Below are 57,298 nucleotides of genomic sequence, written 5' to 3'. Positions count from 1 at the left end.
TCGGTCAGATCGAGACGGGACACTCGCTTCACGGTGGTTGTCCTCCATCGCGGATCGGATCATGTCGAGTGACATGCGAGGGGGCAGCGCAGCCGCCCGGAGCCGATCGTAAGTCACTGTGAAGCGTCTGACTTCCTCCGGATCCTCGATCAACTGGCCGTAGTGGGCACCCTCCGTGTAGCTGACTTCTGTGCCGTCCGGCAGGACGAGAACGGTCAGGGAGCCGCCCAGGGCATCGTGCTCACCCTGCGCGAACGGCAGCACCTGCACGGTGATGTGGGGTTCCTCCGCCGTGGCCAGCAGCCGGGCCAGTTGGGCTCGCATGACAGCCGGGCCACCCACCGGGCGCCGGAGCACCGCCTCGTCGAGGACCACCCACAACTCGGGGCGGTCGGCGGCGTGCAGGCGTTTCTGGCGGTCCAGTCGTGCCGCGAGTCTCTCCTCCAGATGTTCTTCGTTCTTGAGGGTGCGGCCGACGCCCAGGACCGCCCGCGCGTAAGCCTCGGTCTGCAACAACCCCGGCACCACGTGGGCCGCGTACTGCCTGATCGCCACCGCCCGCGCCGAATGGGCCATGAACGCCCGTGCCCAGTCGGGGAACGCCTCCCGGTAGACGTACGGCCACAGGTCGATCAGCAGGTTGTCCGCCACCAGAGCGGCGTCCAGGGCGTGTGCCAGTTCCAGTGTCGGCCTGGCTCCGGAGGACCGCTCGATCTGGGTGATCCGGGTGCTCACGACGTGCGTCATCCGGCCCAGTTCCGCCTGCGTCAGCCCGGCCGCCGTGCGGAGCCTGCGCACGCGTGATCCGAACAGTGCGGCCATCGAGTCCTGGGGGTCGATCGCTTTGACCATGGCGTCGCTTTCTCTGCTTACGACCGGGAAGGTAATGCTTCATCACCTTCCAAGCGTAGGCGCGACCGTCGACTCTTGATTGCGGAACGTAGTGGATTCCGCACTCTGCGGGATGAGTGAGGAACGGCAGGACGGATGGACCGCACCATGCTCGAGACGGGGAACGTGCCGGACGACGGCTCGGACCGGGAGTCCGACGGCACGTGGAGGGAGGGGCAGGTCGCGGCGGGACTCCCGGAAGGGCGACGGCGTTTCTTCTCCATGCAGTTCACGTCCACCGCGCGCGGTGCCCGGTCCGCGCGGCGGACAGCCGTGAGGCACCTTGAGGAATGGGGGTTTCCGCCGGCGGAGGACGTCTCCTGCACCGTCGCTCTGGTGGTGGCCGAGCTCGCGGCCAACGCGGTTCGTCACGGCGGGGCCCATGGCCGGAACTTTCTCCTCAGCGTGATCCACGAGGTGGACGTCCGGCACATCCGGGTCGAGGTCTCCGACACCTCCCCCGAACTGCCGCCGCTCGCTCCCGCCGGGGCCGCCGACGACGAGGAGTCGGGGCGGGGACTGGTCCTCGTCGGAGTGCTCGCCGCGCGTTGGGGGGCCGACCCCCGGCCGCCCGCGGGGAAGACGGTGTGGGCCGAGTGCCTGGTGGGTCCGCCCGTACGCACGCGTGAAACCGCTGATCAGGTACGCGCAGAGGGTGGTGGGGTCGTCGCGGTATGCGCCCCGGGCGGCTGGGTCGCGGCCGGTGACGTGGTGCCACCGCCCTGCTGACCGCGTGGCTTCCGCGGCCCGTCGCCGGGAGCGGTCTCCGGCCCGTACCGGGGACCGTTCGGGACGCACATCGGCTGCCGAGGTGAACGGCAAGGAATCCGGCGCATACCGTTCTCCGGCCGTGCCGCGTGAACCCGGAGGGGGAACAACGCCGGCGGCGCCCCGAGCGGTCGGACATGGCCGATGCCCGTCCCGACCGGGTCGCTCCGCCGATCCGGGCAGTCCTGCCGGAAACCGCAGCGTTCGAAGAGCCGCTCCACCACCCAGTGGCTCGATCACGACGGGAAATCGCTGACTCCGGCGTTCCCGGTCACGATGTCGACCGCCCATTCCTGGCTGTGCTCCGTGCTCGACGAGGCCTTATCGGGACCGGTGGTGACCCGGCTCCCGGCGAGGCCGGGCACGTCGGTGAAGGTCGTATGCGGCGGGCCGCCTCAGGCGCGATCAGTCAGGAGGCCGTTGTACGGAAAACGGCCATCGGGCGCCATTCGTGGCGTGATTTCCGACGTAGGTGATCCGAAGTCCCCGCAAAGAGCGCAGTCGCCCGCCCTTTCCACTCGTCATCTCATGCCGGGTGCTTCGCCCGATCGACGCGCCGGGTCCATCGGCCGCCCCTTGGCAGGTCGGCCGTCACCTTCGGGGGCCTGGTGCGCACCTTTCCGTGCTCCGCCGTCCCCGCATGTGCAGTGCTGAGGCGACGGCACGTCTGCGAACTCGTCCTCCCCGTGCTGCCCGCACCCGTCGTACGTCAGCTTTCGGCAGGTCGGGCAGACGGTGCGTCGGCGCGTCGTTCCCCTCCTGGGGGCTGTCCCGCACTTCCCGGCGGGCGCGCGGCGTCAGCTATGGCACCTCGCCGCGTTGTCGGAACGTCCCCATACATCCAGTATGCGGACGTTCCTCCGCCTTGCGATGCCCCGCATCCGACGCCGCACGCTGATCCACCGGGAAATGCGGGACAGCCCTTAGGCATCTTCATTTCACGTCTGCAACATTCATGTCATCGCCACAACTCATTTCAACATTCGCACCCTCTTCACACGTGCTGGAATCGCGTTGCTCTACGGATCGCATCGACGGATCGTGACCGGGGCGGCCTCTCCGCCGGTCGTGATTATCCGGACATGGGAGACAGTGGGCCCGACCCGGCATGGCATATCTGGCCGGAAACTGACGGGGCCGGTTTTAGCGACACCGTGCGTCTTGCGGGGGATTGAGCGATTTCCTGAGTTGCTTCGGGCGTCGGAAAAATGATTGCATCACGCCTGACCGTGTGGCGGAAAGTCGCAATGTGACGCCGCGCCCGCATTTCCCTCGACGCTCGGATCGTCAACGAGGCGCGGCCAGGCCCTGTTTCGAAACTGGCGTCGTCTGCCCGAAGGGCAGGTCCGGGGGGCGTCCGGTGCGTGCGATCGCAAGGCGGCCCAGGCCGGAACCAAAGGACGGCAACCGCTTACCCCCATGGGCAGAGCACGCCGATCGGAAGGGAGTAACGTGGGTTGCTCGCATGCCGCAACATGTCCCCTTTTCCCCCTACTCAAGGCGAGTTTACAAGGCTGGCGGGACTACTACTGCGACAGCTCGAGTCAGTGGCAGGACTGTGCGCGCTACAAGATGTCACTCACCGGGGAGCGGGTGCCCATCAGTCTGCTGCCCAACGGAGCCCGCGCGCGGCATCTGGAAAGCGACGGCGTCGGGGACCGGTCCGTCGGGGCCGACCCGAGTCGGACGCCCCGTCAGGCACAGCGGCAGGCGCCGCGGTCCGAACCGTGGTCGCCGGAGCCCGCCTCCTGGGACCGGCCGGCGGAGGCCAGACCGCCTGAGCCGGCGGAAGCCTGGACCGCGGCACCGCGGGCCGCGGCCTGGCACGACGTACCACCCTCGCCGAGTCCCGCCTGGCAGCACCAGCCGCATCAGCCGGCACCCACGCACGCTTCACCGCCGCCCACCGGCCGGTCGGCCCGACGCACGCAGCAGACGACGAAGCTCGGCTGGTGGGCCCGGCTCGCGAACTGGATGAGAGGTCCCGCATGAGTTCCTACTGGCCCTGGTGGGCGGGCGCCGTCGGGCTCGCTCTGGTCACCATCGTCTACACCCTCATCACCGACCGGTCCTTCGGGGTCTCGTCGGCCTGGGACCGGGTGCTGCACTGGCGCAGAGAACGCCGACTCGAGCAGATGGACGAGGAGTTCGGCGACGATCGTGCGCTCGCCGAGGCGCTCGCCGCCGCCACCGCCGAGCACTTCGGGCCGGCCCCCGGCGCGTTCCCCCCGCCGCAGGCGCCGTACGGTGCGGCGCAGCCGCCGTCCCCGCGCGTCGAGCCGGTGGCGGACGGGGACCTCCCGGTCACCGGCCGGCGTCCGGCCCCGCTGGTCACGCAGGCCGCCCTGCTGGTGTCGATATTCCTCGGCGGACTGGTCGCCGCGCTCGTCTCCGGGCGGTTCCAGCTCCGCTACGACATGGGACCGGGCTTCCGGGACCTGGTCACCGCCGATCAGCCGACCATGATCGCCCTGCTGTTCCTGGGAGGGATACTGGTCGGCTTCGGTACCCGACTGGCCGGTGGCTGCAGTTCGGGCCACGGGCTCAGCGGCTGCGGCCGGCTCCAGCCGGTCAGCATCGTCGCGACCGCCGTGTTCTTCGGTACCGCCGTCGCGGTGTCGTTCCTGCTGTGGAAGGTGATCTGATGCGTACCCGGGGCGCAATCCTTTTGGCCAACATCCTCACGGGACTGGCCCTCGGCTTCACCGTCACCAACATCGGCTTCGGCGACTACGCCGAGCTGAACCGCATGTTCACCTTCCAGGACCTGCGCATGTTTCTCGCCTTCGCGGGCGCGGTCGTGATCATCGTGTGTGTGTTCGCTCTGCTGCGGGTCCGCCGTACCCCTGGGCGCATCCACGCCGGCGTGATCCCGGGCGCGGTGTTGTTCGGTACGGGCTGGGCGATCTCCGGCGGGTGCCCGGCGATCCCGATCATCCAGGTCGCCAGCGGGTACCTGCCCGCCGTGGTCACCATCCTGGGCATCGCCCTCGGTATGCGGCTGTGCCGCTGGGCCGGCTCCCGGTACTTCCCTCTGGACAGCGGCTCCTGCGGCATGTGAGCCGGCACGCCCCGCCGGCCCCGGGTGCTCCGTCGAGGCCCTCCGGCCGGGCGCGGACGGTGGCCGGCCGGTTTCCCGGGGCATGGTCTCCGCGACCGGCGCTCACGGTGTCCCTCGACGAACATCCCGTCCGCTTCGGCGGTGCAAGGCGATCCGTGGTCGCGCTCACCGAGCACGACCACGGATGGCCTTTTCCGTGTTCCGTGCGGGGGCGTCCCGCCCACGGCGCGGAAGGCCCGGCGCGGGTTGCGCCTCCGGGGCCCTGCCGCGGGCCGTCCGGGAGGACGCGCGTCCGCCGTCGGCCGGCCCCGTCCCGTACGTGACGGGATCGGGCCGGGCGACGGCGGGTGAGGGTGTTACTTGGTGCCGAGGAGTTGTTCCAGCGGGTCGATGGCGAAGTACACGAGGAAGAGCGCCGCGGTACCCCAGAGCAGCCAGTGCACCTCGCGGGCCTTGCCCAGGCACGCCTTGATGATGACGTAGGCGATGAAGCCGGCGCCGATGCCGTTGGTGATCGAGTAGGTGAACGGCATCACGACGATGGTGAGGAAGGCAGGCACCGCGAACTCGTAGCGGTCCCAGTCGATGTGCTTGACCTGCGTCATCATCAGGAACCCGACGGCGACGAGGGCGGGCGACGCGGCCTGCATGGGCACAATGGTCAGGATGGGCGTGAAGAAGAGGGCGAGGGCGAACAGGCCGCCCGTGATCAGGTTGGCGAAACCGGTGCGGGCGCCTTCTCCGACGCCTGCGGCCGACTCGATGTAGGTGGTGGCGGACGAGGCGGAGGCGGCGCCTCCGGCGACCGCGGCGGCACCGTCGATGAGGAGGACCCGACCGAGGCCCGGCACCTGTCCCCGCTCGTCGAGCAGTCCGGCTTCGGCAGTGACGCCGACGACGGTGCCCATCGTGTCGAAGAAGTCCGACAGGATGAGCGTGAAGATGAGCAGGACGACGGTCAGGACGCTGATCTGCCCGAACGAGCCGAGCAGGTCGAACTGGCCGAGGAGTCCGAAGTCGGGTGCGGCGACGGGGTTGTCGGGCAGCGCGGGGGCGGTCAGACCCCAGGACGTGATGTCGGCGAGCGAGTCGAGGACGATGGCGAGGACGGTCATCACCACGATGCTGATGAGGATGGCGCCCTTGACCTTGCGCGCCAGCAGGACGACCGTGAGGATCACGCCCAGGCAGAAGACGAGCATCGGCCAGCCGGTGAGGGTGCCGGTGCCGAGCTGTACGGGGACCGTGGAGCCCGCGGCGTCCGGGATGCGGGTGACGAACCCGGCGTCCACGAAACCGATGAAGGCGATGAACAGGCCGATCCCGACGCTGATCGCCTGCTTGAGGGCCTGCGGGATGGCGTACATGATCGCCTCGCGCAGCCCGGTCATCACCAGGACACAGATCAGCAGGCCCTCGAGCACGATGAGACCCATGGCGTCGTCCCAGGCCATCAGGGGGGCGACCTGATAGGCGACGACGGCGTTGAGGCCCAGACCCGCGGCCAGGGCGAGCGGCAGGTTTCCGCCCACACCCATGATCAGGGTCATCACCGCGGCCACGAGGGCCGTCGCGGTCACCAGTTGGACGGTGTCCAGCTGCTCGCCGAACTTGTCCTTCGCGCCACCGAGAATGATCGGGTTGAGTACGAGGATGTACGCCATGGTGAAGAAGGTGGCGAAACCACCGCGTACCTCACGGGCGTAGTTCGATCCGCGCTCGGTGATGTGGAAGAACCGGTCGAGGCCACCGCCGGATCTGGTCGGTGGTGTCTCGGCCGTCTCGGCCGTGTCGGCCGTCTGGGTCTCGCTGGGATGCATCACGGTGTCTCCTGGACCTGCAACGAATGGGGACGGGGAAGGACGCCGCTGCCCGAAACAGGGGAGGGCAGTTGTGCGAACACACATGCGGCGCCTTGCGAGCGGATCATACGTGCGAGTGTGCGAGCAGCAAGTGCCTTTGCAGGAGCCTGAGTTAATGGCTCCCGGGGCGTTTGTCGAATCCTCTGGAATCGCCGGTGATCTATTGCGCCAAACCGTGATGCAGAGGACAGGGGCCATGGATTTCCCGGTGACGCTCCCCTTACGTTCTGTGCGTGCACCCTCCACTTCCCTTCAACGCGCGCGCTGCCCAGGCCCTGCGCGAAAAGCTCGGGATGGCTCACGGCCACGTCGCCTACGGCATGCGGTCCTCCTTCGGGACGGCTCACGTCACGCCCGAGCACGTGGCTGCCTGGGAACGCGGCACAGCCATGCCCGACGCCGTCGAACTCGCCGCACTGGCAGGTGCGTTGTGGTGTCATCCCCGCGAACTCATGGGGAGGCCCCGCACGTTGCGCGAACACCGCATCGCCCGGGGGATCGCCCCCGAGGACGTCGCACGCGGTACGGGCCTGCCTCTCGACGTCTACGTCCGTATGGAGGAGACGGGCTGGTGGGCCGGGGACAAGCGGCAGTCCGCGAAACTCGGCACGCTGCTCAGCCTCCCCCCGCGCGACTTCATCGCCATCACCGGGCTGGAGGGCGAACTCGCCCGTCTGCTCACCGAAGCCGTCTCCACCCGGTGGCAGGCGCACGTCCGCGCCATCGCCAAGCTCATCTCCGTCGACCGCAAGGAACTGCACGAGCCGCTGGACGCCATGTACCACGAGTACCAGGCCCTCATGGCCGCCACGCTCAGCCGGGCCGGTGGCAGCACCGCCTCCGGTGAGGACGGGCGGCGCTACCTCGAGGAGATCGTCGACCACTTCTGGGCCTACCTGCCGGAGTAGCCGCCCCGCCTGCGCCCTGGGGTGACAGACGTGGCCGGCGGGGCGGCGCCCGGCGGGATCATCCCGGCGCCGGAGGCGCGCAGCCGGTCCTGGGCGGGGAGCCCGCTTCCCCTGGGACGCGGGGGAGCCCCCGTGTTCGCCCGGACGCGCGCAACGGCACGGCGCCAGCCGCCCGCGCCACCCGCCCGCGCCGGTCGTGCCCGCGCCGGTCGCGCCCCCCTTGCTGCGCCGGGGCAGCGCACCTGAGCCGGTGACACCCGTACCGGAGCCGCCACCGCCATGGCGGTGGTACCCCTACCTGCGCCGGCCGTGTCCGTGGTGCCGCCCGCTGTGCCGGTGGCACCCGCACCCGCCCCGCTCGCGCCCGTACCGGAGCCGCCACCCGCCCTGGCGGTGGGACCCGTACCTGCGCCCGCAGCGCCCGCCGCGAACGCAGTGCCCACGGTGCCCCCGCCGTGCCCGACGCGAACGCAGCGCCCGCCGCGCCGCCCGCTGTGCCGGTGGCACCCGTAGGCGCGGGGGTGCCCGGTGGGCCCGCGCCGTCCGGTCCTGCGCTCACGCCGTCCGGTCCCGCACCCGCGCCGTCCACAGGTCTGCCTTCCCTGTGCGTGTGTCTTCCGGGGGCCGGGCTCTCGGCGTGTGCGGCGCCCGGCAGGAGAAGGCGGGGGCGCAGGGGGTGGGACCCCTACCCAGGTCTCATCCCCAGGGCCCGTTCCCCTAGGGGCAGCTCCGTAGTTCCGCCCAGGGGCCGTTCCTCCCGCCGGAGGACGTGGGATGCCGCGGTCGCTCCTTACCGTGTACTTACACCGCGATCACAGACCGGACGCGGGCGGACCGCAGCAGCCGTGGTGGGGAAAACCCCACCCGAAGACTGCGCTGCGCACCAGCGCGCCGGACCCCTCCCGCACACGAGACTCGGAACGTACACAGGGACGTCCGCGCATCCACCGACATAGGAGATTTACCGTGACAACGGCTGTAACCATTCCCAGGCACGGGGGCACTGGAGAGCGTACGGCCGTCGCCGCGCGAGCGCGCCAGGTCGTCAAGGCGTACGGCACCGGGGAGACCCGGGTCGTCGCGCTCGACCATGTCGACGTGGACATCGCCCGCGGGCAGTTCACGGCGATCATGGGCCCGTCCGGCTCCGGCAAGTCGACGCTGATGCACTGCCTGGCCGGGCTGGACACCGTCACCTCGGGGGAGATCCACCTCGCCGACACCGAGATCACGAAGCTCAAGGACAAGAAGCTCACGCAGCTGCGCCGGGACCGGATCGGCTTCATCTTCCAGGCGTTCAACCTGCTCCCGACGCTCAACGCGCTGGAGAACATCACCCTGCCCATGGACATCGCGGGCCGTAAGCCCGACGCGGGCTGGCTGCGTCAGGTCGTGGAGACCGTCGGACTCGCCGAGCGGCTGAAGCACCGGCCCACCCAGCTCTCCGGCGGCCAACAGCAGCGCGTCGCGGTGGCCAGGGCACTCGCCGCCCGGCCCGACATCATCTTCGGTGACGAGCCCACCGGAAACCTCGACTCGCGGGCCGGCGCCGAAGTGCTGTCCTTCCTGCGCAAGTCCGTCGACGAACTGGGCCAGACCATCGTCATGGTCACCCACGACCCGGTCGCCGCCTCCTACGCGGACCGGGTGCTGTACCTCGCGGACGGCTCCATCGTCGACGAGATGCACAACCCCACGGCCGACCAGGTCCTGGACCGTATGAAGGACTTCGACGCACGCGGGCGGACGTCATGACCGTCTGGAAGACCTCTCTGCGCAACTTCTTCGCGCACAAGGGACGGATGGCGCTCTCCGCCGTCGCGGTCCTGCTGTCGGTGGCGTTCGTCTGCGGCACGCTCGTCTTCACCGACACGATGAACACCACGTTCGACAAGCTGTTCGCGGCCTCGTCCGCCGACGTGACCGTCAGCCCCAAGGCCGCGGGCCGGGCCGACGACATGCCGGAGAACGGCAGGCCCGAAGCGCTGCCCGCCTCCACCGTCGCCCTGGTCGAGAAGGCCGACGGGGTGAAGTCGGCCGAGGGTGGCGTGACCAGCATGTCCGTCACGGTCGTCGACAGGCACGACAAGAACATGGGATCCGAGACCGGGGCGCCCACGATCGCCGGCAACTGGACACGCAACGACCTGCGTTCCATGGAGATCGTCTCCGGCCACGCCCCGCGTGGCCCGACCGAGGTCATGATCGACTCCGACACCGCCGACAAGCACCACCTGAAGATCGGTGACGAGCTGCGCACCATCGCGGTCACCGGCGACATCAGGGCGAAGATCAGCGGCATCGCCGGCTTCACCGTGACCAACCCCGGTGCGGCCGTCGTCTTCTTCGACACCGCCACCGCACAGCGGAAGCTGCTCGGGGCGCCCGGTGTCTTCAGCCACATCTCGGTCACGGCCGACTCCGGTGTCAGTGACACCCAGTTGAAGAAGAACGTCGCCGCGACCCTGGGCACGACCGCCGCGTACAAGCTGCAGACCCAGGACGAGGCCGCGGCGTCGAACAAGGACTCCATGGGCTCCTTCCTCGACGTCATGAAGTACGCGATGCTGGGCTTCGCCGGGATCGCCTTCCTCGTCGGCATCTTCCTCATCGTCAACACGTTCTCGATGCTCGTGGCCCAGCGCACCCGCGAGATCGGCCTGATGCGGGCCATCGGCTCCAGCCGCAAGCAGGTCAACCGGTCGGTCCTCGTCGAAGCGGTACTCCTCGGCATCGTCGGGTCCGTCCTCGGCGTCGGTGCCGGGATCGGCCTCGCCGTCGGGCTGATGAAGCTCATGGGCTCCCTGGGCATGGAGCTGTCCACCGAGGACCTCACCATCGCCTGGACGACCCCCGTCGTCGGGCTGGCGCTCGGCGTGATCGTGACCGTCCTCGCCGCCTACGTCCCGGCCCGCCGGGCAGGCAAGGTGTCGCCGATGGCCGCCCTGCGGGACGCCGGGACCCCGGCGGACGCGACGTCGGGCCGGGTCCGTGCCGGGCTCGGACTGGTCCTCACCGCCGCCGGCGCCGCGGCCCTGTGGGCGACGACGCGGGCGGACGAGGCGGCCGACGGCTCGCTCCTCCTGGCCCTGGGCGTGGTCCTCACCCTGATCGGTTTCGTCGTCATCGGCCCGCTGCTCGCCGGTGTGGTGGTCCGGGCGCTCAGCGCGGTCCTGCTGCGGTTCTTCGGCCCGGTCGGCCGGCTGGCCGAGCGCAACGCCCTGCGCAATCCGCGGCGTACCGGAGCGACCGGCGCCGCACTGATGATCGGTCTGGCCCTGGTGGCCTGTCTTTCCGTCGTCGGCTCCTCCATGGTCGCCTCCGCCACCGAGGAGCTGGACAGGTCGGTCGGCACCGACTTCATCGTCCAGTCGTCCACCGGCCAGCTCATCGTGCCGCAGGCCGCCGAGGCCGTGGAGAAGGCGCCGGGCCTCGAGCACGTCACGAACTACAAGGTCCTCGCCGCGAAGCTCACCAACCCCGACGGTTCGACGGTGGACGAGCACGTCACCGCCGCCGACCCGACGTACCCGCGGGACCTCCGTCGCGAGACGGTCTCCGGCGACCTGGCGAAGGCGTACGGCAAGGATTCCATGTCGGTCGGCTCGGACTACGCCACCCTGCACGGGATCGAGGTCGGCGACGAGATCGCGGTCGCCTTCAAGACCGGCGGGACGGCCGGGCTGAAGGTCGCGGCGATCACCTCGGACGACACGAACGTCGACCAGGGGGCCATGTACCTCAGCACCGCGACCGCGCAGGCGTACGTGTCCGACGAGCGCATGCCGACGAACACGATCATGTTCGCCTCGGCGCAGGACGGCAAGGAGAAGGAGGCGTACGCCGCCCTCAAGGACGCGCTGGCCGGGTACCCCCAGTACAAGGTCCAGAACCAGGCCGACTTCAAGCAGGACCTGAAGGACCAGATCGGCCAGCTGCTGAACATCGTGTACGGGCTGCTCGCCCTGGCGATCATCGTCGCCGTGCTGGGAGTCGTGAACACCCTCGCCCTGTCGGTCGTCGAGCGCACGCGGGAGATCGGCCTGATGCGGGCGATCGGACTCTCCCGCCGCCAGCTGCGCCGCATGATCCGGCTGGAGTCCGTGGTCATCGCCCTCTTCGGTGCCCTCCTCGGCCTCGGCCTGGGCATGGGCTGGGGGACCTCGGCCCAGAGGCTGCTCGCCCTGGAGGGGCTCGGCGTCCTGGAGATCCCGTGGCCGACGATCCTCACGGTGTTCGTCGCCTCGGCCTTCGTCGGACTGTTCGCCGCGCTGGTACCGGCCTTCCGGGCCGGCCGGATGAACGTCCTGAACGCCATCGCCACCGACGGGTGACGGCGCGCGCCGTAGCATGACGGCCTGATCCGGCCCCGGGGCGTCCTTCCAGGCGCCCCGGGGCCGCACCGCGTCCCGGCCCGGTCGCCGTCAGGCGGACAGGACCCGCACCTCGTACTGGGGGATCCACTTGTCCCGCGTGACGACGGTCAGGTCCTCCGTCTGCGCCTGGGCGACGATGATGCGGTCGAAGGGGTCCCGGTGGAGCGGGGGGAGGCGCCCGGCGCGTACGCCGTGTTCGGCTGTGACGGGGAGCTCTCTGAACTGCAGGTCCCGGGCGCGTCCGGCGAGGTCGACGCTGCCTTCCAGCTTCCCGAGGTTCTGCTTGATCGCGATCTCCCAGGGACTCGCGGCGCTGACGTAGACGTCCGCCTCGGTGCGCAGCAGGTCCCTCAGGTCGTCCGGCAGTTCCGGTGAGGCATTCAGCCACCACAGGACGACATGGGTGTCGAGAAGGAGCTTCATCCGCGCATCCCGAACGCCTCGGCGATGTCGTCGGGCAGTTCGTCGAAGTCCTCCGGGATGTGGATCTGTCCGCGAAGGGCCCCGTAGTCGGTCCGGTTGACCTTGGACCGCAGCGGCACGACCTTCGCGATGGGCTCGCCGGCCCTGCTGATCACGACCTCCTCACCGGTCTCGACCTGCTGCAGTATCCGCGAGAAGTGGGTCTTGGCCTCGTGCACGTTGTACTGCCGGGCTGCTTCCATGGACGCCTCACGGATGACGATCGGGCTAAGTAATGGACTAAGGCTAGTCCGCCGCGTCGGCGCGCGCCATGGCGTTCCCTCGCGCGAGGGACACACCGGCGTCGTACGCTGGAGCCCCCGGCCCGTCCCACGTGTCGGGTCCTTCGCGTTGCTCACACCTCGCCCCACCGGACGGAATCCCTTCATGAGCCTGCACGGTCTGCTGGATGTGGTCGTCACCGACCCGGCGCTCTCCGGAGCGGTGAAGGCCGCCTCTGACGGTCACCGGGCCCACGTCGACCTGGTCGGCCCGCCCGCCGCCCGCCCCTTCGCGGTGGCCGCCCTGGCCCGCGAGGCCGGGCGGACCGTGCTCGCCGTCACCGCCACCGGCCGGGAGGCCGAGGACCTGGCGGCGGCCCTGCGGACCTTGCTGCCCCCCGACACCGTCGCCGAGTTCCCGTCCTGGGAGACCCTGCCCCACGAGCGGCTCTCGCCCCGCTCGGACACCGTGGGCCGGCGGCTCGCCGTGCTGCGCCGGCTCGCGCACCCCCGGCAGGACGACCCCGAGACCGGCCCGGTCTCCGTGGTGGTCGCCCCGATCCGTTCCGTGCTCCAGCCGCAGGTCAAGGGGCTCGGCGACCTGGAGCCCGTGGCGCTGAGCAGCGGGCAGACCGCCGATCTGGGCGAGGTCGTGGACGCCCTCGCCGCAGCCGCGTACGCACGGGTGGAGCTGGTCGAGAAGCGCGGCGAGTTCGCCGTGCGCGGTGGCATCCTGGACGTCTTCCCGCCGACCGAGGAGCACCCCCTCCGGGTGGAGTTCTGGGGCGACGACGTCGAGGAGATCCGCTACTTCAAGATCGCCGACCAGCGGTCCCTGGAGGTGGCCGCCCACGGCCTGTGGGCGCCGCCCTGCCGTGAGCTGCTCCTCACGGACGAGGTGCGGTCGAGGGCCGCCACCCTGGCCGAGGCCCACCCCGAGCTGGGCGAACTGCTCGGCAGGATCGCCGAGGGGATCGCCGTCGAGGGCATGGAGTCCCTGGCGCCGGTGCTCGTGGACGAGATGGAACTGCTGCTCGACGTCCTGCCGGCCGGGTCGATGACGCTGGTCTGCGACCCGGAACGGGTCCGGACCCGGGCCGCCGACCTCGTCGCCACCAGCCAGGAGTTCCTCCAGGCGTCCTGGGCGGCCACCGCGGGCGGCGGCGAGGCCCCGATCGATGTGGGCGCGGCCTCCCTGTGGGGCATCGCGGACGTCCGGGACCGGGCCCGTGAGCTGGGCATGATGTGGTGGTCGATCTCCCCGTTCGCGGCGGACGACGAGCTCGACGCGGACACCGTGAAGCTCGGGATGCGCGCCCCGGAGGCGTACCGGGGCGACACCGCACGGGCGCTCGCCGACACGAAGGGCTGGATCGCCGGCGGGTGGCGCACGGTGTATGTCACCGAGGGGCAGGGGCCCGCCTCGCGTACCGTCGAGGTGCTCGGCGGCGAGGGCATCGCGGCCCGGCTGGACCAGCACCTGGCGGAGCTGACGCCCTCGCTCGTCCACGTCTCGTGCGGGGCCGTCGAGCACGGCTTCGTCGACCCGGGCCTCAAGCTCGCCGTGCTGACCGAGACGGACCTGACCGGCCAGCGCACGGCCACCAAGGACCTGGGCCGCATGCCGGCCCGCCGCCGTAAGTCCATCGACCCGCTGACCCTCCAGGCCGGCGACTACATCGTCCATGAGCAGCACGGCGTGGGCCGGTACATCGAGATGGTGCAGCGCACCGTCCAGGGCGCGACCCGTGAGTACCTCCTCGTCGAGTACGCCCCCGCCAAGCGGGGCCAGCCCGGCGACCGCCTCTACATCCCCACCGACCAGCTGGAGCAGGTCACCAAGTACGTCGGCGGCGAGGCACCCACCCTGCACAGGCTGGGCGGCGCCGACTGGACGAAGACGAAGCAGCGCGCCAAGAAGGCCGTCAAGGAGATCGCGGCCGACCTGATCAAGCTGTACTCGGCGCGGATGGCGGCCCCGGGCCACGCGTTCGGCCCGGACACCCCGTGGCAGCGCGAGCTGGAGGACGCGTTCCCGTACGCGGAGACGCCCGACCAGCTCTCCACGATCGCCGAGGTCAAGGAGGACATGGAGAAGTCCGTCCCGATGGACCGGCTGATCTGCGGCGACGTCGGTTACGGCAAGACGGAGATCGCGGTGCGCGCGGCCTTCAAGGCCGTCCAGGACGGCAAGCAGGTCGCCGTCCTCGTCCCGACGACACTCCTCGTCCAGCAGCACTACGGCACGTTCACCGAGCGGTACGCCCAGTTCCCCGTCAACGTACGGGCGCTGAGCCGCTTCCAGTCGGACGCGGAGTCCAAGGCGACGCTGGAGGGGCTGCGCGACGGCTCCGTCGACCTGGTGATCGGCACGCACCGGCTGTTCTCGTCGGAGACGAAGTTCAAGGACCTGGGCCTCGTCATCGTCGACGAGGAGCAGCGCTTCGGCGTCGAGCACAAGGAACAGCTCAAGAAGCTCCGCGCCAACGTGGACGTCCTCACCATGTCCGCGACGCCGATCCCCCGCACGCTCGAGATGGCCGTGACCGGCATCCGCGAGATGTCGACGATCACGACACCCCCGGAGGAGCGGCACCCCGTCCTCACCTTCGTCGGCCCGTACGAGGAGAAGCAGATCGGCGCGGCCGTCCGGCGCGAACTCCTGCGGGAGGGCCAGGTGTTCTACATCCACAACCGGGTGGAGTCGATCGACCGGGCGGCGGCGCGGCTGCGCGAGATCGTGCCCGAGGCGCGGATCGCCACGGCGCACGGGCAGATGGGGGAGAGCCAGCTGGAGCAGGTCGTCGTCGACTTCTGGGAGAAGAGGTTCGACGTGCTGGTCTCCACGACGATCGTCGAGTCCGGCATCGACATCTCCAACGCCAACACACTCATCGTGGAGCGCGGGGACAACTTCGGCCTCTCCCAGCTGCACCAGCTGCGCGGCCGGGTCGGCCGGGGCCGGGACCGCGGCTACTCGTACTTCCTGTATCCGCCGGAGAAGCCCCTCACCGAGACCGCGCACGAGCGTCTGGCGACGATCGCCCAGCACACCGAGATGGGCGCGGGCATGTACGTGGCGATGAAGGACCTGGAGATCCGCGGGGCGGGCAACCTGCTGGGCGGCGAGCAGTCCGGCCACATCGCCGGGGTCGGCTTCGACCTGTACATCCGGATGGTCGGTGAGGCGGTGGCCGACTACCGGGCGGCGGTGGACGGCGGTGTCGAGGAGGAGCCGCCGCTGGAGGTCAAGATCGAGCTCCCGGTCGACGCGCACGTCCCGCACGACTACGCCCCCGGCGAGCGGCTGCGCCTCCAGGCGTACCGGGCGATCGCCTCGGCCACCTCGGAGGACGACATCAGGGCCGTGCGGGAGGAGCTGACCGACCGTTACGGCAAGCTGCCCGAGCCGGTGGAGAACCTCCTGCTGGTGGCGGGACTGCGGATGCTGGCGCGGGCCTGCGGCGTGGGTGAGGTCGTGCTCCAGGGGCCGAACATCCGGTTCGCTCCGGTGGAGTTGCGCGAGTCGCAGGAGCTTCGGCTGAAGCGGCTGCACCCGAAGGCGGTCGTGAAGCAGTCCGCCCACCAGATCCTCGTCCCGCGTCCGGCGGCCGGGCGGATCGGCGGCAAGCCGGTGGTGGGACGCGAACTGCTCTCCTGGACCGGGGAGTTCCTCACGACGATCCTGGGCTCGTAGGCCTGGCGGCTGCCCGGCCGCCCGTGGGCTCAGGCACCGGGTGGCCGGCAGCGGCCGGTCGTTCGCCGTCGTGGCCGGGGACGGTCCGGGGACGGTCCGGGGCCGTCGGTCAGTCGCCGTCGCGGGTGTCGCGGCCGTCGGGGGCGAAGACCAGCTCGGCGATGACCCGGAAGACCTCACCCGGGTCACGGCCGCCCACCGGCGCGTCCAGGTTGCCGCTCAGCAGCAGGGTCGAGAAACCGTGCGCCAGTGACCAGGCGGCGATGCCCGCGAGCCGGTCGTCGTCGCCCCGGCTCGTCGCGGGCAGGCCGCTGATCCCGGCGCGCAGCGCGTCGGTGGCGCGGGCCCTGGCGGCGAGCAGGGCGGGGTCGTCGGGGTGGTGGAGCTCCGGGCGGAACATCACCTGGAAGTGGGCGGGGTGGCCGAGGGCGAACCGGACGTAGGCCACGCCCCGTTCCCGCAGGTCCGGGGCGTCGGCCAGGGCGTCGGCGAAGAGGTCGTACCCCTCGGCCGCGACGGCGGTCAGCAGTCCGGTGCGGTCCTTGAAGTGGTGGGCCGGCGCCGCGTGCGAGACACCCGCACGGCGGGCCAGGCCGCGCAGGGACAGTGCGTCGGGGCCGTCCGCGGCGATGACGTCGAGTGCCGCGGTGAGCACGGCACGCCGCAGGTCACCGTGGTGATAGGTGCGCTCACTGGTCATGGGACGTACCGTACGCCGAATCTAGGCATTGACAAGTTCTCCGGCCGGGCGCACGCTGAATCTGGTCAGTGACAAGATGTACCGCTGCGGGGGAGGCCGGGCATGACCGACGAGCTGGGGCACGTACGGCAGATGTGGCACCTGCTGGAGCCGTTGCACGCCGTTTTCTACTACGCGCCGGAGGTGTTCGAGGAGGCCGCCGCGCTGGGGTACGCCACGGACGAGCGCTGGCCGAGCTATTTCGCGTGGCGGGCGGCGCCGCTCGGGCAGGCCGGGCCGGACCGGGTGGCCGGGACGTTCTACAGCTTCAGCCCGGCCATGGTCCGTACGTACGTCCCGGCAGGGCCGCCGGTGGCACCCGCGCAGGTGGTGCTCGGGGCGCGGACGCGGGCGGTCGACCGGGCGTACCGCGCGCTGTTCGGCGACCTGGTGCACGGCCCGGAGTTCGCCGAGGCCGCCGCGCTGACGCGGCGTGCGGCGCGGGCCGCGGACGTCACCGACCGCCCGCTCGCCGAGGCCAACGCGGCCCTGCCGTGGCCAAAGGCACCGCACCTGACGCTGTGGCAGGCGGCGACGGTCCTGCGCGAGCACCGTGGCGACGGGCATGTCGCGGCGCTGGTCGCGGCGGGCCTCGACCCGGTGGAGTCGCTGGTCTCCTTCGCGGCCGTCGGCGCCGCCCGCCCCGAGGTGTTCGGGAGCCGCGGCTGGAGCGCGGACGAGTGGGAGGCGGCCCGGCGCCGGCTCACCGACCGGGGGCTGTTGGAGGCCGACGGTACGGCCACGGACGCCGGACGGGCGCTGCGCGCGGAGGTCGAACGGCGGACGGACGAGGCCGCGTCCGGCCCGTGGAGGGCGCTCGCCGCCGAGGAGCGCGAGCGGCTCGTGGAGCTGCTGGGGCCCCTGTGGGTGGCGGCCATCGGGTCGGGGCTGCTGCCGGCCGAGACGACGCTGGGCATCGGGAAGGTGTGAGGCCGGGCGGGGCAATGGTGACGGGAGGCAGAGGCTGCCGGGTGGGGGCGGGCGTCCGGCGGCGGTAGGCCCGCCCCCTTCCCGGCCGTTTTCCCCGGGGCCTACCCTGGTCCACTGTGACGCCTCCCGCCGCACGTCCCCGCCCCCGTCCCCGCCTGCTCCCTGTGCTGACACTGGCTCTGACGAGCGCGTTCGGCCTGACCGCGTGTGAGGGGGTGGGTAATCCCCTGGAGTCCTCGCCGACCCCGGCGGGCACGGTGGCCGCCGGCTCGGCGGCCCAGGCCGTCACCACGCTGACGGTGAAGGGCCGGGCGCCGAAGACCGGTTACGACCGGGACGAGTTCGGGTCCGCCTGGGCGGACACCGACCGGAACGGCTGCGGCACCCGCGACGACATACTCGCCGGCCAGCTCGACGACGTCTCCCGGGCCGCCGACGGCTGCAAGGTGCTCAGCGGCGTCCTGGACCCGGACCCGTACACCGGGACCCGCATCACGTTCGAACGCGGCCGCAGCAAGGTGGACATAGACCACCTCGTCGCCCTGTCCGACGCGTGGCAGAAGGGCGCGCAGCAGTGGAGCGACGGCAAACGGCGGGCTTTCGCGAACGACCCGCTCAACCTCGTGGCCGCCGACTCGTCCACCAACCGCCGCAAGGGGGACGGGGACACGGCGACCTGGCTGCCGCCCAACACCTCCTACCGCTGCGCGTACGTGGCGGGGCAGGTCGCGGTCAAGAAGAAGTACGGGCTGTGGGTGACCGCCGCCGAGCGGGACGCCATGACGAAGGTTCTGTCCGGCTGCCCCGGCCAGAAGCTTCCGGCGGGCGGCAACCCGACCGACACGCCGACCCGTTGAGCGGCGCGGGGGCGTCCGCCGCCTGAGCGGCGGAGCGCGGTCCGGGCGGCCGGGGATCGGTGCGGCGGCCGTGTGGATACGTTCCCCGCCTTCGTGACCACAGCCACCGGCCGGGAAGGTGCCGGTGTCGCACAGGCGTGGAGCGGCGGTGTCTTCACGCGTGAGCGGGGTCGGAACGCGCGCCCTCCGTGGTGCCACGGCGGAATCGCCATGTACCGTTCAGCGTCGTCCAGATCGCCCCGTGGGCCCGAGCGCCGGCGTCCACGACGACGTGGTGGGCCAGTTCACCGCAGGCGGTGAGGCGCTGGCCGGCTCGTCGACGTACTCCCCGTTCGGGAAGGTCGAGCAGTCGCAGGGCATGGTCGGCCACCTCGGTTACCAGTCGGGGTGGACGGACCCGGAGACCGCAAAGGTCAACATGGCGGCGCGCTGGTACTCACCGCAGACCGGCCAGTTCAACAGTCGGGACACGGTGGGCATGAACCCGCTGCCGACCTCGGTGTCCGCGAACCGGTATGCCTACGCGGACCAGAACCCGATGACGGCCACCGACCCGACCGGTCATTGGCCGAGCTTCATCGACAAGGCCATCAAGAAGGTCAAGAAGACCGTCAAGTCGGCCTGGAAGAAGACCAAGTCGGCGGTCAAGAAGGCCGCGAAGACGGTCAAGCGCGCCGCCAAGACGATCAAGAAGGCGGTCAAGAAGGTCGTCCGCAGGGTCAAGCGGGTGGTCCGCAAGGCCGTGCGCTACGTGGCGGACAGCGTCAAGAGGGTCAAGAGATACGTCAAACGCACGTACAAGCGGGTCAGGAAGTACGTCCACAAGGTCGTCAAGCAGGTCAAGAAGACGGTTCGGAAGGTCGCGAAGGCCGTCAAACACGTGGCGAAGAAGGTGGTGAAGGCCGCCAGGAAGGTCGGCAGAGCCGTCAAGAAGGCGGCGAAGGCCACAGCCAACTTCGTGAAGCAGCACGCCTCGACGATTGTCTCGGTGGCAGTAGGCGTGGCGGTCTTCGCGGGTTGTACGGCGGCGAGCTTCGGCGCGGGAGTGGTCGCCTGCGGAATGCTCGCGGGAGCCGCGGCAAACGCCGTCGGCTACGCCATGAGCGACGGCCCCAAGTCCCTGGCCGGTTTCGCGACTGCGGTCGGCGTGGGAGCCCTGACGGGCGCTCTCGGCGGCGCGGCGGGCGGCATGGTCTCCGGTGCGGTGGGCCGGCTGCTCGCCGGTGCCGGTGGCAAGGCGCTGAACGGCGCGGCGATGGGTGCTGCGGGTGGCGGCGCGGAGGGCGCGGTCGGTTACGGCATTTCCTGCGTGACCAGTGGGGAAGGCTGCAGCGTCAGCGGCGCCGCGAAGGCCACCGCGATGGGTGCGGCGTCGGGTGGTGTGTTCGGGGCGGCGGCAAGCGGGTTCGGCCGCAAGTCGACGGCGAAGCCGGAGCCGGACAGGCAGCCGTCCTCTCCGGGTGGCAGTTGCCCGATTCCCCACAGCTTCACCGGCCTGACCGGAGTCCTGCTGGCGGATGCCACGACCAAGCCGATCTCCGAGGTCAAGGTCGGCGACTACGTCCTGACGGCCGAACCCGGCAAGAAGAAGCAGGAGAAGCACAAGGTCAAGGAGGTCATCGTCACCAAGACGGACCGCGAGTTCGTGGACGTGGTCGTGTCCACGAAGTCCGGCCCGAAGACGATCCAGACCACCAAGCACCACCAGTTCTACGAGTCCACGAAGGACGCCTGGACGCAGGCCGCCGACCTCAAGGCCGGCCAGAAGCTCCAGAACGACACCGGCGGACCCACGGTCATCCTCGGCACCAAGGCCTACACAGCGCAGCGCGTCACGTACGACCTGAGCGTCGAGGGCCTCCACACGTATCACGTGGGTGTGGGCGACACGGCGGTGCTGGTTCACAACACGGATGGAGAAGCACGACTGGCCGGTCATGCGCTGTGGCTGCGGCCGAGGCGCGCGGCATGTTCCGTACAGTTTCGCCGCGCTGGTCGCGGCACGGACGGAGGAGGAGGCCGCAAAGGTCGACCTGGCCGGTGACATCGAGACGGGCTCGATGCTGTTCGAGGCTGCCGTCCCGGTTGCATCGATGATCGTCGCTGCACTCCGCGAGGAGGACGTGGCTGTTCCGGCGAGGCTGGCCATGCTCGACCTGCTCCTTGGTCTCGTCACGGGAGAGTCCGAAAGCAGTGAGGTCGCACTCGACAGGCCGTTCCTGGAGGTCGAGTGCCGTGAAGCCGTCCGTGGCAGCATTCCCGCGCTGAAGAGAGAGTTGACGCGCGAGGGTGTTCCAGGGGCAGCCGACCTCGTCCTTGAGATCCTGGAGAGTCTCGGTGAGGACACGGGAGAGTCGGCTGGGTAGCTTCCCCCTGTAGCCCGGGAACCGTTGCGAGTTGGCCTGACCGGACTCAAGGAAAATGTGCGCGCGCCCGGCTGGAGACCTCAAGCCGGGCGTTTCGCATGGGAGCTCGTAACACGATCAGGAGCGGGCCTTCTTGAGGCGTTTCCAGCAGATGAGGCTGCAGGCAAGGGAGACGAAAGCGTCGTGGAGTTCGGTGCGGCGTTCCCAGCGGACAGCTGCTGTGCTGGGTGCATCGTCGGCGCCCCTCTCGGCTGCGCTGAGCGCGTTGCTGAGGGTGCTGATGGCTTGGCGTCGGAAGGCAGAGTCGGACGTGGGCGTAGACGCCGGCGGGGACGCCGATGTGGGCGTGGCCTAGGATTTTCTTGATGACGACGAGGTCGACGCCCTGTTCCAGGAGCAGGGCCGCGGTTGAGTGGGGTAGGTCGTGGAAGCGGATACGGCGAAGTCCATGCGCTATCCGGGCGAGGTGGCACCCTTCGGGTCGTATCAGAAAGGCGCCACCCAGTGGAACCGCAGAAGTACATTGTTCATGACGACCCGGCGATCATGTCCACCGATCAGTACATCACTATGGTGGATCTTGCTCCGTTCGGTTTCGCTCAGCACATGGAGCAAATATGGCTAGGCGTGAACGAGGACGGGACCTACGAAGTCCTTTGTATTCCGTTCAGGGTCTACGGGATGTCGCTGCACGACGTTGTGGAACTTGACGGCGACGATGTAGTGGCGCGCATTGTCCGCTCCGGACGTCACCGCACAATGAGAGGGCTGATCGCTCCCGCCGTTTCCGCAGAGGGCATCTCCGAAATCTTCGCGTCGGTCAATCAGCTGGTCGAGACCTCGGGATTCCTCTGCGAGTGGAGCGGCCATCGCCATGTCGCCATCGACATTCCGCCAGGGTCCGATTCGCAGGTTATCCAGAAATTTTTCGCTTCGCAGCGGGAGGCGGAGCGCGTGTACTGGGAATGGAGCGACGCCAGGCCCTTCACCCGGTAGCGGAAGCGTGGGAGCACCGAAGATGGCTATTCTGATCGACCATTTCGAATCACGTCTGGGTCAGCTTGTCGGCGCGTGGTCGGTCAGGGATGGCGCTCCCGAAGGTGCCGCACAGGTGGGATATTTCACCGGCGGCGTCTTCGATGGCGTTCAGTCCTTTGCCACCACCACCCTGCACCAGACGCACCTGGTCTCTCCCACGACGGGAGAATCTCAGCACCTGGAGTTGCTCGGATGTACTCGCCCTGTCGCCGGAGATGAGTACGGGCCGTTTCCCGGAGTGCTGGAGTGGGTGGCTGAGCGCTTGGCGACGACCGGGAAAGCGGTTCTTCGCGGGGATGTCGTGTCCTTGCCGATGCCGCTGCGTCCGGGTAGTTCCCTGACTGCGCTGTATGCGGCCATGCCGGTCTACTTCGACGACGCCTTCTTCTCCGTCACGCTGGAGAACGGGACGTATGTGTCCGTGGTGTGGCTGGTGCCGCTTCACGGCGCCGAGGCGGAGTACGTGCAGAAGCACGGCTGGCCGGCCTTCGAGTCCGAACTCACGAAGCAGAACCTTGATCTGTTCGACCTCGAACGCCTGCAGGTAATGCTGTAGACCGTCTGTCAGTTGAGCGCGGGCTGCCGGAATCCAGCAGCCAGGCAGCAGATCGTGCATCTGCCGGATTACACGCCCATCCCGGTCAACATTCAGGGGCCCTAATGATCACAGAAGAATTCAGGAAGAGCCTTGCCAGGGCTCGTGAGGCCATCGACTCCAGCGAGGAGTGGAGCATCTTCAACTCCGTTCCGGCAGGGGTTTCCCGGCGGCCGGACCTGGATGCTCCGGAGGAGTACCTGGACTTTCTGATGGCTGCGGACGGGGCCACCATGGGGTCCGTGGTGATTCTCGACAGGAAGTACGCCGCGAAGTCGCAGGCGCTGATCTCTCCTGGCAGGGGCGAGGTCCCCGAGGGCCCGGACGACTGGTTCGTCGTCGGAAAGATCAACGAGAATCCGGTGCTGGTCAAACGCCGGGACGGCTCGGTCTGGACCTACCCGGACATGTTGACTTCCTGGTGGGCGAGCCCTCGATTCGAGCGAGTGGCGGACAGCCTCGCCGAGTTCGTGTCGGAGCAGGCGCTCGGCTCGGGGTACATGCGCAGTACGGGTTGCACGGAGACCGATGAGTGGTGGCAGTTGCTGCGTCATCTTGGAAACGTGTAGAGAACAACGCCCGGGGTGGGACCCCGCGCCGCGGCCTTCGGACCGCGCTCTGCGCCCGCGCCGTCGGGCCGCCCTCGGGACGCCGGTGCCCGACCTCGGCTCCTGATCCCTACGCCCGCGCGGCCGCCGGCGGCCTCAGGGGCGCGTCCGAGCGCCGCCTGCCCGTGCTGTCGTAGGCCCCGGCCACGCCCACATCCCCATCTCCTGCCGAATCGTTGGTCGAATCGGTGGCCTCCGCCACCTCCACTGCCTAACATCGATCACCGCAAGGCTTTGTGCACTGATGCACAAACTCTCCCCGGGAGGCTCCTTTGCACCGCCGTCGTCGCACCGCACTCGCCCTGTCCGCCGCCACGCTCGTCGCGGCGCCGCTCCTGACCGCGTGCGGCAGCGAAGCCCACCCCGGCGCCGCGGCCGTGGTCGGCGGGGACCGCATCGCGGTGTCCACCGTCCAGGCGCAGACGGCGGACGTGCGCGGGGCGCAGCAGGCCTCGGCCCGGTCCGCGGAGCTGGAGAAGTCCTCCGGGCAGCTCACCCGCGTCAAACTGTCGAGTCTGATCTTCGGCCGGGTCCTGGACCGCGCCGCGCAGGACGCCGGAGTGAGCGTCAGCCGCAAGGAGATCCAGCAGACCCGCACGGCGGCGGCCGCGCAGTCCGGCGGGGACGCGGCCCTGCGGACGATGATGCTCGAGCAGCGGTGGGTCGCCCCCGGCCAGATCGACGACAGTCTCCGCCAGGAGGTCCAGCTCCCGAAGCTGGCGCAGGCCCTCGGCGCCGACCTGCAGAGTCCGGCCGGGGTGCAGGCGGTCGGGCAGGCGCTCACCAAGGCGTCCAAGGCCCTGCACATCGACGTCAATCCGCGCTTCGGTACCTGGGACGACACGAAGGTACAGCTCAGCACGGTCAAGGTCCCGTGGATCAAACAGGTCACCACCGTCCCGGGTCAGCAGCCCGAGGCCGGCGCCTGATCCCGCGGCAGGGCCGCACCCGGTTCCGCCCGGGGTAGGTTCGAAGGGTGAACGCTGAAGCCCCCGGCCGTATCGTCCTGCTCACCGCCAGCCACCGGGTCGCGCCGGGACTGCTGTCCTGGCCGGCCTGGCAGACGCTGCACGCCGCCGACCGCGTGCTGTGCGCCGAGGCCGACCATCCGCAGCTGCCGTATCTGAGGGAGGCCGGGGTCGCCGTCGAGCACGCGGCGCCCTCGGCCGAGGAGCTCGTGGACGCCTGTGCGGGCGGGCGGACGGTCGTGGTCCTGGTGGGCGGCGAGGGCAACCAGCCGCTCACCGACGGACTGGCCCGGCTCGGCGGATCGGGCAGGGTGCACATGCCGGACCTGGAGCTCCTGCCCGGCTCCTACGACCTGCCGGGCGCCCGGCTCCTCGACCTGGTGCAGGTCATGGACCGGATCAGGCTCGCATGCCCGTGGAGCTCGCAGAAGACGCACGAGGGCCTCGCGAAGTACGCCATCGAGGAGGCGTACGAACTGGTCGAGGCCATCGAGGACGGCGACCGGGACGAGCTGCGCGAGGAGCTCGGGGACGTCCTGCTCCAGGTGGTCTTCCATGCCCGGATCGCCCAGGAGGACCCGGACGAACCGTTCGCGATCGACGACGTCGCCGGCACCATCGTGGAGAAGCTGATCCACCGCCACCCGCACGTCTTCGGTGACGAGACCGCCGAGACCCCGGACGACGTGCGCGCCCACTGGCTGCGGACCAAGGCGATCGAGAAGCAGCGCGATTCGGTCACGGACGGGGTGCCGCTCGGCCAGCCCGGCCTGGCGCTCACCGCGAAGCTGGCCGGCCGGGTCCGTACCGCCGGACTGGACGTGGTCCTCCCCGAGGGCGACGGCATCGGCTACCGGCTCCTCGCCCTCGCCGTACGCGCCGAGCAGGACGGCACCGACCCGGAGGCCGCGCTGCGGGCCGCAGCCCGTGCGTACCGGGACGCGATCCGGGCGGCCGAGGGCCACGGGGCGGCGCCGGATACCGTCGAGGAGTGAACGACAGCCCCGCCGACAACCCAGCGGACCCCCCGGCCGGCGATCCCGCGGGCCTTTCGGCCGACCACCCGGCGGACGCCCCGGCCGACGCGGACCTTTCGGCCGACAGCCCGGCGGACGCCCCGGCCGACGCGGACCTTTCGGCCGACAGCCCGGCGGACGCCCCGGCCGACGATCCCGCGGACCTTTCGGCCGACCACCCGGCAGACCCCCCGGCCGACGATCCCGCGGACCTTTCGGCCGACCCCTCGGCCGGCAGCCCCGGAGTGCCTGCGGCCGCCGCCTCCGGGGGGCCCACGGCCGCCGCCTCCGCGTCCCCCGGGAACCCCCGCGGCGAGGCCCCCGGTGGTACCCCGGCCGGGCCTCCCACCGGCTGCCCCGTCGGTCACCCCGCCCCCGGCGGCGGCGTCCCCACACTCTTCACCTGGGAGTTCGCGACCGACCCGTACCCCGCGTACGCCTGGCTCCGCGAGCACAGCCCCGTCCACCGCACCGCGCTGCCCAGCGGCGTCGAGGCCTGGCTGGTGACCCGGTACGACGATGCCAGGCAGGCCCTCGCCGACGCCCGCCTCTCCAAGAACCCCATGCACCACGCCGGGTCGGCGCAGGCCAAGGGGAGGACCGGCATCCCGGGCGAGCGCAAGGCGGAGCTGATGACGCACCTGCTCAACATCGACCCGCCGGACCACACCCGGCTGCGCCGGCTCGTCTCCAAGGCGTTCACCCCGCGCCGGGTCGCCGAGTTCGCGCCCCGCGTGCAGGAGCTGACGGACCGGCTGATCGACTCCTTCGCCGAGGACGGCAAGGCGGACCTCATCCACGACTTCGCCTTCCCGCTCCCCATCTACGCGATCTGCGACCTGCTGGGCGTCCCCCCGGAGGACCAGGACGACTTCCGGGACTGGGCGGGCATGATGATCCGCCACGGCGGCGGCCCGCGCGGCGGGGTGGCCAGGTCGGTCAAGAAGATGCGCGGCTACCTCGCCGAACTCATCCACCGCAAGAGGGAGAACCCCGGCGACGACCTGATCTCGGGACTGATCCGGGCGAGCGACCACGGTGAGCACCTCACCGAGAACGAGGCCGCGGCGATGGCGTTCATCCTTCTCTTCGCCGGTTTCGAGACGACCGTCAACCTCATCGGCAACGGCACCTACGCGCTGCTGCGGAATCCGGACCAGCGCGTACGGCTGCAGCGCTCCCTCGCCGACGGGGAGAGCGGGCTGCTGGACACGGGCATCGAGGAACTCCTGCGGTACGACGGTCCCGTCGAGATGGCGACCTGGCGCTACGCCACCGAGCCCGTGACGCTCGGAGGGCAGGCCGTCGCGGCCGGGGACCCCGTGCTCGTGGTCCTGGCCGCCGCGGACCGCGACCCGGAGCGGTTCCGGGATGCGGACACCCTGGACCTTGCGCGGAGTGACAATCAGCACCTCGGGTACGGGCACGGCATCCACTACTGCCTGGGAGCCCCCCTGGCCCGCCTGGAGGGTCGGACGGCGCTGGCCACGCTGCTGAGGCGCCTTCCTGACCTGCGACTCTCTCCGGAAGCGGCCGACGTGCGGTGGCGTGGCGGGCTCATCATGCGCGGACTGCGCACTCTTCCCGTGGAGTTCGATCCCGGACATCGGATCGTCAGGAGTGACGCACCGTCAAGGCCGTGACGTTCACGTGATCTCCGCTGCATCGACTTGTGACACACGTTCGAGTCCGGCTAGGTTCACCGTTCGACTCACCAGCCACACGTCGGTCACACGGAAGGCAATCCCATGGGCTCCGCGAACGGCAGACACCGTCGCCCTCGTCAGGCACCCGCCATCGTCGTCGCCGCGGGCGTGACGGGATCGGCCATCGCCATCCCGCTGCTCGGTGCGGGCGGCGCACACGCCGCCGAGGCGTCGACCTGGGACCGGGTCGCCGAGTGTGAGAGCGGTGGCATGTGGAGCGCCGATCTCGGCAACGGCCACTACGGCGGCCTGCAGTTCTCGCAGGAGACCTGGTCGGCCTACGGTGGTACGGCGTACGCGGCGCGGGCCGACCTCGCCAGCCGCTCGCAGCAGATAGCGATCGCCGAGAAGGTCCTGGACGCCAAGGGCCCGCAGGCCTGGCCCAGTTGCGCGGTGATCTCCGGGCTCGCCCTGGACGGCACGCTGCCGGGCGTCGACCCGGGCGGGGACCCGGCCGCCGACCCGTCGGCCTCCGCGAGTCCCTCGGGCACCTCCTCGCCGGAGGCGTCGGACGGTAGCGGCGAGGCGGACGCGAAGGGCGGCACCGCCACGGACGAGCAGGACCGGCCGAGCGGCACGACCGGCAAGCAGGACGAGCAGGGCGGGAGCGACAAGGCGGGAACCGGCGCGTCCGATCCGTCCTCGCCTTCCGCCACCCCCACGCCCGAAGCATCCGAAGGCTCCGGTCCCGCGCGGGGCGAGAGCGCCACGGGTGGCAAGCACCGCGGTGCGCCGGCCCCCGAGGCGAGCGCCGAGGCGGACGCCGGGAGCGTCCGCGAGTCCGGCCGGCACGCCTCGCGTGGCGACGCCGGGGCGCGCAAGGGCGCGGAGGCGGGCACGGACGCCTCGTACACCGTCCGTGAGGGCGACAACCTCTGGGCGATCGCGGACGCGCAGCAGCTGCCCGGCGGCTGGACGGCGCTGTACGAGGCGAACAAGGACGAGCTGGGTTCCGATCCCGACCTGATCCTCCCGGGCCAGGACCTCGACCTGAGCCTCAAGGGCGCCTCCGGTTCCGCGGGTGCGGATGCCGGCACGGGCGCGGAGACCGGCGCGGAAGCCGCTGCCGGCAACTGATCGAAAACGGGAAAACGCCCCGAAAGCGGGGGTAGTTCAGAGGCCTATGTCCACTTATGTGTAAGTGAGACATGGGTCTCTTTGCTTCAACTCGCCGTCCGCGCCCACCCGGTCCGCCCATATCGGCTCCGACCTGCGGAAATGACCCACCCCCCGGAGGTGGTACGGGCTGATTGGTCGTTATGTCCATCTTTGAATGTCGGGCTTGCCTGTGTTTACGGTCGGAACCGCTCGCACCGCGGGCACCTTCGACCGTCACGCCGAATCCTGCCGTCGGCCGAAGGGGACAGACGCGTCAAGCGCCGTAGGCAGGAGCGGGGGACCCAGGTAAGTGCCGGGCCCGGCCGTCGAGAGACGGGCGAGGAACGGCTCGGGGTGAAGTCGTCAGCGAGAGCGGGCGACCGGGCGACTCACCGCCCGAACCCGACAGCTCACCTCGTAGGCGTCGGTGAGGAGAACCATGCTGCTTTCCAGCAAGGGCAAGCACCGTCGCCCGTCCAAGGCCGTCCGTGTCGCCACCCTGGCGGGCGTTGCCGGTGCCGCCGTCGCCGTCCCCCTGATGGGTGCGACGGGCGCCTCCGCCGCCTCTGTCTCCACGTGGGAGGCCGTCGCGCAGTGCGAGTCCGGTGGCAACTGGTCGATCAACACCGGCAACGGTTACTACGGCGGCCTCCAGTTCTCGGCGTCCAGCTGGGCCGCCGCCGGCGGCACGCAGTACGCCGCCCGGGCCGACCTGGCCACCAAGGACCAGCAGATAGCCACCGCCGAGAAGCTTCTCGCCCTGCAGGGCCCGGGCGCCTGGGCCTGCGCCGGTGCCGGCGGCCTGACGAACGACGGTGTGGACCCGGGTGTCGACACCGGCTCCGCGAAGAACGGCGACACGGCCCCGCAGGCCGCGCCGGAGCGCAAGGCCGAGCAGCCCACCACCCGCAGCGAGACCCGCAAGGCCCCGGAGGCGGCGAAGACCGTCACCACCCCGACCGGCGACAAGGTCAAGAAGGGTGACGGGGAGTACAAGGTCAAGGCCGGTGACACCCTCAGCAAGATCGCCGATGCCGAGCACGTCAAGGGCGGGTGGCACAAGCTGTTCACGCTGAACGACGACATCGTCGAGAACGCCGACCTCATCTTCCCGGGTCAGCAGCTCCACCTGAAGTAGTCCCGGGGCTCTCCTCCCTCCCGGCGCGCGGGGTGCCCGGCCGCACCCCGCGCGTTCCCGGCCCGGTGCGCACTCCCCCCGTGCGCGCCGGGCCGGGAGTGTGTCCGGGGGCCGGTGGTACGGGTGACCGTTCGACCTTTGTGGTTACTGGTCAGTATTTTCTGGAGCTTTGCCCGGAATGCAGGCTCTTGGGTCCTTTTTCGTCCCAGGAGGCGGGCGGTCGGCCGACGGAGCGGGCCGGGCCGGTTAGGCTCGTGTCGCAAGGCCACAGTGACCCTGCACAACCAGCGTCATATCCCAGAAGGAGATGCCTCGTGCCGTCCATCGACGTCGTCGTAGCCAGGGAAATCCTCGACTCCCGGGGCAACCCCACGGTCGAGGTCGAGGTCGGCCTCGACGACGGCAGCACGGGACGTGCTGCCGTTCCGTCCGGCGCCTCCACCGGTGCGTTCGAGGCCATCGAGCTTCGCGACGGTGACCCCAACCGCTACCAGGGCAAGGGCGTCGAGAAGGCCGTCCTGGCCGTGATCGAGCAGATCGGCCCGGAGCTCGTCGGGTACGACGCCACCGAGCAGCGCCTCATCGACCAGGCGATGTTCGACCTGGACGCCACCGAGAACAAGGGCTCGCTCGGCGCCAACGCCATCCTCGGCGTCTCGCTCGCCGTGGCCCACGCCGCGTCCGAGGCCTCCGACCTCCCGCTGTTCCGCTACCTCGGCGGCCCGAACGCGCACCTGCTGCCCGTTCCGATGATGAACATCCTGAACGGCGGCTCGCACGCCGACTCCAACGTGGACATCCAGGAGTTCATGATCGCGCCGATCGGCGCCGAGTCCTTCTCCGAGGCCCTGCGCTGGGGTGCGGAGATCTACCACACGCTGAAGAAGGTCCTCAAGACCAAGGGCCTGTCCACCGGTCTCGGCGACGAGGGGGGCTTCGCGCCGAACCTCGAGTCCAACCGCGCCGCCCTCGACCTCATCCTCGAGGCCGTCAAGGAGGCCGGTTACGTCCCCGGCCGCGACATCGCGCTCGCGCTGGACGTCGCCGCGTCCGAGTTCTACAAGGACGGCGTCTACGAGTTCGAGGGCAAGTCCCGTACGGCCGCCGAGATGACCGAGTACTACGAGGAGCTCGTCTCCGCGTACCCGCTGGTCTCCATCGAGGATCCGCTGTACGAGGACGACTGGGACGGCTGGAAGGTCATCACCGAGAAGCTCGGCTCCAAGGTGCAGATCGTCGGTGACGACCTCTTCGTCACCAACCCCGAGCGCCTCGCCCGCGGCATCGAGGAGGGCTCGGCCAACGCCCTGCTCGTGAAGGTCAACCAGATCGGTTCGCTGACCGAGACCCTGGACGCCGTCGAGCTCGCGCAGCGCAACGGCTTCAAGTGCATGATGTCCCACCGCTCCGGCGAGACCGAGGACGTCACCATCGCCGACCTCGCCGTCGCGGTGAACTGCGGTCAGATCAAGACCGGTGCCCCGGCCCGCTCGGACCGTGTCGCCAAGTACAACCAGCTGCTGCGCATCGAGGAGATCCTCGACGACGCCGCGGTGTACGCGGGCCGTTCGGCCTTCCCGCGGTTCCGCTTCGAGGGCTGACAGCCCCCCGGCAGGACCCCGGCGCACCAGCCTCCGTCCGTCCCCCCACTCGGTCCCGTACCGTGTGCGGGGACGGACGTGCGTAACGGGGAGGCGTGAGAGATGGCCGGGAAGGACCGCGACCGGTTCTCCACCACGACCAGGCTGCGGCTGCTCGGTGAGCAGACGGCGGCCCGCGTCTACCGGTCCCAGAACCGCCGTCAGGCCCGCCGCTCCCGGCTCACCGGCCGGGCGGCGTTCCTGGCGCTGATCGTCTGCTCCCTGGTTGTCGCCCTCGCGTACCCGATGCGGCAGTACATCTCCCAGCGCGACCAGATCGCCGAGCAGGAGAGGTTGTCCAGGGAGGCGCACGCGCGGACCGAGGAGCTGCGGGACGAGAAGGCGCGGCTCAAGGACGACGCGTACATCCGCCGCCTGGCGCGCGAGCACCTCCACTACGTCATGCCCGGGGAGACCGGTTACACGGTGATCGACCCGGACGCGGCCGAGGTCCGCCGCGGGGACCGGGGTGCGACGGGCCGGCCCTGGCACACCAACCTCTGGGACGGCGTCGACAGCGCGGACCGCGGGTGACCCCGTCCCGTCACGGGGCCGGGCGTCCGCCTCCGTATCCGCCCGTCACGCCCCCGTACCGATCCATACAGACCCACCGATGACATTCAAGGCAGGCATGGACACGCCCCCTCCGCAGACCGAATCCACCCCGCCCACCGCCGCGGACATCGCCGCGTTCGAGCAGCAGCTCGGCCGGCCGCCGCGCGGGCTGCGCGCCATCGCGCACCGGTGCCCGTGCGGCAACCCGGACGTGGTGGAGACGCAGCCCCGTCTGGAGGACGGCACGCCGTTCCCCACGACGTACTACCTGACCTGCCCGCGTGCCGCGTCCGCGATCGGCACGCTGGAGGCCAACGGGGTCATGAAGGAGATGACCGAGCGGCTCACGACGGACCCGGAGCTGGCCGCCGCGTACCGCGCGGCGCACGAGGACTACATCGCGCGCCGCGACGCCATCGAGGTCCTGGAGGGTTTCCCGAGCGCGGGCGGCATGCCGGACCGCGTGAAGTGCCTGCACGTCCTGGTCGGGCACTCGCTGGCGGCGGGGCCCGGGGTGAACCCGCTGGGCGACGAGGCGATCGCGATGCTGCCCGAGTGGTGGGCGAAGGGCCCCTGTGTGACGCCGTGTGCCGTTCCGGGCGCGGACGGGGGCGCGAGCGGGGGCGCCGGCGAGCCCGGCGAGGGGACGGGCCGGTGACCCGCGTCGCCGCCGTCGACTGCGGTACCAACTCCATCCGCCTGCTCGTCGCCGACCTGGACCCCGCCACCGGGGCGATGACCGAGCTCGACCGCCGGATGCGGGTCGTCCGGCTCGGCCAGGGCGTCGACCGCACGGGACGGCTGGACCCCGAGGCGCTGGAGCGCACCTTCGCCGCCTGCCGCGAGTACGCGGAGGTGATCAGGGAACTCGGCGCGGAGAAGATCCGGTTCGTCGCCACCTCCGCCTCCCGGGACGCCGAGAACAGCGAGACCTTCGTCCAGGGTGTCGTGGACATCCTGGGTGTCGAACCGGAGGTCGTCAGCGGCGATCAGGAGGCACAGCTCTCCTTCGACGGGGCCACCAAGGAACTCGAGGGAAGCGACCACCTGGAGAAGCCGTACCTCGTCGTGGACATCGGCGGCGGCTCCACCGAGTTCGTCCTCGGCGACGACGAGGTCCGGGCGGCCCGTTCCGTGGACATCGGCTGTGTGCGCATGACGGAACGTCATCTGGTGCGGGACGGCGTGGTCGTCGACCCGCCCACGCCCGACCGGGTCGCCGCGATCCGCGCGGACGTCGAGGCCGCGCTGGACCTGGCGCAGGAGGCCGTGCCGCTCGCCGGGGCGGCCACCCTCGTCGGGCTGGCCGGCACGGTCACCACGGTCGCCGCGATCGCGCTCGGCCTGCCGGAGTACGACTCCGAGGCGATCCACCACTCCAGGGTCTCGTTGACCCAGGTGCGGGAGATCACCGCGCGGCTGCTCGCCTCGACGCACGAGGAGCGTGCGGCGATCCCCGCGATGCACCCGGGGCGGGTCGATGTGATCACCGCCGGGGCGCTCGTGCTGCTCGCGGTCATGGAGCGGACCGGAGCCCATGAGGTGGTCGTCAGCGAGCACGACATCCTCGACGGCATAGCTCACAGCTGCGCCGCCGAGGCCCGCTGAGGAGCACTGTCAGGAGATGCCGGCACCGGGCGGGGCGTCACAGGTTGCGGTAGACGTCCCGCCGGTCGCCCACCTTGACCACGAGGACGACGAGTTCACCCTCGTTGATCTGACAGGCGACTCTGCAGCTTCCGACCTGGAGCCGGTAGAGCCCGGACGGGCCGGTGAGCTTCTTGACGTCGGCGTCCCGGCGGTACGGGGCGTCGCCGAGTGCGGTCAGGGCGGTCAGGATGCGCATGGCGTCGGGCCGGCTGACGGCCCGGAGCTGCCGCTGCGCTGCCGTGGTGAACCGGAAGGCGTACTTCACCCCGCCTCGCCGTCCTGCTCGGTGAACAGATCCGCCAGCAGTTCCGCCATCGTCACGGTGGGACCGCCCTCGGCCAGCACCGCTTCCGCCTCGCGTGCCAGCATCACGTCGGCCGCTTCCTCCAGCGCCTCGAAGTCCGCGATCGGCACCACGGCCGCCACCGGGGCGCCGTTGCGCGTGATGACGGTCGGAACGCCTTCCTCGGCCCGGTTGATGTGGTCGGCGAGGTGCGCGCGGGCTTCCCGTACGGTCACGGTGTTCTCAGTCATGAGAGCAGTGTACGCATTCGCGTGTACACGCGCCCGGCGAAGGAGGCCGCGTTCGTGAGTGATCCTCGACGGCATCGCCTGGTCCGGCGTCTGATCACGGCGAGGGTGTGCCGTGCAGTGAGGGGTGCTCAGAAGCGTTCCCGCCTGCCCCTTTGAGCTTTCCGGGGCCCCTCGGGGCCGGTCCGGAGGGGCCTTTCGCGGGGTGCCGCGACGAAGTTCGTGAACTTCTTCACAAGGAATTCGGCCCCCGTGGGTGAAGTTCTTCCGTCCGGGGGCCGTCCCGGTCGCTCCCGCGGCTGCGGGAGGGGGGCGCACCGGAGTTTCGGGGGTGTGGCGCGCGGGTGTCGTGGGCGGCCGGTCCGCCGCGCCCGGAGCCTCAAGGGCCAGCTCACAGGTGGTGAACAACGTCCGCGCGTACATGGTGGTTCCCCGTCGGCGGCATGACCTGGGTCACGTGGGCGGCGAAGTGTAGCAGAGGGTGGCGCAGACCTTGTGAAGGGGCTCACGAGCCTGCCCCCCGAGGGGGGTGGATACTCGATGGCATGAGCACCACGGAGCGTCCCAGGATCCTCGTTGTAGGCGGTGGGTACGTAGGCCTGTACGCAGCTCGTCGCATTCTGAAGAAGATGCGGTACGGGGAGGCGACCGTCACGGTCGTCGACCCTCGCTCGTACATGACGTACCAGCCCTTCCTCCCCGAAGCTGCTGCCGGCAGCATCTCGCCTCGGCATGTCGTCGTCCCGCTGCGACGCGTCCTGCCCAAGGCGGAGGTGCTCACCGGCCGCGTCACGACCATCGATCAGGACCGCAAGGTCGCCACGGTCGCGCCGCTCGTCGGCGAGGCCTACGAGCTGCCCTTCGACTACCTGGTCATCGCGATGGGCGCGGTCTCCCGCACCTTCCCGATCCCCGGCCTCGCCGAGCAGGGCATCGGCATGAAGGGCATCGAGGAGTCCATCGGCCTGCGCAACCACGTCCTCGAGCAGCTGGACAAGGCCGACTCGACGACCGATGAGGAGGTCCGCCGCAAGGCGCTGACCTTCGTCTTCGTGGGCGGCGGCTTCGCCGGTGCGGAGACCATCGGCGAGGTCGAGGACATGGCGCGCGACGCCGCCAAGTACTACACGAGCGTGAAGCGCGAGGACATGCGCTTCATCCTGGTCGACGCCGCCGACAAGATCCTTCCCGAGGTCGGCCCGAAGCTGGGCGCGTACGGCAAGGAGCACCTGGAGAGCCGCGGTGTGGAGATCTACCTCTCCACCTCGATGGACTCCTGCGTCGACGGTCACGTGGTGCTGAAGAACGGCCTCGAGGTCGACTCCAGCACGATCGTGTGGACGGCCGGCGTGAAGCCGAACCCGGCGCTGGCCCGCTTCGGCCTGCCGCTGGGCCCCCGCGGCCACGTGGACACCTCCGAGAAGCTCCAGGTCCAGGGCACCGACTACGTCTGGGCCGCGGGCGACAACGCCCAGGTGCCGGACATGGTCGGCCGCCGGGCCGGCAACCCCAACGCCTGGTGCCCGCCGAACGCCCAGCACGCGCTGCGTCAGGCCAAGGTCCTCGGTGACAACGTCATCTCCGGCATGCGGGGCTTCCCGCAGAAGGAGTACAGCCACGCCAACAAGGGTGCGGTCGCCGGTCTCGGCCTGCACAAGGGCGTCGCGATGATCGTCATGGGCAAGGTGAAGATCAAGCTCAAGGGCCGTCTCGCCTGGTACATGCACCGTGGCTACCACGGCATGGCGATGCCGACCTGGAACCGCAAGATCCGGATCTTCGCCGACTGGACGCTGGCCATGTTCCTCAAGCGCGAGGTCGTCTCGCTCGGCGCCATGGAGACGCCGCGCGAGGAGTTCTACGAGGCCGCCAAGCCGAGCCCCGCGCCCGTCGCCGCCAAGGCCGAGGGCGAGAAGGCGAAGGCCTCCTAGCCACCCGCACGTCACCGAAGGGACCGTCCGCCATCCGTGGTGCGGACGGTCCCTTCGGCGTTCCTGCCGGCCGGGGCAACTGCGTGGCGCATGCAGGTATTTTGCCGTTCCGTTGCGCCGTTGCGGGAAGGCCCCCGATCCGGGTGGCGTTGGGTCAGGTGTACCTCGCCGTCGCCCCGAGGTGTCGCGGCCCGGTTCGGGTGCGTATATGCGAATTTAGGCACGTTGGGAAACACCACCACGGAGGTGTACGCCATGGCAGACGCCGCCTCGCGGCTGACCGCTCTCGCCGAAGAGTTGCTGGGAGAACCGCTGCCGGTCCGGATCCGGGCCTGGGACGGCAGCGAAGCAGGGCCGCCGGGCGCCCCGGCCCTCGTCCTGCGCCACCGTCGTGCCCTGCGCCGGCTGCTCTGGAAGCCGGGCGAACTCGGTCTGGCCCGCGCCTGGGTGGCCGGTGAGATCGATGTCGACGGCGACCTCTACGAGGCCCTGGGCCATCTGGCGGCGCTCCTGTGGGAGCGCGGCGCCGACGCGAAGGACGCCGTCCACCCGGTACGGGATCCGAAGGTACGGGCCTTCGCCCGCGGCCTCGCGCGGCTGGCCGGCCCCTGGCCGCCCCCGCCCCCGCCCGCCGAGGAGGTGCGCCGCCGCTCGGGAGCGCTGCACACCAAGCGCCGCGACAAGGAGGCCATCAGCCACCACTACGACGTGGGGAACGACTTCTACGCTCTGGTGCTCGGCCCCTCCATGGTCTACTCCTGCGCCTACTGGCAGGACGGCGGCACGCTCGAGGACGCCCAGCGCGACAAGCTCGACCTCGTCTGCCGCAAGCTCGCGCTGAAGGAAGGCGACCGCCTCCTCGACGTCGGCTGCGGCTGGGGGTCCATGGCGATCCACGCCGCCCGCGAGTACGGCGCCCTCGTCACCGGGGTCACCCTCTCCGCCGAGCAGGCGGCCTTCGCCCGTAAGCGCATCGCCGAGGAGGGCCTCACCGACCGGATCGAGATCCGCGTCCAGGACTACCGGGACGTCAGGGACGGCCCGTACGACGCGATCTCCTCCATCGGCATGGCCGAACACGTCGGCTCGGTCCGCTTCCGCGAGTACGCCGACGCCCTCCACGCCCTGCTGAAGCCCGGCGGCCGACTGCTGAACCACCAGATCGCCCGCCGTCCCGAGAAGGACGAATCGGCCTACCGCATCGACGAGTTCATCGACGCCTACGTCTTCCCGGACGGGGAGCTCGCCCCCCTCGGCCGCACCGTGGCCACCCTGGAGGAGGCCGGATTCGAGGCACGTGACGTCGAAGCCATCCGTGAGCACTACGCCCTGACCCTGCGCCGGTGGGTGGCCAACCTGGAGGAGAACTGGAAGGAGGCCGTCCGGGCCACCTCGCCCGGACGCGCCAGGGTCTGGCGGCTCTACATGGCCGCCTCCGCGCTCTCCTTCGAACGCAACAGGATCGGTGTCAACCAGATCCTCGCGGTGCGTCCGCGGGAGGACGGCCCGGCGGGTATGCCCCTGCGTGCCCGCGCCTGGACGGCCTCGGCGGCCGGCTGATCCCCGACGTGGGAGGGCCGGCACCCGTGGTACGGATGCCGGCCCTCACGTCTGTCGTCCCCGGGGGTCCCGAGGTCCCCGGCGGCCGGGCGGGACCTCGGGCGCCTCGCCGCGCTGCCGGGACGTCCCCGTTCCTCGCGCACGCGGACGTCCGCCCGCCGTGCGGTGCGCCGGGAACCGCGGGCCGGGCCCTACTCCGTCTTGATGGCGGTCAGCATGTTCAGCTTCGCGCCGCTGCGGGCCGGCCACAGTGAGGCCAGCACACCCACGAGTCCCGCCAGCGCCAGGAAGAGGGCGATCCGGCCCCACGGGATGACCAGGGCGTACTCCGGGACGGAGGAGGACAGGGCCTCCCCGATCGCCCAGCCGAGGAACATACCGAGGGCGACGCCGACCACCGCTCCGAAGAGCGAGATGACCACGGCCTCCAGGCGGATCATGCGCTTGACCCTGCGGCGGTCCAGGCCGATCGCCCGCAGCATGCCGATCTCCTGCTGACGTTCGAACACGGACATCGCGAGGGTGTTGACGACCCCGAGGACCGCGATGACCAGGGCCATCGCCAGCAGCCCGTACATGATGTTCATCGCCGTGTTCACGAATCCGCCGAACATGTCACGGATGCCCTGGCGGTCCATGATGCTCATCGCCGGGTTGTCGCCGAGCGCGTCGACCAGCGCCTGCTCGTTGGCCGCGCTCCGGCCGCCGTCCATGGTCAGCCACACCTCACGGATCTCCGCGAGGCTCTCGTGCGGGGCGATGACCTTCTCGGACACCAGGACCGGGGAGAGGAACTCGTTGCCCTCGTAGAGAGCCCCGACCTTCAGGGTCTCCTTCTTGTCGTCCAGGAAGGTCACCGGAACGCTGTCACCGGTCTTCCAGCCGTGCGACGCCGCGGTCTTGCGGTCGACGGCCATCTCGCCGTCCTTCAGCGACGAGAGCGAGCCGGAGACCGTCTTCAGGGCGAAGACCTTCTCGACCTCGCCGGGGGTGACGGCGGAGGCCGAGACCCCCGCCTCGCCGAGGGTGAGCCAGGTCGCCCTCTGGGGGGAGGCGGCGGTGACGCCGTCGGCCTTGCGCAGCGCGGCCAGGGCGGACTCGTCGAGCGAGTCCCCGCTGGCCATCGAGACCATGTAGTCGGCCCGGATGTTGTCCGTCGTCGTCTTGTCCACGGCCTGGCCGAGCGTGACGCCCAGCACCGAGATCCCGGTGACCAGGGTGAGGCCGATCGCCAGCGCCGACGCGGTGGCGCCGGTGCGCCGCGGGTTGCGGACGGCGTTCTGCGCGGCGAGCTTGCCGGATACCCCGAAGAGCTTGCGCAGCAGCGGACGCACCAGGGCGATCACCGGGCGGGAGAGCAGGGGAATGAGCACGATGACACCGGTCAGGGCGAAGAACGCTCCGACACCGATGACCACCTTGCCGTCCGCGCCCTGGGAGGAGCCGAGGACGATCGCCGCGGACCCGAGCAGGGTGAGGACCCCGCCGACCGAGTTCCGCAGGACCAGGGACTTGGTGCTGGCCACCGCGTGCACACTGCTCATCGCCGCGACCGGCGGGATCTTGGCGGCGCGGCGGGCCGGCAGCCAGGCGGCGAACACGGTGATCAGGATGCCGACGGCGAACGCCGAGACCACCGCGGTGGGCGAGACGACCAGGGGCCCGGCCGGGATCTTCCCCCCGAACGCGCCCATGGCGGAGCGCAGGCCCGTCGCGAGGCCGACACCGAGGAGCAGGCCGATCACCGAGGCGATCAGGCCGACCACCCCGGCTTCGGACAGGACGGCCCACTTGACCTGCCGGCGGGAGGCGCCGACGGCGCGCATCAGGGCGAGCTCCTTGGTGCGCTGGGCGACGAGCATGGTGAACGTGTTGGCGATCAGGAAGACGCCGACGAAGAGCGCGATGGCCGCGAAGGCCAGCAGCAGCTGGTTGAGGTTCTTGAGGCCGTTCTCGGTCTGCTCGGCCTCCTCGGCCGCGAGGGCCGCACCGGTCCTGGCCTCGGCGGCCTCCGGGAGGAGGGGCTTCACGGCGTCCAGCAGCCGCTGGTCGGATGCGCCGGCCGCGGCGGTCACGGTGACGTCCGTGAACTGGCCCGGCCGCAGGTAGAGCCGCTGGGCGACCTCGGTGTCGAAGAGAACCAGGCTGCCACCCGCGTTCACCGCGCCGTCCTCGGTCGTGAAGACACCGGAGAGGGTGTACTCCTTGACCGGGCCGTTCGTGGCGACCCGCACCGGGTCGCCCACGCGGTACTCGCCCTTGCGCGCGGTTTCCTTGTCGAGGGCGACCTGGCCGGCCTTCACCGGTCCGGTGCCCTCGGTGAACGCGTACTGCGCGTCCTTGCCGCCGGCGCCGGGGGAGAAGTTGGATCCGGTGTTGGACCAGCCGTTGCCGATCAGTTTGCCGTCCGGGTCGGCGACCCCGGCGAACCCGGAGACCCGGCCGGTGGCCTCGGCGACGCCGTCCAGGGCCCGGATCTTCGCGAGGGTGGCCTCGTCGACGGCCGGGGTCTCCTCGTCGCCGCGCTCGGCCCAGGTGGTGACGGCGACGGCCACCCTGTCGTAGTTCTTGGTGGACTGGTTGCGGAAGGCGTTGCCGAGGGTGTCGGTGAAGACCAGCGTGCCGGAGACGAAGGCGACGCCGAGCATCACGGCGAGCACGGTCATCAGCAGCCTGGCCTTGTGCGCGAGGACGTTGCGCACAGCGGTACGGAACATGTCGTGGATTCCCGGGGAGTTCGGTAGGGGGTGGCGGGGGCGTCCAGCAGCCGTCAGCTGGTGCGGCCCTTCGCGTCGAACGCCTTCATCCGGTCGAGGACACCGTCGGCGGTGGGGTGCATCATCTGGTCGACGACCGCCCCGTCGGCGAGGAAGAGCACGCGGTCCGCGTAGGAGGCGGCGACCGGGTCGTGGGTCACCATCACCACGGTCTGGCCGAGTTCGCGCACCGAGTTGCGCAGGAAGCCGAGCACCTCCGCGCCCGAGCGTGAGTCCAGGTTCCCGGTCGGCTCGTCGCCGAAGATGATCTCGGGTTGGGATGCCAGGGCGCGGGCCACGGCGACGCGCTGCTGCTGACCGCCGGAGAGCTCGGTGGGCCGGTGACCGAGGCGGTCGGAGAGGCCGACCATGTCGATGACCTTCTGCAGCCACGCGGCGTCCGGCTTGCGGCCGGCGATGTCCATCGGCAGGGTGATGTTCTCCAGCGCGGACAGGGTCGGCAGGAGGTTGAAGGCCTGGAAGATGAAGCCGATCTTGTCCCGGCGGAGCTGGGTGAGCTGCTTGTCCTTCAACGTGCCGAGCTCGGTCTCGCCGATGCGCACGGAGCCGCTGCTGAAGCTGTCGAGGCCGGCCACGCAGTGCATCAGGGTGGACTTGCCGGAGCCCGAGGGCCCCATGATCGCGGTGAACTCGCCCTGCGGGAAGTCCACGGTCACCCGGTCCAGGGCGACCACCTGGGTCTCACCCTGTCCGTAGACCTTCGACAGCTCCGTGGCGCGGGCGGCGACCGCGGTGGTGCGGTGAACGGCGGTGGTGGTCACAGGGGTACTCCTGGTTCGGGTGGTGCGGGACCTGCTCGGGGACCCCTCCATCCTCATCGCCGTTCTCCGCCCGGTCGTCAGTCCCCGTACCCGTTCCGGGAACCGTCTTGAGTCGCACCGGCGGGGTCCCGGAGTACCTCTCGGGTATGACACCGACCCTGAGGACGCCCGTCCTGGGCAGGGCGGGGCGGTCGAGCCGCGGGGCACCGGCCGGGCCGCCGCGGCCTCGCGGCCGGTGTTCCGGGAGCGGGGCGCCCCGGCTGCCGCGGTGGACGGCACGCTCGTTACGCTGCTGCCCGGCGTGAGTGCCGTGTTGCGTGTCGGCGGGGCGGTGCCGAAGGGCCCGGAGACACGCGGAGCCGACCGGCCCGGCGGCGCGTCGACGACGCTGCCGGCCGGTGGGGTGGCGAAGCACTGGCGAAAGGTGGCGTTCCCATGGCGCTTGACCCGACCGGGTGGGGCGAGTTTCCGTCATTCCCGTTCGCCGGGCTCCCGACCCCTCCACCCACGGGGGCATGCCCTGACGCCGGTCACGTGTCTGACGGTCCATCAAACAGTCAATAAAATAAGACAACATCGAGCAGATGTTCCGCTGTCCGAGCGAAGCCCCCCGATAGGGTCTTGTGCCAACGCGGAGCCGCGCGCCCACGCCCGGGTGGTGGAATGCAGACACGGCGAGCTTAAACCTCGCTGCCTCCTCGGGGGCGTGCCGGTTCGAGTCCGGCTCCGGGCACTCAACCCGCCGTGCGGGTCGAGAGGGCACCGAAGTCCGGCGGACTCCGGATACACGCGGTGGGGGTGGACCGAGCGGCAGGCGTTCCCCGGCGCAGGCGGGAACCGGGCGGCCGCCCGGTGGCCCAGTGGTCAACTTCTCCGAAAGATCCTCCTCCGGTAGTGGACGGATTGTTTTGCCTACCCATTACTCTTGTGGGAAGGCCACGCTGGGTGGCCATGGAGGAGTGAGATGAGGAGCAGCAACCCGGTCTTCTCGCGACGGGGGTTCAGCCGCGACAACGGCTACGCGGGCTTCAACGCGGCGCCGCAGGCCGGGGCCCCCGCAGTGGGTGCCAACCCGTACGCGCAGGGCGCCGCCGCCAACCCGTACGCCACCAACCCCTACGCCCAGCAGGACACCCGGTACGGCGCCCCGCAGGCGCCGGCGCGCCCCGACGTGATGACGATCGACGACGTCGTCACCCGTACGGCCATGACGTTGGGCACCGTGGTGCTCACCGCGGCGCTCTCCTGGGCCCTGCTGCCGGTGGACGAGGCCAATCTCGGCAAGTCCTACGGCATCGCCGTCGGCGCCGCCCTGGTGGCCTTCGTCTTCGCGATCATCCAGTCGTTCAAGCGCAAGGCGTCCCCGGCGCTGATCATCGCGTACGCGGCCTTCGAGGGTGTCTTCCTCGGGGTGATCTCCAGCACGGTCAGCACCTACATCAGCCCCGGCACCGTGATGCAGGCGGTGATGGGCACCATGTGCGTCTTCGCCGGTGTGCTCATCGCGTACAAGATGCGCTGGATCCGCGTCACCCGCCGTTTCTACGGCTTCGTGATGGCCGCCGCCGTGGGCTTCGTGCTCCTGATGATGGTCAACATGCTGTTCAGCGTGTTCGGCGGCGGTGACGGCCTGGGCTTCCGCAGCGGCGGCCTCGGCATCCTCTTCGGAGTCATCGGGATCATCCTCGGCGCCTGCTTCCTGGCCCTGGACTTCAAGCAGGTCGAGGACGGCATCAACTACGGCGCCCCGCGCGAGGAGTCCTGGCTGGCCGCCTTCGGCCTGACCCTGACCCTGGTCTGGATCTACCTGGAGATGCTGCGCCTGCTCTCCATCCTCAACGGGGACGACTGACCCCCGCAGGCACACCGCACACGGAACGGCCCGCAGGCATCCGAGCCTGCGGGCCGTTCCGTCGTGCCCGGGTCCGGAGGCGCTCGGAGAGCAGCGTCCGGGCCGCCCGCCTCAGGTCGTCCTCGGGGGTGCTCGCCCCGGTGCGGCGGGGGACGAGGCCGTGTTCGCCCCGCGGCCGGCCGCCGTGCTCCGAGGCGTACCGGAGAGGGCAACCTCCTCCACGACGAGGAGCCGTCGGCGACGGGGCGAGCGGTCGCGACGCGGGAACCGGACGGCGGACCGTGGCGTGCGGGGGGTTCCCCCGGAGGAGGCCTGGGACCTCGGCGCTTCCGCCGCCGTGCGCGTTGCCGGTCCTTCCCGGCACCCTGCGCGAGCGGAGGCCCCGTTCGGCAACCGTCCGGTGGGGCGCGTAGGGTCGCGGCGTGCTCGATACGACACCTCTGATCACCGCTGTGGACCGATTCGCCGACCGTCTGCGCAGCGCCCCGCAGAGCAGACTGCAGCGCGGGGCCGCCGCGGAGGCGCTCGCCGTGGCGAGGGAACTGTCCGCGCGCGCCCAGCGCGTGGAGGCGCCGGAGCGGGAGCCGCGCGTCATGCCGGACGCCGGGATATTCGCGGTGGGCGATCAGCTCGCCGTCGCCGGACGTGATCTCGCCGTGGCACTGGAAACGGCCTCGTCCCAGGAGCTGGACGAGGCCGTGCGCTGTGTCAGGGCGGCGGCGGAGCGGGCCTTCCCTTCCGGAACCGGCTGACCGGTCGCCGCCGGGCGGTGTCAGAACGAGGCGATGACGCGGTCCGCGAGGATGTAGACGTTCTCCTCGCCGCAGGAGAACGTCAGCGCGTAGGCGCCGGAGACACCGGACCCGCCCAGCAGTACGGGCTGCTCACCCGCGCGCAGCGAGTCGGCGAGCCGCTCGGCGGTCTCGCGGTGGCCGGGGGTCATGCACAGCGTGGTGCCGTCGGCGAAGACGTACACGTCCAGCGTGCCGAGCGGGCCCGGGCGCACGTCGGTGAGCTGGGTCCCGGTGTTCGCGAGCCGCTCCAGCCGGTTCACGGTACGCTCATGGTCGGTGACGACCGGTGTCTGCGTGGGCACGAAGTCCGGGTGCGACGGGTGGCGGCGGCGGGCCGCGGCCAGCTCCGGTGAGTCCTCGGCGAATTCGGTGACCTCCGTGACCTCGGACAGGTCGGTCAGCTCCACCAGCTCTTCGAGAGCCTCGGCGGCTTCGAGGTCCATCGCCTCGAGACCGGCGAAGTCGGCCTGGCGGGGCATGAAGAACGGGACGTCCTCACCGAGACCGGCCATTCCGCCGAGCAGGGACGGGGCGTCGGCGGCGTCACGCGCCTCCTGTGCGGCCCAGAAGGCGCGGGCCTCGGCGAGCTCGCGCTCCCGCTCCTCGGCGAGTGCTTCGGCCACTGCCGTGCGTATCTCGTCGGCCGTGGTGGCGGTGTTCCGGTTCTGCTGCTCGGGGACGGAAGCATGACGGTCCCGGCCCTCCGCAAGCTCCGTCCGTAGGGCCGTGACCTGCTTGCGCAGCCCGTGAGCAGCGTGCAGAGCGGCGGCGCCGACGGCCGTGGCAGCGGCGGTGGTCAGCAACAGGGCAAATGACATGGCGCTCACTGACATACTCCCGGTTTCAATCGACACCCCCCGACTTCTTACCTCAGCTTGTCCTGTGCCCGCTCCTGCTGTCAGTGCATTACGTCACGAAATGGACAGGTCTTTGGGCCCGGTGTTCACCCCTGTGGTGGGTGTGACCTGGGGAAACGATTCTCCCCCGGGACGCAGGTCACATCCTGGGGGAGATTCGGTCACGTTCGAGGCTCGGCCTGATTCAAACAGGCCCCCACGCGGGACAGGGAGACCCGCCGGGCGCCGGCCGGCCGCCGCCGCACCGGATCGGCTCGGCCGCGTGGTGTCGGTGGTCGCGTTCGCTTCGCCGGTGCTGGGGGCAGGTGCCGCCTGCGGCGACCCTTAGCCTCCCCACCGGCTCAGCTCAGCCGCGCGGTGTGGGTGGTCGCGTTCGCTTCGCCGGTGCTGCGGGCAGGTGCCGCCTGCGGCGACCCCTACCCTCCGCACCGGATCGGCTCGGCCGCGCGGTGTGGGTGGTCGCGTTCGCTTCGCCGGTGCTGCGGGCAGGTGCCGCCTGCGGCGACCCCTACCCTCCGCACCGGCTCAGCTCAGCCGCTCGATGACCATCGCCATGCCCTGGCCGCCGCCCACGCACATCGTCTCGAGGCCGAACTGCTTGTCGTGGAACTGCAGGCTGTTGATCAGCGTGCCGGTGATGCGGGCGCCCGTCATGCCGAAGGGGTGGCCGACGGCGATCGCGCCGCCGTTGACGTTCACCTTGTCGAGCGGCAGGCCGAGGTCCCGGTAGGACGGGATGACCTGGGCGGCGAAAGCCTCGTTGATCTCGGCCAGGTCGATGTCGTCGATCGTCAGCCCGGCCCGCCTCAGCGCCTGCTTGCTGGCCTCGACCGGCCCGTATCCCATGATCTCGGGGGAGAGGCCGGACACGCCCGTCGAGACGATCCGGGCCAGCGGGGTCAGGCCCAGCTCCCGCGCCTTGGTGTCGGACATGATCACGAGGGCGGCGGCGCCGTCGTTGAGGGGGCAGCAGTTGCCCGCGGTGACCAGCCCGTCGGGGCGGAACACCGGCTTCAGGCCCCGCACGCCCTCCAGGGAGACGCCCGCGCGCGGACCGTCGTCCTTGGCGACGACCGTGCCGTCCGGCGTCGTCACGGGGGTGATCTCGCGCTCCCAGAAGCCCTTCGCGAGGGCTTCCTCGGCGAGGTTCTGCGACCGTACGCCGAACTCGTCCATGTCCTGACGCGTGACGCCCTTGATCCGGGCGAGGTTCTCGGCGGTCTGCCCCATCGCGATGTACGCGTCCGGGACCAGGCCCTCCTCGCGCGGGTCGGTCCAGCCCGCGCCGGACTCCTCGGCGCGGGCCGCGGTACGCGCCTCGGCCTCCGCGAAGAGCGGGTTGTGCGTGTCCGGCAGGCTGTCGGAGTTGCCCTTCACGAAGCGGGACACCATCTCGACGCCTGCGGAGATGAAGACGTCCCCCTCGCCCGCCTTGATCGCGTGCAGTGCCATGCGGCTGGTCTGCAGCGAGGACGAGCAGTAGCGGGTGACCGTACATCCGGGGAGGTGGTCCATCCCCATCTGGACGGCGATGATGCGGCCCAGGTTGTTGCCCTGCTCCCCGCCCGGAAGGCCGCAGCCGAGCATCAGGTCGTCGATGTCCTTCGGATCCAGCTCCGGGACCTTGTCCAGCGCGGTCCGGATGATGGTCGCGGTCAGGTCGTCCGCGCGCAGGTCCTTGAGAGATCCCTTGAAGGCCCGGCCGATGGGCGAACGGGCAGCAGAGACGATCACGGCTTCGGGCATCACGCGGCTCCATGAGGGCTGGAAGGCAGGAAGGCTGGACTGACTTGGAAGTTACCCGTACGTACAGCTGAGGTCACCCGGCAGCCGATGTGACGCCGACCTCTTTTCTAAGCAACCGCTCAGTCGCCTCGGTTGTTCCCGCCCGGCCCGCTCCTGAACCGTCCCGCCCCGTACCTGACGCGGGCCGCCATGTCCTCCCGGAACCCCGGCGAGGCGGGCTGCCGGTCCTCGCCGGCCTCCTCGTGCGGCACCGGTTCGGTGTGCGCGGGCAGCCTCCTGCGCCGCCGGTGCTTGAGCAGGGCCCACGGCGCCCGCGCCGCCGTGACCTCCGTACCGGCCTCACGGGCCGCCTGGGACGCCGCCTTGGCCACCGGCAGGATGTCCTCGCGCCGCGACCCGTCCAGGTGGTCGGACTCGGGCCACAGGCCCAGGGCCGCGCACAGCGTCGGCAGCATCGCCATCGCCGCCGTCGCGTACCCCTCGGCGGAGGGGTGGTAGTTGTCGGGGCCGAACAGCTCCCGCGGGTTCGCCTCGAACTCGGGCCCCAGCAGGTCGCCGAGCGACACCGTCCGCCCGCCCTGCTCCACCGCGCCGATCGTCTGCGCCGCCGCCAGCTGCCTGCTCACCCGCCGGGCGAGCCACCGCAGCGGCTGGTACACCGGCTCGATCGTGCCGAGGTCGGGACAGGTGCCGACGACCACCTCGGCCCCGGCCGTCCGCAGCCTCCGGACGGCCGTGGTCAGGTAGCGCACCGATTGCGTGGCCGGCATGCGGTGCGTCACGTCGTTCGCCCCGATCATGACCGCGCAGACGTCCGGCATCCCCGACGGATCCGCCAGGACCAGCGACACCTGGCGTTCCAGATCGTCGGAGCGCGCCCCCGGCAACGCCACGTTCCGCAGATCGACCGGGCGCTCGGCCACCGCGGCCAGCCCGGACGCCAGCAGCGCCCCCGGTGTCTGACCGGCCCTGCGCACCCCTTGACCGGCCGCCGTCGAGTCGCCGAGCAGCACGAGGCGCAACGGGTCGGAGGGACCGGCGAACGCCACCCCGTACCGTCCGTCCGCACTCGGCGGAACCGGTGCCGTACCCCCGCCCACCTGCCGTTTCGCCAGCTGTACCTCGGCCAGCAGCAGGCCCACCGCCGCGGCGCCGATCAGCCCGACGCTGCCGCCGCCGTAGGCCGCGCCCGCCGCGATACGCCGTGCCACCCTCGCTCTCGACACAGTCCGGTCCACCTCCTCCATGCCGTACGCCGTACACAGCACTACCTGCCCCGTGGGAGGCATTGCCCAATCGCACCGCCCGATCCGGTGCGCCTGCGCATAGTCTTGCCTGACCATCTCGGAGATCCCGGAGTACACGGTGCAATTCCACGATTCGATGATCAGTCTTGTCGGCAACACCCCGCTGGTGAGGCTGCGCAATGTGTCGGCAGGCATTCAGGCGACGGTCCTGGCCAAGGTCGAGTACTTCAACCCCGGCGGGTCGGTGAAGGACCGCATCGCGCTGCGCATGATCGAGGCGGCCGAGCAGAGCGGCGAGCTGAAGCCCGGCGGCACGATCGTCGAGCCGACCAGCGGCAACACGGGCGTCGGCCTGGCCATCGTCGCCCAGCAGAAGGGCTACAAGTGCATCTTCGTCTGCCCGGACAAGGTGTCCACGGACAAGATCAACGTCCTGCGTGCCTACGGCGCCGAGGTCGTCGTCTGCCCGACGGCCGTCGACCCCGAGCACCCGGACTCGTACTACAACGTCTCGGACCGCCTGGTCCGTGAGACGCCTGGCGCCTGGAAGCCCGACCAGTACTCCAACCCGAACAATCCGCGCTCCCACTACGAGACCACGGGCCCGGAGCTCTGGGAGCAGACGGAGGGGCGGATCACCCACTTCGTCGCGGGCGTCGGCACCGGCGGCACGATCACGGGGACCGGCCGCTATCTCAAGGAGATCAGCGGGAACCGCGTGCGGATCGTCGGCGCCGACCCCGAGGGCTCCGTCTACTCCGGAGGCTCCGGCCGGCCCTACCTCGTCGAGGGCGTCGGTGAGGACTTCTGGCCGAGCGCCTACGACCGTACGGTCACCGACGAGATCGTCGCCGTCTCCGACAAGGACTCGTTCCGGATGACGCGCCGCCTCGCCAAGGAGGAAGGGCTGCTCGTCGGCGGTTCCTGCGGCATGGCGGTGGTCGCCGCGCTGGAGGTGGCCAAGGGGCTCGGCCCCGACGACGTGGTGGTCGTCCTGCTGCCGGACAGCGGCCGCGGCTACATGAGCAAGATCTTCAACGACGAGTGGATGGCCGACTACGGCTTCCTGGAGGACACCGGCCCGTCCGCACGGGTCGGCGCCGTCCTGGACTTCAAGGAGGGCCCGCTCCCCTCGCTCGTCCACATGCACCCGGAGGAGACGGTCGGCGAGGCCATCGAGGTACTGCGCGAGTACGGCGTCTCCCAGATGCCGATCGTGAAGCCGGGCGCCGGGCACCCGGACGTGATGGCCGCGGAGGTCGTCGGTTCCGTCGTCGAGCGGCAGCTCCTGGACGCCCTGTTCACCCAGCGCGCCTCGCTCACCGACGCCCTGGAGAAGCACATGTCGGCCCCGCTGCCGCAGGTCGGTTCGGGTGAGCCGGTCGAGGACCTGATGGCCGTCCTCAGCGGTACGGACGGGGCCGATGCGGCGATCGTCCTCGTCGAGGGCAAGCCCAAGGGGGTCGTGAGCAGGCAGGACCTGCTGGCCTTCCTCGCCAAGGGCGCCGCGCCGAAGCTGTGACGCCCCGGTTTCCGGGCTTCGCGCAAACGGTACGAGCGCGACACGTACGCGCAGCACCGGCTTAACACGGCTCCGGCAGAGTACTCGGTGTCGGCAGGGAGACCCGCCGGCACCGAGTACGGCGACACGGACTACGGAGCGGCTCCCGGACCTCCACCGTCGCCCGGACGCGACACCCGGCCCTGACCCGGGACCGCGTCCCTCGTGGGGACCGCCGTCGTCCCGCCCCCCGGGTGACCGGGGGTGCGGCGGTCCCCACGACAGCTCGCCGCCCCGGGACCCTTCCGTCCCGCCCGCCGGCTCCCGGCTCCTCGACCCGGTCCTTCCGGTCCTCGGCTGCCCTCCGCGGGCGCCGCCGGCGTCCGGTCTGCCGGGCCCGCCCGTCCTCGCGGCGTTCGCGCTCCACGGCCGGGATGCCCGGCAGCCGCGCCGTCACGCCGGGCTGCCGCGTCCCCCGCCGCCTCAGACCGCCACTTCGGCCAGGAACGCCTCCGGGGTGACCGCGTAGCCCAGGGAGTTGATGACCGCGACCGGGGTGCGGTCGATCAGTACGGTCGGGGTGGAGCGGACGCCGCTCGTGCCGAAGGCGAGCGAGACCTGCGCGGCCCACGGCAGGTAGGTGCCCTCCTGGACCTTCCGGCGGAAGCCGTCCGTGTGCAGCGCCTCGACCTCCTCGGCCAGCCGCAGCAGACCGGCCCGGTCGGCGAAGGCGTCGTCGTCCTCGCCGGGCTGACCGGCGTACAGGGCCCGCAGGTAGTGGAGGAAGGGCTTCTGCCCCTCGTCCGCCGCGGCTCCCAGCGCGGCCAGCGCCTCCATGGAGCCGGTGCCGCCCGCCGAGTCGTCGAGGAAGGTGGCGAAGTGGTGGTCGATCGCGAACCGCCCGTCGTCCGACGCCCGTTCCATCACGGCCCCCAGGTCCAGCTCCATGCGCTTGCAGTAGGGGCAGCGCAGGTCGGCGTAGACGCTCAGCACGTGTGCGGCGTTCTCGCTCCCGTAGCGGACGACGACGCCGCCGGGGCCTCTCGTATTGGCTGGGATCATGGTTCCAGGGTCGGCAGGGGGAAGCCGTCCCGCAATGCGAGCGGCGGCGGCTGTATATGGACATTCAGTTCGCGTGCTGGCTGAATGGATTCGGCGGTGCCGATCCGGTGCGCCGGATCTCTGGAGGGACAGCATGAGCGGGAGCAGCCCGGCCGCGCGGTTGCAGGGCCTCTTCGAGGGGCGCCGGCTCACGCCCACCCAGCGGCGGATCGCGCACTCCATGGTGCGGCGGGCCGCCGACGCCCCGTTCCTCTCCAGCGTGGAGCTCGCCGAACTGGCCGGGGTGAGTCAGCCCTCGGTCACCCGGTTCGCCGTGGCGCTCGGCTTCGACGGGTATCCGGCTCTCCGCAGGCACCTGCGGGAGGTCGCCCCGGACGGCGCGGCGCACGGCGCGGACGGGGGCGAGGGCGGGGGCCCCAACGAGTACCAGCAGGCCGTGCGGGCCGAGATCGAGAACCTGCGCCACCTGGCCGACCTGCTCGCCGACCCGGCGCCGGTGGAGCGGGCGGGACGGCTGCTCGCCGGATCGCGGCCCCTGCTCGTGCTGGGCCTGCGGGCCGCGTCGTCGCAGGCACGGGGCTTCGGGTACTTCGCCGCCAAGGTGCATCCGGACGTACGGGTGCTCGACGAGGGCGGCAGCATGGTCCACGACCGGATCGACGCGGCCCGCCGCGCGGGGGCGAGCGTGCTGCTGTGCTTCGCGCTGCCGCGCCACCCCCGCGAGGTCGTGGACGCTCTGGCGTACGCACGGGAGCAGGGGCTGACGGTCGTGACCGTCGCCGACTCGGCGTTCGCCCCGGTGGCCGTCCACAGCGACCTGCTGATTCCGGCGGCCGTGGGGACCGGGCTCGCCTTCGACACCGCGTGCGCGCCGATGCTGCTGGGGCGGGTGCTGCTGGAAGCCATGTGCGACGGGCTGCCCGAGGCGCAGGCCCGGCTGGAGGAGTTCGACGCGAAGGCCGTCGCGAGGGGCTTGTTCGTCGAGTAGGGAACCGGCCGAGCGCCCGCCCCCGGTTCGCCGGACGGACCTCCGCCGATTCTCAGGAACCACTCATCCGGACCCGTTAACCTCCGCGCCCAGAAGGTCCACAGGGAGCTGCGGAAGGGGTAGGGACGTGGGGCGCGGAGCGCAGTCGTTGGCGAGGGTGGCCGTGATCGTGAGGGCCGGGGCCGCGCCGCTGTGGTGGCCGGGTCTGCTGGCGGCGGCGGTCGGCGCGTTCGTTCCGGGGCTGACCGGCCGGCGTATCGGGCTGCTGGCCGGAGCGGCGCTGTTCCTGGTGACAGCGGCCGCGGTGGCCACGGTGCGGACGGGGCGGTACGCGGAGCTCGCCCGGGCGGCCGCACGGGCGGGACGCGGTGACTTCCTGCAGGACCGGGCGGTGACCGTACGCACCTGGCGCCGGCGGAACCGGTGGTGGCTGCTGGGCGCCTTCCTGGCGGCCGTGTGCAGCGCCTGGCTGCTGCCGGGCGCCGGGGGGCTCCTGCTCGCCGGAGCCGGTGCCGGGCTCTGGGCGAAGGCCGTACGGCTCGGGCAGCGGGAGCGCCGCGACGACGTCCTGTACTGGGTGCGGACCGACCGGGTCGGGCGGGGCGGGGCCGCGGGCCGGCAGGTGGAGGAGTACCGGACCACCGGACCGATGGCGGGCGACGCCGCGCCCGGCGGGGCACGGCGTCGCCGGTGAGCGGGGCGGGGCGGGCCGGACGCGGGTGAGCGCCCGGCGCGGCGGGGCGGGCCGGGGACCGGACTGCTGGCGGCGGTCCCGCCCGGGGTCCGGCCCGCCGTCCGGCCCCCGCCGGAGCCCGTGGGCCCGGCGGGTCAGACCTCCAGCTCCGCCTCGATCTTCCTCAGCTGGTGACGGGCCATCGCGAGGTTGGCGCGGCCGGAGTCCAGGACGAGGTAGAGGAACAGGCCGTTGCTGCCGCGCGTCTTGAGCAGCCGGATCAGGTGGTACTGCGCGCCGAGGGTGATGAGGATGTCCTCGATCTCGTCCTTGATGCCCAGGTGTTCCATGGTGCGGAGCTTGGCGCGTACGACGTCGGTGTTGCCCGCCGCCGCGACCTCCAGGTTGAACTCCTTGCCACCGCCGAGGGTGCCCAGCGCCATGCCGCTGGTGTAGTCGACGAGTGCGACGCCGAGGGTTCCCTCGATCGACGTCATCGCTTCCTTCAGTGACGCTTCGGTGTTGGCCATGGGTGCTCTCTTCCTTTCCCTGGCCGGCCCAGGTGGCCGGTCCGTCTTCCGGTGGGTGGTGCGGTGCTGTGTCACGAGGGGTCCGGCGTGGCGCGGCGCGGGAGGGCCCGTTCCTGCGGGGGCCGTACGGGAGGCGCCGGACGGTCGGCGCGTTCGAGCGCGGCGTCCACCACCTCGCCGATGCGCGCACCGGACCTGCGGCCCTCCAGGTGCAGTCGGCCGACGTTGATGCGGTCCTCGGCCAGCAGGGTCAGTACGGCGGAGGAGCCCGCCGCGTACGTCGCGATGTAGCCGCTCCCGCCGCGGATCAGGAGTTCGCGGAAGCCGCCGCGTCCGGTGGCGTCGGTCATCCGGACCGATACGCCGAGCGCGGCGGCGGTCAGCGCGGCGACGCCTTCCGCCTCGATGCCCGGGGTGTCGTGGGCCACCACCAGGCCGTCCGTACTGGCGGCGAGGGCACCCGCCAGGAGCGGTACCCGGGCCCGTAACCGCTGGAGCTCGTCGAGGACATCCTGCGCTTCGGCCTCGGGCACCATCAGCTGTCTCCTCCCGGCACGCTGTCTGAGCGCGCGTATCACAGGGCCTCCAATGCGTCTCTGAGCCGGCGCAACAGGGCTACGTCGGGGTCGGCCGTGACCTCGGGCAGCTCGATCCGGCCGGGCGCGGAGGCGGGCCCGGCCGCGGCCGGGCGGACCGTTGCGACCATTCCGGCGGCCGCGAGCCGCCGCAGGTCGACCAGGATGTGGAAGGCCGAACGCCCCAGCTCCCGGGCGATGTCCGTGGCCGTCCGCGCACCGTCGACGAGGTCGAGGACGCGGCGCTGACGCGGCGGGACCGGTGCGTCGAGCGGGTGCGCCGCGCGGACGAGCGGGGCGCTGTCGGTGAGCGCGTCCGGCCAGATCCGGTCCAGCAGTTCCCGGCGCCGGAGTGTCTCGCGCTGCACGGCGTCCACGGGTACGGGGCGGACCGGGCCGATCCAGTGGGAGACCCCGTAACGGAACCGGGCCGGCGTGTGCGTCGGGGCCAGGGCGAAGAACGCGGCGTCGTACAGCGCTCCCAGGTGGCACAGCTCCAGCGCACCGCCCGGCACCCTGCCGCTGTCCACGAGGTAACGGCCGACCCGCTGACCGGCACCGGCCTGGGCGACCGCGTCCCACCAGCCCTCGCTGCGCAGGGTGCCGCCCGTGGTGAGCAGGATGTCGATGCCCGGGGTGGCGGGGCTCTCGGCGTGGACGACCTGACCCTCGGCGAGGTAGAGCGTGCCGCGGTCACGCATCAGCGCGCCGGTGGCGCGCTCGGCCGCGAGCCGCTGGAGCATGGGGGAGAGAGCGGGGTGCCCGGGTATGCCGGACGGGGCGGTGGCGGCCGGGCTCATGCCAGGACCAGCCGCTCCGCGATGTCGCCGAGCCGCATGCGTGCGAGGGCGAGATTGCCTTCGGCGCGGTCCAGCCAGAGGTGGAGGAAGACGCTGCTGTCGAAGGACGTCTCGACGAAACGGAGGATGTGGTAGCCGGGCGCGGTGGTGATGATGACGTCCTCGACGGCGAGGCCGGGTAACCCGGGTGGGTGGGGCGGGACCGCCCCCGGGGTGCGGGTCCCGGGGCCGGCCACCGCGGCGTCGCCCGCGAAGACCGGCTGTTCGGCCGCCATCCGGGCCACTTCGGCGGTCTCCGCGGCCGTCGCCTCGTGGTCGCCGTTGGGCGATTCGCCGATGGTGCCGAGGGCGAGGCCGCTCGTCCAGTCGACCACCGCGGCGCCCCGGGCGCCGGGCAGCCTCATGACCTCGAGCAGGCACTCGTCGATTCCGGGCACCGCGGACTCCCCTCCCGACGTGGCGTACGGCTGTAGTGCAGAGGCTACGCAACGTGCTCGCGGCTGGTGGGAGTTCTGGCATTTTCCATTGGTACATGCGAGAGGTCGTGACAAGGGTGCAGGTCGGCGCCCTGCGACGGGCCGGGATCGCGCCGGTCCGGCTGCCCGGTGGTCCGGCCCGGGGAGCGCGGGGGCGGGACCACCGTCCGGGTGTGCGGCCCCGGCCCGCCCGGGCGGCGGGGTCCCGCCCTGTTGACTAGGAGTATTCAGGCCGTCAGGATGTGAATAGAACAGTCACAGTGCTCGGTCTTCAGTCATGACGGTCGCAGTCGCGAGGAGGCATCCCCCATGTCAGGACCCCGCCCCGTACGGGCACCGCGCGGTACGGAACTGAGCGCCCTGGGATGGCAGCAGGAAGCCGCCCTCCGCATGCTGCAGAACAACCTCGACCCCGAGGTCGCCGAGCACCCCGACAAGCTCGTCGTCTACGGCGGCACCGGCAAGGCGGCCCGCGACTGGCGGTCGTTCGACGCGATGGTCCGTACGCTGCGGACGCTCAAGCAGGACGAGACGATGCTCGTCCAGTCCGGGCGGCCGGTGGGGGTCATGCAGACGCACGAGTGGGCGCCGCGGGTCCTGATCGCCAACTCCAACCTGGTCGGCGACTGGGCCAACTGGGAGGAGTTCCGCCGGCTGGAGTCCCTCGGGCTCACCATGTACGGCCAGATGACCGCCGGCTCCTGGATCTACATCGGGACGCAGGGCATCCTCCAGGGCACCTACGAGACGTTCGCCGCCGTCGCCGCCAAGCGGTTCGGCGGAACGCTGGCGGGCACCATCACGCTGACCGCCGGCCTCGGCGGCATGGGCGGCGCCCAGCCGCTGGCCGTGACGATGAACGACGGTGTCGCCCTCTGCATCGACTGCGACCCCCGCGCCATCGAGCGGCGGATCGAGCACCGCTTCCTGGACGTACGGGCCGACTCCCTCGAACACGCCCTCCAGCTGGCGGTCGAGGCGCGGGACGCGCGGCGTCCGCTCTCCATCGGCCTGCTGGGCAACGCGGCGGAACTGCTGCCCCGCATGCTCGCCGAAGGCGCCCCCGTCGACATCGTCACCGACCAGACCAGTGCCCACGACCCGCTCGCCTATCTGCCGGTCGGCGTCGACTTCGACGACATGGCGGCGTACGCGGCCGAGAAGCCGGCCGACTTCACGAGGCGCGCCCGCGAGTCGATGGCCGCGCACGTCGAGGCCATGGTCGGCTTCATGGACGCCGGGGCGGAGGTCTTCGACTACGGCAACTCGATCCGGGGGGAGGCCCAGCTCGCCGGCTACGCGCGGGCGTTCGACTTCCCGGGATTCGTGCCCGCCTACATCCGGCCGCTCTTCTGCGAGGGCAAGGGTCCCTTCCGCTGGGCCGCGCTGTCGGGTGAGGCCTCGGACATCCACAAGACCGACAAGGCGATGCTCGAACTCTTCCCGGAGAACGAGTCGCTGCACCGCTGGATCAGGATGGCCGGTGAGCGGGTCCACTTCCAGGGACTGCCCGCCCGGATCTGCTGGCTCGGGTACGGGGAGCGCGACAGGGCCGGTGAGCGGTTCAACGACATGGTGGCGAGCGGCGAGCTCGCCGCGCCGCTGGCCATCGGGCGCGACCACCTGGACTGCGGGTCCGTCGCCTCGCCGTACCGCGAGACCGAGGCCATGCTCGACGGCTCCGACGCCATCGCGGACTGGCCGCTGCTGAACGCCATGGTCAACGTGGCGTCGGGGGCGTCCTGGGTGTCCCTGCACCACGGCGGCGGGGTGGGGATGGGGCGCTCCATCCACGCGGGGCAGGTCACCGTCGCCGACGGCACGGAGCTGGCCGGCGAGAAGATCCGGCGGGTCCTCACGAACGACCCGGGCATGGGCGTCATCCGGCATGTCGACGCGGGGTACGACATCGCCGGGTCCGTCGCCTCGGCCAAGGGCGTACGGGTCCCCATGGCGGAGGGTGACGGCCGGTGACCGGGACCGCCGGCGGCCGGCCGCACGGCACGGAGCCCCGCCGGGGAGCCCCGGCAGAGGCGGCGGGCGCAGCGCCCGGCGCCGGGCCCGGACCGCACGAGCCGGCCGGGCGCCCGCTCTCCGAGCCGCAGTCGTTCCACTCGATGTGGCGCTCACTCGCGCCCATCGGCCGCCACTCCGGCAGCGGCGGATACCGGCGGTACGCGTGGACCGGGGCCGACCTGGACTGCCGTGCGTGGTTCCGTGCCCAGGCGGAGTCCCGGGGCCTCGCCCTCGAGACCGACCGGAACGGCAACCAGTGGGCCTGGTCCGGCGACCCGCTGGCCGGGGACGCCGTCGTCACCGGCTCGCACCTGGACTCCGTGCCGGACGGCGGAGCCTTCGACGGACCTCTCGGTGTGGTCTCCGCCTTCGCCGCTTTCGACGAACTCCGCCGCAGGGGAGCGGAGTTCGCGAAGCCCTTCGCCATCACCAACTTCGGTGACGAGGAAGGGGCCCGCTTCGGGCTCGCCTGCGTCGGCTCCCGGCTTACCGCCGGACAGCTGACTCCCGGGAAGGCGCGCCTGCTCCGCGACGGGGACGGTGTGCCGCTGCCCCGGGCCATGGAGGCGGCCGGACACGACCCGGACGCCATCGGCCCCGACCCCGAACGGCTCGCCCGCATCGGTGCCTTCGTCGAACTGCACGTCGAGCAGGGGCGGGCCCTCGACCTCGACGGGTACCCGGTCGGCGTCGCCTCGGCCATCTGGCCGCACGGCCGCTGGAGGTTCGACTTCCGGGGCGAGGCCAACCACGCGGGCACCACCCGCCTCGCCGATCGCCGCGACCCGATGCTCACGTACGCCGAGACCGTGCTCGCGGCCCGGCGCGAGGCGGAACTCGCCGGTGGTCTGGCGACCTTCGGGAAGGTCGCCGTCGAGCCCAACGGGGTCAACGCCATCCCCTCCCTCGTGCGGGGCTGGCTCGACTCGCGCGCCGCCGACCAGGCCACCCTCGACGCCGTCGTCGGGGGGATCGAGCGGGCCGCCCGGGAGCACGCGGAGCGGGCCGGGATCGACCTCGACGTCGTACGCGAGTCCTTCACGCCCGTCGTGGAGTTCCAGCACGTCCTGCGGGACGAGATCCGCCGGCTGCTGGGGAAGCGGGGCCCGGACGGCACGGGGCGCGACGTGCCCGTGCTGGGGACCGGGGCAGGACACGATGCGGGTATTTTGTCCGCTTCCGTGCCGACCGCCATGCTGTTCGTGCGGAACCCGACCGGGATCTCGCACTCGCCGGCCGAACACGCCCGTGAGGACGACTGCGTGGCCGGGGTGACGGCACTCGCCGACGTACTGGAAGGTCTCGCGTGCAGCTGACGACCCGACCGGCGGGCCCGCCGGTCACCGCCACCTACTGGATGTCCCACGCCTGGCTCGGTACCCATGTGGAACCGGGGGTCGCCCTGGACGTGGCCGGAGGCCGCATCGCCGGTGTGCGTACGGGCGCCAGGACGCCGCCGTCCGGTGCGACC

General features: G+C 71.1%; 50 protein-coding genes, 1 tRNA gene, 1 pseudogene and 1 riboswitch (2 of these 53 only partly in view). Of the genes and pseudogenes, 34 read left to right on the top strand and 18 right to left on the bottom strand.

What is annotated here, in order from left to right; all coding sequences use genetic code 11:
* Positions 1-822 carry the 5' portion of a helix-turn-helix domain-containing protein gene (locus tag BA175_RS28205; RefSeq protein WP_069174547.1) on the bottom strand. 93 nt of this gene lie to the left of the window's left edge, so only the first 822 of its 915 coding nucleotides appear in the window; the start codon lies at positions 820-822; its stop codon lies beyond the left edge, outside the window.
* 165 nt (positions 823-987) lie between these two features.
* On the opposite strand from BA175_RS28205, the gene BA175_RS28200 reads away from it, so the two are divergent.
* The 3 genes from BA175_RS28200 (at position 988) to BA175_RS28190 (ending at position 4,720) form a co-directional block, all read left to right on the top strand.
* A complete protein-coding gene (locus tag BA175_RS28200; protein ID WP_069174401.1) occupies positions 988-1,620 on the top strand; it encodes an ATP-binding protein in 633 nt (210 codons plus the stop codon).
* Between the two features lie 2,027 nt (positions 1,621-3,647).
* Complete coding sequence (locus tag BA175_RS28195; RefSeq protein ID WP_069174400.1) at positions 3,648-4,304, top strand: YeeE/YedE family protein; 657 nt, start codon at positions 3,648-3,650, stop codon at positions 4,302-4,304.
* Positions 4,304-4,720, top strand: coding sequence for a YeeE/YedE thiosulfate transporter family protein (locus BA175_RS28190; RefSeq protein WP_069174399.1), 417 nt, complete (start codon positions 4,304-4,306; stop codon positions 4,718-4,720). The genes BA175_RS28195 and BA175_RS28190 overlap by 1 nt, the downstream gene beginning before the upstream one ends.
* Positions 4,721-5,076: 356 nt before the next feature.
* Here the strand turns inward: BA175_RS28190 and BA175_RS28185 are convergent, their stop codons facing one another.
* On the bottom strand, positions 5,077-6,540 hold the full coding sequence (locus tag BA175_RS28185) for an NCS2 family permease (protein WP_069174398.1): 1,464 nt from the start codon (positions 6,538-6,540) through the stop codon (positions 5,077-5,079).
* 275 nt (positions 6,541-6,815) lie between these two features.
* On the opposite strand from BA175_RS28185, the gene BA175_RS28180 reads away from it, so the two are divergent.
* From BA175_RS28180 to BA175_RS28170, 3 genes are all read left to right on the top strand, one after another.
* Positions 6,816-7,490, top strand: coding sequence for a helix-turn-helix domain-containing protein (locus tag BA175_RS28180; protein ID WP_175420948.1), 675 nt, complete (start codon positions 6,816-6,818; stop codon positions 7,488-7,490).
* Positions 7,491-8,456: 966 nt separating this feature from the next.
* Positions 8,457-9,245, top strand: coding sequence for an ABC transporter ATP-binding protein (locus BA175_RS28175; protein WP_069174396.1), 789 nt, complete (start codon positions 8,457-8,459; stop codon positions 9,243-9,245).
* Positions 9,242-11,824: an ABC transporter permease gene (locus BA175_RS28170; protein ID WP_069174395.1), complete on the top strand. Its 2,583-nt coding sequence runs from the start codon at positions 9,242-9,244 to the stop codon at positions 11,822-11,824. The genes BA175_RS28175 and BA175_RS28170 overlap by 4 nt, the downstream gene beginning before the upstream one ends.
* A 90-nt stretch (positions 11,825-11,914) precedes the next feature.
* On the opposite strand, the gene BA175_RS28165 is transcribed toward BA175_RS28170, so the two are convergent.
* Together BA175_RS28165 and BA175_RS28160 are read right to left on the bottom strand one after the other, a co-directional pair.
* Positions 11,915-12,289 carry a type II toxin-antitoxin system VapC family toxin gene (locus BA175_RS28165; RefSeq protein WP_069174394.1) on the bottom strand — a complete coding sequence of 125 codons (375 nt, stop codon included), beginning with the start codon at positions 12,287-12,289 and terminating at the stop codon, positions 11,915-11,917.
* Positions 12,286-12,531 (bottom strand): type II toxin-antitoxin system Phd/YefM family antitoxin, encoded by a 246-nt coding sequence (locus BA175_RS28160; RefSeq protein WP_033305134.1) that lies wholly within the window; start codon positions 12,529-12,531, stop codon positions 12,286-12,288. The genes BA175_RS28165 and BA175_RS28160 overlap by 4 nt, the downstream gene beginning before the upstream one ends.
* 184 nt (positions 12,532-12,715) lie before the next feature.
* On the opposite strand from BA175_RS28160, the gene mfd reads away from it, so the two are divergent.
* The gene (mfd, locus tag BA175_RS28155) at positions 12,716-16,246 is read left to right on the top strand and encodes a transcription-repair coupling factor (RefSeq protein ID WP_069174393.1); all 3,531 of its coding nucleotides are present in this window, start codon (positions 12,716-12,718) and stop codon (positions 16,244-16,246) included.
* A gap of 109 nt (positions 16,247-16,355) precedes the next feature.
* Here mfd and BA175_RS28150 read toward each other — a convergent pair whose 3' ends face one another.
* Positions 16,356-16,946, bottom strand: coding sequence for a TetR/AcrR family transcriptional regulator (locus BA175_RS28150; RefSeq protein WP_069174392.1), 591 nt, complete (start codon positions 16,944-16,946; stop codon positions 16,356-16,358).
* 102 nt (positions 16,947-17,048) lie between these two features.
* Between BA175_RS28150 and BA175_RS28145 the strand changes: the two genes are divergently transcribed.
* The 4 genes from BA175_RS28145 to BA175_RS31340 all read left to right on the top strand — a co-directional run bounded on the left by BA175_RS28145 (position 17,049) and on the right by BA175_RS31340 (position 21,138).
* Positions 17,049-17,915, top strand: coding sequence for an SCO6745 family protein (locus BA175_RS28145; protein WP_069174391.1), 867 nt, complete (start codon positions 17,049-17,051; stop codon positions 17,913-17,915).
* Between the two features lie 167 nt (positions 17,916-18,082).
* Positions 18,083-18,772, top strand: coding sequence for an HNH endonuclease family protein (locus tag BA175_RS28140; RefSeq protein ID WP_438947382.1), 690 nt, complete (start codon positions 18,083-18,085; stop codon positions 18,770-18,772).
* Positions 18,773-19,013: 241 nt separating this feature from the next.
* Positions 19,014-20,816: an RHS repeat-associated core domain-containing protein gene (locus BA175_RS28135; RefSeq protein ID WP_069174389.1), complete on the top strand. Its 1,803-nt coding sequence runs from the start codon at positions 19,014-19,016 to the stop codon at positions 20,814-20,816.
* Between the two features lie 16 nt (positions 20,817-20,832).
* Positions 20,833-21,138: a hypothetical protein gene (locus BA175_RS31340; RefSeq protein WP_069174388.1), complete on the top strand. Its 306-nt coding sequence runs from the start codon at positions 20,833-20,835 to the stop codon at positions 21,136-21,138.
* Between the two features lie 210 nt (positions 21,139-21,348).
* Here the strand turns inward: BA175_RS31340 and BA175_RS32065 are convergent.
* Positions 21,349-21,598, bottom strand: a pseudogene (locus BA175_RS32065) (tyrosine-type recombinase/integrase); the annotation flags it as partial.
* Positions 21,599-21,642: 44 nt separating this feature from the next.
* Here BA175_RS32065 and BA175_RS28120 point away from each other — a divergent pair.
* The 12 genes from BA175_RS28120 to BA175_RS28065 all read left to right on the top strand — a co-directional run bounded on the left by BA175_RS28120 (position 21,643) and on the right by BA175_RS28065 (position 33,108).
* Positions 21,643-22,134 carry a DUF4265 domain-containing protein gene (locus BA175_RS28120; RefSeq protein WP_069174386.1) on the top strand — a complete coding sequence of 164 codons (492 nt, stop codon included), beginning with the start codon at positions 21,643-21,645 and terminating at the stop codon, positions 22,132-22,134.
* 22 nt (positions 22,135-22,156) lie between these two features.
* Positions 22,157-22,732, top strand: a complete 576-nt coding sequence (locus BA175_RS28115) for a suppressor of fused domain protein (RefSeq protein WP_175420947.1) — start codon at positions 22,157-22,159, stop codon at positions 22,730-22,732.
* 104 nt (positions 22,733-22,836) lie between these two features.
* Positions 22,837-23,340: a hypothetical protein gene (locus BA175_RS28110; protein ID WP_069174384.1), complete on the top strand. Its 504-nt coding sequence runs from the start codon at positions 22,837-22,839 to the stop codon at positions 23,338-23,340.
* Between the two features lie 311 nt (positions 23,341-23,651).
* Positions 23,652-24,308, top strand: coding sequence for a SurA N-terminal domain-containing protein (locus BA175_RS28105; RefSeq protein WP_069174383.1), 657 nt, complete (start codon positions 23,652-23,654; stop codon positions 24,306-24,308).
* Positions 24,309-24,355: 47 nt separating this feature from the next.
* Positions 24,356-25,342, top strand: a complete 987-nt coding sequence (locus tag BA175_RS28100) for a nucleoside triphosphate pyrophosphohydrolase (protein WP_069174382.1) — start codon at positions 24,356-24,358, stop codon at positions 25,340-25,342.
* A gap of 266 nt (positions 25,343-25,608) precedes the next feature.
* Positions 25,609-27,006, top strand: coding sequence for a cytochrome P450 (locus BA175_RS28095; protein ID WP_079159874.1), 1,398 nt, complete (start codon positions 25,609-25,611; stop codon positions 27,004-27,006).
* 105 nt (positions 27,007-27,111) lie between these two features.
* Positions 27,112-28,146, top strand: a complete 1,035-nt coding sequence (locus BA175_RS28090; RefSeq protein ID WP_069174381.1) for a transglycosylase family protein — start codon at positions 27,112-27,114, stop codon at positions 28,144-28,146.
* Between the two features lie 327 nt (positions 28,147-28,473).
* A riboswitch (cyclic di-AMP (ydaO/yuaA leader) is annotated at positions 28,474-28,606 on the top strand.
* Positions 28,607-29,305, top strand: a complete 699-nt coding sequence (locus BA175_RS28085; protein ID WP_069174380.1) for a transglycosylase family protein — start codon at positions 28,607-28,609, stop codon at positions 29,303-29,305.
* 314 nt (positions 29,306-29,619) lie between these two features.
* Complete coding sequence (gene eno / locus BA175_RS28080) at positions 29,620-30,906, top strand: phosphopyruvate hydratase (RefSeq protein ID WP_069174379.1); 1,287 nt, start codon at positions 29,620-29,622, stop codon at positions 30,904-30,906.
* A gap of 102 nt (positions 30,907-31,008) precedes the next feature.
* Positions 31,009-31,479, top strand: coding sequence for an FtsB family cell division protein (locus tag BA175_RS28075; RefSeq protein WP_069174378.1), 471 nt, complete (start codon positions 31,009-31,011; stop codon positions 31,477-31,479).
* 97 nt (positions 31,480-31,576) lie between these two features.
* Positions 31,577-32,158, top strand: a complete 582-nt coding sequence (locus BA175_RS28070; RefSeq protein ID WP_069174377.1) for a DUF501 domain-containing protein — start codon at positions 31,577-31,579, stop codon at positions 32,156-32,158.
* The gene (locus BA175_RS28065) at positions 32,155-33,108 is read left to right on the top strand and encodes a Ppx/GppA phosphatase family protein (RefSeq protein WP_069174376.1); all 954 of its coding nucleotides are present in this window, start codon (positions 32,155-32,157) and stop codon (positions 33,106-33,108) included. The genes BA175_RS28070 and BA175_RS28065 overlap by 4 nt, the downstream gene beginning before the upstream one ends.
* A 37-nt stretch (positions 33,109-33,145) precedes the next feature.
* Here the strand turns inward: BA175_RS28065 and BA175_RS28060 are convergent, their stop codons facing one another.
* Together BA175_RS28060 and BA175_RS28055 are read right to left on the bottom strand one after the other, a co-directional pair.
* A complete protein-coding gene (locus BA175_RS28060; protein WP_069174375.1) occupies positions 33,146-33,415 on the bottom strand; it encodes a type II toxin-antitoxin system RelE family toxin in 270 nt (89 codons plus the stop codon).
* A complete protein-coding gene (locus BA175_RS28055; protein WP_069174374.1) occupies positions 33,412-33,684 on the bottom strand; it encodes a type II toxin-antitoxin system Phd/YefM family antitoxin in 273 nt (90 codons plus the stop codon). The genes BA175_RS28060 and BA175_RS28055 overlap by 4 nt, the downstream gene beginning before the upstream one ends.
* A 542-nt stretch (positions 33,685-34,226) precedes the next feature.
* On the opposite strand from BA175_RS28055, the gene BA175_RS28050 reads away from it, so the two are divergent.
* Complete coding sequence (locus tag BA175_RS28050) at positions 34,227-35,612, top strand: NAD(P)/FAD-dependent oxidoreductase (RefSeq protein ID WP_079159850.1); 1,386 nt, start codon at positions 34,227-34,229, stop codon at positions 35,610-35,612.
* A 255-nt stretch (positions 35,613-35,867) separates the two neighbouring features.
* Positions 35,868-37,172: an SAM-dependent methyltransferase gene (locus BA175_RS28045; RefSeq protein ID WP_069174372.1), complete on the top strand. Its 1,305-nt coding sequence runs from the start codon at positions 35,868-35,870 to the stop codon at positions 37,170-37,172.
* Positions 37,173-37,363: 191 nt separating this feature from the next.
* On the opposite strand, the gene BA175_RS28040 is transcribed toward BA175_RS28045, so the two are convergent.
* Positions 37,364-39,889: an ABC transporter permease gene (locus BA175_RS28040; protein WP_069174371.1), complete on the bottom strand. Its 2,526-nt coding sequence runs from the start codon at positions 39,887-39,889 to the stop codon at positions 37,364-37,366.
* Between the two features lie 53 nt (positions 39,890-39,942).
* A complete protein-coding gene (locus BA175_RS28035) occupies positions 39,943-40,710 on the bottom strand; it encodes an ABC transporter ATP-binding protein (protein ID WP_069174370.1) in 768 nt (255 codons plus the stop codon).
* A gap of 649 nt (positions 40,711-41,359) precedes the next feature.
* Between BA175_RS28035 and BA175_RS28030 the strand changes: the two genes are divergently transcribed.
* From BA175_RS28030 to BA175_RS28020, 3 genes are all read left to right on the top strand, one after another.
* Positions 41,360-41,443 (top strand) — tRNA-Leu (locus BA175_RS28030).
* Between the two features lie 231 nt (positions 41,444-41,674).
* Positions 41,675-42,562, top strand: coding sequence for a Bax inhibitor-1/YccA family protein (locus tag BA175_RS28025; protein WP_069174369.1), 888 nt, complete (start codon positions 41,675-41,677; stop codon positions 42,560-42,562).
* Positions 42,563-42,984: 422 nt separating this feature from the next.
* The gene (locus tag BA175_RS28020) at positions 42,985-43,314 is read left to right on the top strand and encodes a hypothetical protein (RefSeq protein WP_069174368.1); all 330 of its coding nucleotides are present in this window, start codon (positions 42,985-42,987) and stop codon (positions 43,312-43,314) included.
* Positions 43,315-43,334: 20 nt separating this feature from the next.
* Here the strand turns inward: BA175_RS28020 and BA175_RS28015 are convergent, their stop codons facing one another.
* The 3 genes from BA175_RS28015 to BA175_RS28005 all read right to left on the bottom strand — a co-directional run bounded on the left by BA175_RS28015 (position 43,335) and on the right by BA175_RS28005 (position 47,170).
* Positions 43,335-44,174, bottom strand: a complete 840-nt coding sequence (locus BA175_RS28015; RefSeq protein WP_254668012.1) for a hypothetical protein — start codon at positions 44,172-44,174, stop codon at positions 43,335-43,337.
* Positions 44,175-44,738: 564 nt separating this feature from the next.
* On the bottom strand, positions 44,739-45,959 hold the full coding sequence (locus tag BA175_RS28010; protein ID WP_069174366.1) for an acetyl-CoA C-acetyltransferase: 1,221 nt from the start codon (positions 45,957-45,959) through the stop codon (positions 44,739-44,741).
* A 119-nt stretch (positions 45,960-46,078) separates the two neighbouring features.
* Positions 46,079-47,170, bottom strand: coding sequence for an SGNH/GDSL hydrolase family protein (locus tag BA175_RS28005; protein WP_254668011.1), 1,092 nt, complete (start codon positions 47,168-47,170; stop codon positions 46,079-46,081).
* A gap of 154 nt (positions 47,171-47,324) precedes the next feature.
* Between BA175_RS28005 and BA175_RS28000 the strand changes: the two genes are divergently transcribed.
* Positions 47,325-48,728 carry a cystathionine beta-synthase gene (locus tag BA175_RS28000; protein ID WP_069174365.1) on the top strand — a complete coding sequence of 468 codons (1,404 nt, stop codon included), beginning with the start codon at positions 47,325-47,327 and terminating at the stop codon, positions 48,726-48,728.
* A 462-nt stretch (positions 48,729-49,190) separates the two neighbouring features.
* On the opposite strand, the gene BA175_RS27995 is transcribed toward BA175_RS28000, so the two are convergent.
* Positions 49,191-49,769, bottom strand: coding sequence for a thioredoxin domain-containing protein (locus tag BA175_RS27995; protein ID WP_069174364.1), 579 nt, complete (start codon positions 49,767-49,769; stop codon positions 49,191-49,193).
* Between the two features lie 133 nt (positions 49,770-49,902).
* Between BA175_RS27995 and BA175_RS27990 the strand changes: the two genes are divergently transcribed.
* Both BA175_RS27990 and BA175_RS27985 read left to right on the top strand, forming a co-directional pair.
* Complete coding sequence (locus BA175_RS27990) at positions 49,903-50,757, top strand: MurR/RpiR family transcriptional regulator (RefSeq protein ID WP_069174363.1); 855 nt, start codon at positions 49,903-49,905, stop codon at positions 50,755-50,757.
* 157 nt (positions 50,758-50,914) lie between these two features.
* The gene (locus BA175_RS27985) at positions 50,915-51,451 is read left to right on the top strand and encodes a hypothetical protein (protein ID WP_069174362.1); all 537 of its coding nucleotides are present in this window, start codon (positions 50,915-50,917) and stop codon (positions 51,449-51,451) included.
* A 134-nt stretch (positions 51,452-51,585) separates the two neighbouring features.
* On the opposite strand, the gene BA175_RS27980 is transcribed toward BA175_RS27985, so the two are convergent.
* The 4 genes from BA175_RS27980 to BA175_RS27965 all read right to left on the bottom strand — a co-directional run bounded on the left by BA175_RS27980 (position 51,586) and on the right by BA175_RS27965 (position 53,772).
* Entirely contained in the window at positions 51,586-51,960 is a 375-nt protein-coding gene (locus tag BA175_RS27980) for a hypothetical protein (protein WP_069174361.1), read from the bottom strand.
* A gap of 71 nt (positions 51,961-52,031) precedes the next feature.
* Positions 52,032-52,496 (bottom strand): roadblock/LC7 domain-containing protein, encoded by a 465-nt coding sequence (locus BA175_RS27975; RefSeq protein WP_069174360.1) that lies wholly within the window; start codon positions 52,494-52,496, stop codon positions 52,032-52,034.
* A gap of 38 nt (positions 52,497-52,534) precedes the next feature.
* On the bottom strand, positions 52,535-53,335 hold the full coding sequence (locus BA175_RS27970; RefSeq protein ID WP_069174359.1) for a hypothetical protein: 801 nt from the start codon (positions 53,333-53,335) through the stop codon (positions 52,535-52,537).
* The gene (locus BA175_RS27965; RefSeq protein WP_069174358.1) at positions 53,332-53,772 is read right to left on the bottom strand and encodes a hypothetical protein; all 441 of its coding nucleotides are present in this window, start codon (positions 53,770-53,772) and stop codon (positions 53,332-53,334) included. Before BA175_RS27965 ends, BA175_RS27970 begins: the two co-directional genes overlap by 4 nt.
* A gap of 348 nt (positions 53,773-54,120) precedes the next feature.
* Here BA175_RS27965 and hutU point away from each other — a divergent pair, with 348 nt between their 5' ends.
* The 3 genes from hutU to BA175_RS27950 form a co-directional block, all read left to right on the top strand.
* Positions 54,121-55,785, top strand: coding sequence for a urocanate hydratase (hutU, locus tag BA175_RS27960; RefSeq protein WP_069174357.1), 1,665 nt, complete (start codon positions 54,121-54,123; stop codon positions 55,783-55,785).
* Between the two features lie 143 nt (positions 55,786-55,928).
* A complete protein-coding gene (locus tag BA175_RS27955) occupies positions 55,929-57,143 on the top strand; it encodes an allantoate amidohydrolase (protein ID WP_069174546.1) in 1,215 nt (404 codons plus the stop codon).
* Positions 57,134-57,298 carry the start of a formimidoylglutamate deiminase gene (locus BA175_RS27950; RefSeq protein ID WP_069174356.1) on the top strand. Its footprint extends 1,203 nt past the window's final position, so the window shows 165 of its 1,368 coding nt (coding positions 1-165); it begins with the start codon at positions 57,134-57,136; its stop codon lies beyond the right edge, outside the window. Before BA175_RS27955 ends, BA175_RS27950 begins: the two co-directional genes overlap by 10 nt.

The sequence above is a fragment of the Streptomyces griseus genome (genome assembly GCF_001715295.1).
Lineage (GTDB): Bacteria > Actinomycetota > Actinomycetes > Streptomycetales > Streptomycetaceae > Streptomyces > Streptomyces griseus_G.
The sequence above is the reverse complement of the archived record's forward strand: the minus strand, read 5'-3'. Positions and strand labels throughout refer to the sequence as shown.

Coding starts and splice junctions, on each gene's coding strand:
- hutU (WP_069174357.1), top strand. CDS start 54,121: ATGTCAGGACCCCGCCCCGTACGGGCACCGCGCGGTACGGAACTGAGC.
- BA175_RS27990 (WP_069174363.1), top strand. CDS start 49,903: ATGAGCGGGAGCAGCCCGGCCGCGCGGTTGCAGGGCCTCTTCGAGGGG.
- BA175_RS28145 (WP_069174391.1), top strand. CDS start 17,049: ATGACCGACGAGCTGGGGCACGTACGGCAGATGTGGCACCTGCTGGAG.
- BA175_RS28025 (WP_069174369.1), top strand. CDS start 41,675: ATGAGGAGCAGCAACCCGGTCTTCTCGCGACGGGGGTTCAGCCGCGAC.
- BA175_RS28165 (WP_069174394.1), bottom strand. CDS start 12,289: ATGAAGCTCCTTCTCGACACCCATGTCGTCCTGTGGTGGCTGAATGCC.
- BA175_RS28010 (WP_069174366.1), bottom strand. CDS start 45,959: ATGCCCGAAGCCGTGATCGTCTCTGCTGCCCGTTCGCCCATCGGCCGG.
- BA175_RS27970 (WP_069174359.1), bottom strand. CDS start 53,335: ATGAGCCCGGCCGCCACCGCCCCGTCCGGCATACCCGGGCACCCCGCT.
- BA175_RS28015 (WP_254668012.1), bottom strand. CDS start 44,174: ATGTCATTTGCCCTGTTGCTGACCACCGCCGCTGCCACGGCCGTCGGC.
- BA175_RS27995 (WP_069174364.1), bottom strand. CDS start 49,769: ATGATCCCAGCCAATACGAGAGGCCCCGGCGGCGTCGTCGTCCGCTAC.
- BA175_RS31340 (WP_069174388.1), top strand. CDS start 20,833: ATGCTGTTCGAGGCTGCCGTCCCGGTTGCATCGATGATCGTCGCTGCA.
- mfd (WP_069174393.1), top strand. CDS start 12,716: ATGAGCCTGCACGGTCTGCTGGATGTGGTCGTCACCGACCCGGCGCTC.
- BA175_RS28045 (WP_069174372.1), top strand. CDS start 35,868: ATGGCAGACGCCGCCTCGCGGCTGACCGCTCTCGCCGAAGAGTTGCTG.
- BA175_RS27955 (WP_069174546.1), top strand. CDS start 55,929: ATGTGGCGCTCACTCGCGCCCATCGGCCGCCACTCCGGCAGCGGCGGA.
- BA175_RS28070 (WP_069174377.1), top strand. CDS start 31,577: ATGGACACGCCCCCTCCGCAGACCGAATCCACCCCGCCCACCGCCGCG.
- BA175_RS28185 (WP_069174398.1), bottom strand. CDS start 6,540: ATGCATCCCAGCGAGACCCAGACGGCCGACACGGCCGAGACGGCCGAG.
- BA175_RS28055 (WP_069174374.1), bottom strand. CDS start 33,684: ATGACTGAGAACACCGTGACCGTACGGGAAGCCCGCGCGCACCTCGCC.
- BA175_RS28200 (WP_069174401.1), top strand. CDS start 988: ATGGACCGCACCATGCTCGAGACGGGGAACGTGCCGGACGACGGCTCG.
- BA175_RS28110 (WP_069174384.1), top strand. CDS start 22,837: ATGATCACAGAAGAATTCAGGAAGAGCCTTGCCAGGGCTCGTGAGGCC.
- BA175_RS27980 (WP_069174361.1), bottom strand. CDS start 51,960: ATGGCCAACACCGAAGCGTCACTGAAGGAAGCGATGACGTCGATCGAG.
- BA175_RS28040 (WP_069174371.1), bottom strand. CDS start 39,889: ATGTTCCGTACCGCTGTGCGCAACGTCCTCGCGCACAAGGCCAGGCTG.
- BA175_RS28075 (WP_069174378.1), top strand. CDS start 31,009: ATGGCCGGGAAGGACCGCGACCGGTTCTCCACCACGACCAGGCTGCGG.
- BA175_RS28195 (WP_069174400.1), top strand. CDS start 3,648: ATGAGTTCCTACTGGCCCTGGTGGGCGGGCGCCGTCGGGCTCGCTCTG.
- BA175_RS27975 (WP_069174360.1), bottom strand. CDS start 52,496: ATGGTGCCCGAGGCCGAAGCGCAGGATGTCCTCGACGAGCTCCAGCGG.
- BA175_RS28150 (WP_069174392.1), bottom strand. CDS start 16,946: ATGACCAGTGAGCGCACCTATCACCACGGTGACCTGCGGCGTGCCGTG.
- BA175_RS28160 (WP_033305134.1), bottom strand. CDS start 12,531: ATGGAAGCAGCCCGGCAGTACAACGTGCACGAGGCCAAGACCCACTTC.
- BA175_RS28050 (WP_079159850.1), top strand. CDS start 34,227: ATGAGCACCACGGAGCGTCCCAGGATCCTCGTTGTAGGCGGTGGGTAC.
- BA175_RS28190 (WP_069174399.1), top strand. CDS start 4,304: ATGCGTACCCGGGGCGCAATCCTTTTGGCCAACATCCTCACGGGACTG.
- BA175_RS28170 (WP_069174395.1), top strand. CDS start 9,242: ATGACCGTCTGGAAGACCTCTCTGCGCAACTTCTTCGCGCACAAGGGA.
- BA175_RS28085 (WP_069174380.1), top strand. CDS start 28,607: ATGCTGCTTTCCAGCAAGGGCAAGCACCGTCGCCCGTCCAAGGCCGTC.
- BA175_RS28090 (WP_069174381.1), top strand. CDS start 27,112: ATGGGCTCCGCGAACGGCAGACACCGTCGCCCTCGTCAGGCACCCGCC.
- BA175_RS28115 (WP_175420947.1), top strand. CDS start 22,157: ATGGCTATTCTGATCGACCATTTCGAATCACGTCTGGGTCAGCTTGTC.